This is a genomic window from Phenylobacterium sp. CCH9-H3 (assembly GCF_001557235.1).
Classification (GTDB): Bacteria; Pseudomonadota; Alphaproteobacteria; order Caulobacterales; family Caulobacteraceae; genus Phenylobacterium.
Map to the genome: position 1 here is coordinate 1 of NZ_LSJI01000256.1, position 50,324 is coordinate 50,324.

50 protein-coding genes and 2 tRNA genes are annotated in these 50,324 nt (G+C 70.0%); 19 read left to right on the forward strand and 33 right to left on the reverse strand.

What is annotated here, in order from left to right; genetic code table 11:
• Positions 1 to 128: 128 nt before the first annotated feature.
• From AX721_RS22410 to AX721_RS22435, 6 genes are all read right to left on the reverse strand, one after another.
• Positions 129 to 1,490, reverse strand: coding sequence for a hypothetical protein (locus tag AX721_RS22410; protein WP_068878187.1), 1,362 nt, complete (start codon positions 1,488 to 1,490; stop codon positions 129 to 131).
• Between the two features lie 80 nt (positions 1,491 to 1,570).
• Positions 1,571 to 2,962 (reverse strand): ATP-binding protein, encoded by a 1,392-nt coding sequence (locus AX721_RS22415; protein ID WP_068878188.1) that lies wholly within the window; start codon positions 2,960 to 2,962, stop codon positions 1,571 to 1,573.
• The gene (locus AX721_RS22420; RefSeq protein ID WP_068878189.1) at positions 2,959 to 3,651 is read right to left on the reverse strand and encodes a response regulator transcription factor; all 693 of its coding nucleotides are present in this window, start codon (positions 3,649 to 3,651) and stop codon (positions 2,959 to 2,961) included. The genes AX721_RS22415 and AX721_RS22420 overlap by 4 nt, the downstream gene beginning before the upstream one ends.
• A 37-nt stretch (positions 3,652 to 3,688) precedes the next feature.
• Positions 3,689 to 3,997, reverse strand: coding sequence for a PepSY domain-containing protein (locus AX721_RS22425; protein WP_068878190.1), 309 nt, complete (start codon positions 3,995 to 3,997; stop codon positions 3,689 to 3,691).
• Positions 3,998 to 4,060: 63 nt separating this feature from the next.
• Complete coding sequence (locus AX721_RS22430) at positions 4,061 to 5,008, reverse strand: DnaJ C-terminal domain-containing protein (RefSeq protein WP_068878191.1); 948 nt, start codon at positions 5,006 to 5,008, stop codon at positions 4,061 to 4,063.
• A 126-nt stretch (positions 5,009 to 5,134) separates the two neighbouring features.
• A complete protein-coding gene (locus tag AX721_RS22435; RefSeq protein WP_068878192.1) occupies positions 5,135 to 5,599 on the reverse strand; it encodes a YcgN family cysteine cluster protein in 465 nt (154 codons plus the stop codon).
• Between the two features lie 66 nt (positions 5,600 to 5,665).
• On the opposite strand from AX721_RS22435, the gene AX721_RS22440 reads away from it, so the two are divergent.
• From AX721_RS22440 to AX721_RS22455, 4 genes are all read left to right on the forward strand, one after another.
• Positions 5,666 to 7,474 carry an ABC-F family ATP-binding cassette domain-containing protein gene (locus AX721_RS22440; RefSeq protein ID WP_068878193.1) on the forward strand — a complete coding sequence of 603 codons (1,809 nt, stop codon included), beginning with the start codon at positions 5,666 to 5,668 and terminating at the stop codon, positions 7,472 to 7,474.
• 498 nt (positions 7,475 to 7,972) lie between these two features.
• Complete coding sequence (locus AX721_RS22445; RefSeq protein ID WP_082765392.1) at positions 7,973 to 8,965, forward strand: ABC transporter substrate-binding protein; 993 nt, start codon at positions 7,973 to 7,975, stop codon at positions 8,963 to 8,965.
• Positions 8,962 to 9,699, forward strand: coding sequence for an ABC transporter ATP-binding protein (locus AX721_RS22450; protein ID WP_068878195.1), 738 nt, complete (start codon positions 8,962 to 8,964; stop codon positions 9,697 to 9,699). The genes AX721_RS22445 and AX721_RS22450 overlap by 4 nt, the downstream gene beginning before the upstream one ends.
• Positions 9,696 to 10,451, forward strand: a complete 756-nt coding sequence (locus tag AX721_RS22455) for an ABC transporter permease (RefSeq protein WP_068878196.1) — start codon at positions 9,696 to 9,698, stop codon at positions 10,449 to 10,451. Before AX721_RS22450 ends, AX721_RS22455 begins: the two co-directional genes overlap by 4 nt.
• On the opposite strand, the gene AX721_RS22460 is transcribed toward AX721_RS22455, so the two are convergent.
• From AX721_RS22460 to AX721_RS22480, 5 genes are all read right to left on the reverse strand, one after another.
• Entirely contained in the window at positions 10,452 to 11,117 is a 666-nt protein-coding gene (locus AX721_RS22460) for an energy transducer TonB (RefSeq protein WP_068878197.1), read from the reverse strand.
• Positions 11,118 to 11,195: 78 nt separating this feature from the next.
• Entirely contained in the window at positions 11,196 to 12,569 is a 1,374-nt protein-coding gene (locus AX721_RS22465) for a hypothetical protein (protein ID WP_068878198.1), read from the reverse strand.
• Positions 12,570 to 12,759: 190 nt separating this feature from the next.
• Complete coding sequence (locus AX721_RS22470; protein ID WP_068878199.1) at positions 12,760 to 13,494, reverse strand: pseudouridine synthase; 735 nt, start codon at positions 13,492 to 13,494, stop codon at positions 12,760 to 12,762.
• Positions 13,491 to 14,396 (reverse strand): class I SAM-dependent methyltransferase, encoded by a 906-nt coding sequence (locus tag AX721_RS22475; protein WP_068878200.1) that lies wholly within the window; start codon positions 14,394 to 14,396, stop codon positions 13,491 to 13,493. Before AX721_RS22475 ends, AX721_RS22470 begins: the two co-directional genes overlap by 4 nt.
• A gap of 196 nt (positions 14,397 to 14,592) precedes the next feature.
• Positions 14,593 to 16,200 (reverse strand): peptide chain release factor 3, encoded by a 1,608-nt coding sequence (locus tag AX721_RS22480; RefSeq protein ID WP_068878201.1) that lies wholly within the window; start codon positions 16,198 to 16,200, stop codon positions 14,593 to 14,595.
• Between the two features lie 150 nt (positions 16,201 to 16,350).
• On the opposite strand from AX721_RS22480, the gene AX721_RS22485 reads away from it, so the two are divergent.
• Positions 16,351 to 17,133, forward strand: a complete 783-nt coding sequence (locus AX721_RS22485) for a hypothetical protein (RefSeq protein ID WP_068878202.1) — start codon at positions 16,351 to 16,353, stop codon at positions 17,131 to 17,133.
• On the opposite strand, the gene minE is transcribed toward AX721_RS22485, so the two are convergent.
• The 5 genes from minE to AX721_RS22510 form a co-directional block, all read right to left on the reverse strand.
• Positions 17,130 to 17,456, reverse strand: coding sequence for a cell division topological specificity factor MinE (minE, locus tag AX721_RS22490; protein ID WP_068878203.1), 327 nt, complete (start codon positions 17,454 to 17,456; stop codon positions 17,130 to 17,132). The genes AX721_RS22485 and minE overlap by 4 nt on opposite strands.
• Positions 17,453 to 18,274, reverse strand: a complete 822-nt coding sequence (gene minD, locus AX721_RS22495; protein WP_068878204.1) for a septum site-determining protein MinD — start codon at positions 18,272 to 18,274, stop codon at positions 17,453 to 17,455. The genes minE and minD overlap by 4 nt, the downstream gene beginning before the upstream one ends.
• 23 nt (positions 18,275 to 18,297) lie before the next feature.
• A complete protein-coding gene (minC, locus tag AX721_RS22500) occupies positions 18,298 to 19,005 on the reverse strand; it encodes a septum site-determining protein MinC (protein WP_068878205.1) in 708 nt (235 codons plus the stop codon).
• A gap of 132 nt (positions 19,006 to 19,137) precedes the next feature.
• Positions 19,138 to 20,139 (reverse strand): ATP-dependent DNA ligase, encoded by a 1,002-nt coding sequence (locus tag AX721_RS22505; RefSeq protein ID WP_068878206.1) that lies wholly within the window; start codon positions 20,137 to 20,139, stop codon positions 19,138 to 19,140.
• Between the two features lie 20 nt (positions 20,140 to 20,159).
• On the reverse strand, positions 20,160 to 20,492 hold the full coding sequence (locus AX721_RS22510) for a DUF1491 family protein (RefSeq protein ID WP_068878207.1): 333 nt from the start codon (positions 20,490 to 20,492) through the stop codon (positions 20,160 to 20,162).
• Between the two features lie 160 nt (positions 20,493 to 20,652).
• Here AX721_RS22510 and AX721_RS22515 point away from each other — a divergent pair, with 160 nt between their 5' ends.
• Positions 20,653 to 21,495 carry a hypothetical protein gene (locus tag AX721_RS22515; protein ID WP_231733221.1) on the forward strand — a complete coding sequence of 281 codons (843 nt, stop codon included), beginning with the start codon at positions 20,653 to 20,655 and terminating at the stop codon, positions 21,493 to 21,495.
• On the opposite strand, the gene AX721_RS22520 is transcribed toward AX721_RS22515, so the two are convergent.
• Positions 21,492 to 23,084 carry a HAMP domain-containing sensor histidine kinase gene (locus tag AX721_RS22520; RefSeq protein ID WP_068878209.1) on the reverse strand — a complete coding sequence of 531 codons (1,593 nt, stop codon included), beginning with the start codon at positions 23,082 to 23,084 and terminating at the stop codon, positions 21,492 to 21,494. The two genes, AX721_RS22515 and AX721_RS22520, sit on opposite strands and share 4 nt — an antisense overlap.
• A 223-nt stretch (positions 23,085 to 23,307) precedes the next feature.
• Here AX721_RS22520 and AX721_RS22525 point away from each other — a divergent pair, with 223 nt between their 5' ends.
• Positions 23,308 to 24,000: a sensor histidine kinase KdpD gene (locus AX721_RS22525; protein WP_231733222.1), complete on the forward strand. Its 693-nt coding sequence runs from the start codon at positions 23,308 to 23,310 to the stop codon at positions 23,998 to 24,000.
• Positions 24,001 to 24,041: 41 nt separating this feature from the next.
• Entirely contained in the window at positions 24,042 to 24,464 is a 423-nt protein-coding gene (locus AX721_RS22530) for a SufE family protein (protein WP_068878211.1), read from the forward strand.
• 3 nt (positions 24,465 to 24,467) lie between these two features.
• On the opposite strand, the gene AX721_RS22535 is transcribed toward AX721_RS22530, so the two are convergent.
• From AX721_RS22535 to AX721_RS22565, 7 genes are all read right to left on the reverse strand, one after another.
• Positions 24,468 to 24,938, reverse strand: a complete 471-nt coding sequence (locus AX721_RS22535; RefSeq protein ID WP_068878212.1) for an SRPBCC family protein — start codon at positions 24,936 to 24,938, stop codon at positions 24,468 to 24,470.
• Positions 24,935 to 25,276 (reverse strand): helix-turn-helix transcriptional regulator, encoded by a 342-nt coding sequence (locus AX721_RS22540; protein WP_068878213.1) that lies wholly within the window; start codon positions 25,274 to 25,276, stop codon positions 24,935 to 24,937. The genes AX721_RS22535 and AX721_RS22540 overlap by 4 nt, the downstream gene beginning before the upstream one ends.
• Before the next feature lie 9 nt (positions 25,277 to 25,285).
• Positions 25,286 to 25,966, reverse strand: a complete 681-nt coding sequence (locus AX721_RS22545; RefSeq protein ID WP_068878214.1) for a glutathione S-transferase family protein — start codon at positions 25,964 to 25,966, stop codon at positions 25,286 to 25,288.
• A 94-nt stretch (positions 25,967 to 26,060) separates the two neighbouring features.
• Positions 26,061 to 26,537: a PAS domain-containing protein gene (locus AX721_RS22550; RefSeq protein WP_369796616.1), complete on the reverse strand. Its 477-nt coding sequence runs from the start codon at positions 26,535 to 26,537 to the stop codon at positions 26,061 to 26,063.
• A 187-nt stretch (positions 26,538 to 26,724) separates the two neighbouring features.
• On the reverse strand, positions 26,725 to 27,144 hold the full coding sequence (locus AX721_RS22555; RefSeq protein WP_068878216.1) for a MucR family transcriptional regulator: 420 nt from the start codon (positions 27,142 to 27,144) through the stop codon (positions 26,725 to 26,727).
• Positions 27,145 to 27,441: 297 nt separating this feature from the next.
• Positions 27,442 to 28,320: a crotonase/enoyl-CoA hydratase family protein gene (locus AX721_RS22560; protein WP_068878217.1), complete on the reverse strand. Its 879-nt coding sequence runs from the start codon at positions 28,318 to 28,320 to the stop codon at positions 27,442 to 27,444.
• A gap of 105 nt (positions 28,321 to 28,425) precedes the next feature.
• The gene (locus AX721_RS22565; protein WP_068878218.1) at positions 28,426 to 28,650 is read right to left on the reverse strand and encodes a hypothetical protein; all 225 of its coding nucleotides are present in this window, start codon (positions 28,648 to 28,650) and stop codon (positions 28,426 to 28,428) included.
• Positions 28,651 to 28,895: 245 nt separating this feature from the next.
• Between AX721_RS22565 and AX721_RS22570 the strand changes: the two genes are divergently transcribed.
• The 3 genes from AX721_RS22570 (at position 28,896) to AX721_RS22580 (ending at position 31,979) form a co-directional block, all read left to right on the forward strand.
• On the forward strand, positions 28,896 to 30,434 hold the full coding sequence (locus AX721_RS22570) for an acyl-CoA synthetase (protein WP_068878219.1): 1,539 nt from the start codon (positions 28,896 to 28,898) through the stop codon (positions 30,432 to 30,434).
• A 97-nt stretch (positions 30,435 to 30,531) separates the two neighbouring features.
• A complete protein-coding gene (locus tag AX721_RS28115; protein WP_068878220.1) occupies positions 30,532 to 31,431 on the forward strand; it encodes a PEPxxWA-CTERM sorting domain-containing protein in 900 nt (299 codons plus the stop codon).
• A 98-nt stretch (positions 31,432 to 31,529) separates the two neighbouring features.
• A complete protein-coding gene (locus AX721_RS22580; RefSeq protein WP_068878221.1) occupies positions 31,530 to 31,979 on the forward strand; it encodes a MaoC family dehydratase in 450 nt (149 codons plus the stop codon).
• A 100-nt stretch (positions 31,980 to 32,079) separates the two neighbouring features.
• Here the strand turns inward: AX721_RS22580 and AX721_RS22585 are convergent, their stop codons facing one another.
• Together AX721_RS22585 and AX721_RS22590 are read right to left on the reverse strand one after the other, a co-directional pair.
• Positions 32,080 to 32,772, reverse strand: coding sequence for a PEPxxWA-CTERM sorting domain-containing protein (locus AX721_RS22585; protein WP_068878222.1), 693 nt, complete (start codon positions 32,770 to 32,772; stop codon positions 32,080 to 32,082).
• 134 nt (positions 32,773 to 32,906) lie between these two features.
• On the reverse strand, positions 32,907 to 33,746 hold the full coding sequence (locus AX721_RS22590; RefSeq protein ID WP_068878223.1) for a serine protease: 840 nt from the start codon (positions 33,744 to 33,746) through the stop codon (positions 32,907 to 32,909).
• 192 nt (positions 33,747 to 33,938) lie between these two features.
• On the opposite strand from AX721_RS22590, the gene AX721_RS22595 reads away from it, so the two are divergent.
• The 4 genes from AX721_RS22595 (at position 33,939) to AX721_RS22610 (ending at position 38,829) form a co-directional block, all read left to right on the forward strand.
• A complete protein-coding gene (locus AX721_RS22595) occupies positions 33,939 to 36,023 on the forward strand; it encodes a S9 family peptidase (RefSeq protein WP_068878224.1) in 2,085 nt (694 codons plus the stop codon).
• The gene (locus tag AX721_RS22600; RefSeq protein WP_082765398.1) at positions 36,020 to 36,565 is read left to right on the forward strand and encodes a GNAT family N-acetyltransferase; all 546 of its coding nucleotides are present in this window, start codon (positions 36,020 to 36,022) and stop codon (positions 36,563 to 36,565) included. The genes AX721_RS22595 and AX721_RS22600 overlap by 4 nt, the downstream gene beginning before the upstream one ends.
• 199 nt (positions 36,566 to 36,764) lie before the next feature.
• The gene (locus AX721_RS22605) at positions 36,765 to 38,252 is read left to right on the forward strand and encodes a sensor histidine kinase (RefSeq protein WP_068878226.1); all 1,488 of its coding nucleotides are present in this window, start codon (positions 36,765 to 36,767) and stop codon (positions 38,250 to 38,252) included.
• Between the two features lie 28 nt (positions 38,253 to 38,280).
• Positions 38,281 to 38,829 carry a response regulator transcription factor gene (locus tag AX721_RS22610; RefSeq protein WP_231733223.1) on the forward strand — a complete coding sequence of 183 codons (549 nt, stop codon included), beginning with the start codon at positions 38,281 to 38,283 and terminating at the stop codon, positions 38,827 to 38,829.
• Positions 38,830 to 38,832: 3 nt separating this feature from the next.
• On the opposite strand, the gene AX721_RS22615 is transcribed toward AX721_RS22610, so the two are convergent.
• The 4 genes from AX721_RS22615 to AX721_RS22630 form a co-directional block, all read right to left on the reverse strand.
• On the reverse strand, positions 38,833 to 39,660 hold the full coding sequence (locus tag AX721_RS22615) for a sensor histidine kinase (RefSeq protein ID WP_068878228.1): 828 nt from the start codon (positions 39,658 to 39,660) through the stop codon (positions 38,833 to 38,835).
• A gap of 192 nt (positions 39,661 to 39,852) precedes the next feature.
• On the reverse strand, positions 39,853 to 40,560 hold the full coding sequence (locus AX721_RS22620; RefSeq protein WP_068878229.1) for a response regulator transcription factor: 708 nt from the start codon (positions 40,558 to 40,560) through the stop codon (positions 39,853 to 39,855).
• A 5-nt stretch (positions 40,561 to 40,565) separates the two neighbouring features.
• Positions 40,566 to 40,967, reverse strand: a complete 402-nt coding sequence (locus AX721_RS22625) for a response regulator transcription factor (protein ID WP_068878230.1) — start codon at positions 40,965 to 40,967, stop codon at positions 40,566 to 40,568.
• Positions 40,968 to 41,243: 276 nt separating this feature from the next.
• Positions 41,244 to 41,317, reverse strand: a tRNA-Gln gene (locus tag AX721_RS22630).
• A gap of 143 nt (positions 41,318 to 41,460) precedes the next feature.
• Here AX721_RS22630 and AX721_RS22635 point away from each other — a divergent pair.
• The 4 genes from AX721_RS22635 (at position 41,461) to sppA (ending at position 45,503) form a co-directional block, all read left to right on the forward strand.
• Positions 41,461 to 41,537, forward strand: a tRNA-Pro gene (locus AX721_RS22635).
• 848 nt (positions 41,538 to 42,385) lie between these two features.
• Positions 42,386 to 42,958, forward strand: a complete 573-nt coding sequence (locus tag AX721_RS27585; protein WP_156467336.1) for a hypothetical protein — start codon at positions 42,386 to 42,388, stop codon at positions 42,956 to 42,958.
• Positions 42,955 to 43,530, forward strand: coding sequence for a DUF4304 domain-containing protein (locus AX721_RS22640; RefSeq protein ID WP_068878231.1), 576 nt, complete (start codon positions 42,955 to 42,957; stop codon positions 43,528 to 43,530). The genes AX721_RS27585 and AX721_RS22640 overlap by 4 nt, the downstream gene beginning before the upstream one ends.
• Positions 43,531 to 43,724: 194 nt before the next feature.
• Positions 43,725 to 45,503 carry a signal peptide peptidase SppA gene (gene sppA / locus AX721_RS22645; protein WP_068878232.1) on the forward strand — a complete coding sequence of 593 codons (1,779 nt, stop codon included), beginning with the start codon at positions 43,725 to 43,727 and terminating at the stop codon, positions 45,501 to 45,503.
• Positions 45,504 to 45,505: 2 nt separating this feature from the next.
• Here sppA and AX721_RS22650 read toward each other — a convergent pair whose 3' ends face one another.
• The 3 genes from AX721_RS22650 to AX721_RS22660 all read right to left on the reverse strand — a co-directional run bounded on the left by AX721_RS22650 (position 45,506) and on the right by AX721_RS22660 (position 49,921).
• A complete protein-coding gene (locus AX721_RS22650) occupies positions 45,506 to 46,540 on the reverse strand; it encodes an aspartyl protease family protein (protein WP_068878233.1) in 1,035 nt (344 codons plus the stop codon).
• Entirely contained in the window at positions 46,537 to 48,255 is a 1,719-nt protein-coding gene (locus tag AX721_RS22655; RefSeq protein ID WP_068878234.1) for a sulfotransferase, read from the reverse strand. Before AX721_RS22655 ends, AX721_RS22650 begins: the two co-directional genes overlap by 4 nt.
• Before the next feature lie 64 nt (positions 48,256 to 48,319).
• On the reverse strand, positions 48,320 to 49,921 hold the full coding sequence (locus AX721_RS22660) for a sulfotransferase (RefSeq protein ID WP_082765399.1): 1,602 nt from the start codon (positions 49,919 to 49,921) through the stop codon (positions 48,320 to 48,322).
• Positions 49,922 to 50,324 lie beyond the last annotated feature (403 nt).

Genomic DNA, 50,324 nt, shown 5'->3' on the forward strand with positions numbered 1-50,324 from the left:
AAAGAGTCTCACTCGCGCACCGCCGCGCTTTCGGCTAAACGCCGACCACAGCCCAGAAGACGAACATGGCCGGCGTTTAGCCGAAAGCGCGGCGGTGCGCGAGTGAGACTCTTTGGCCGCGGAGGCGGCTAGGATCCGTCGGGATGCAGGGCGGCGTGTGCGCGGCGGCGGACGAGCTCGCCCGCCTTGCCGCCGCGGATCAGCTGGTCCAGCACGGCGGCGTGTTCGAGGTAGGCCGACGCGACGGCGACGTCCTCGACCTCGTCGGTCCGGATCAGGTCGAGAACCTCATCGACGTAGTGGTCCACGTACTCGCCCAGGCGTTCGACCATCTTGTTGCGGGCCGAGGAAAACCCTCCGTAGTTGGCGGTCGACCGCAGCTCGTCCGAGAACGACAGCAGGGTCACGGCGCGGTCCACCAGCCGCCGGTCGGGCGCGACGCCCAGGCGCGGGACCTGCCGGCGGATGCGCGGGTTGCGCGGCGGCTGCACGGGTAGCGCATCCATGGTCGCCTTTTCCGCCTCGCGAAGACGCCCCTCGACGACGCCGGCCAGGCTCGCCCGCTGCTTGTGGATCCGATGGCCCCAGCCGTGCTCGCGTTGGAGGTCGACGCAGGTCTCGATCTCCATGATCTGTTGGACGACGAGTTCGGCCAGCTTGGCGGCCGACCGTCCCGCCTGCGGTCCGGCGTCGGCCTTCAGGCCGGCTATGGTGGCCAGCGCCGCGTCGATGTCGGCCAGCAGCCCCTCGCCGAAGCCCGCCATCTCGGAATCGCCCAGATAGCGCTCGGTGGGCTTGTCCATGACCGCCGAAATCACGCGCAGCACCATCCACGGGTGCGCCATCTGGGCCGAGAGCATCTCGAAGAAGCGCGGTCCGGCGTCGTCGTCGGCGGTGACGGCGTCGCGGTAGGCCACGCGCGCGCCGGCCGCGGTCTCGCCGCCGGGATGGGCCAGCCATTCGGGCAGCTTCTGGGTGGCCCGGCGCACGATCGGCGCAATGTCTAGGCAGGCCGCGAGTTGGTCGGCCCCACCCGGCCGCGCCAGGTCGCAGATCTCCGCCGCCGCGCGGAAGTCCTTCTGCTCGCGGGCGCGCAAGCCGGCGGCGGCCAGGACGGTCAGCCGATCCTCCGCGGCGGTCACCACATGGGTTGGCGTATCGTGCTCGGCGGCGTCGCGCACCACCGTGATGTCCTCGGCGTCGTCCATGGCGCGCACGCCACGCCAGAGCAGGCTCAGGACCCGCGATGGGAACGTGAGCTTGTGGGGATCGTCACCGGCCCCGACGCACATCGGCGCGATTGGCTGGAGGACGGTGTTGCGGAGGTTCCGCTCGTAGACTTCCACCTCGACGAGCCGCTTGACCCCGCCGAGCGCGCTCTCGTCGCTCGTCTCCGCCAAGGCCTGCCGGAGGCCTCCGACGACCTTGTCAGGCGCGGATTCCACCAGGGTGCGGACGATCGCGATCTTGCGCTCGGACAGCGCGGCCATGGACCTCAGGCTCCGGCAGAACGCCGTTAGGCCGAAAAGATGCCCCTGCCCCGGTTAAGGCTTTACGAAGTCAGGGCTTTTTACGCCTCCGCACGCGGCAGCTCGACCGCGACCAATAGTCCGCCGAGCGGCGAATCCCCGAGCGCCAGCGAGCCGCGGTAGGCCCGGGCCAGCTCGTCGACGATCGACAGGCCGAGGCCCGAGCCGGGCGCATTTTCGTCGAGGCGCGCGCCGCGGCGGATCACCTCCTCCCGGCGGTCCGGCGGCAGACCCGGGCCGTCGTCCTCGACCGTGAGACGCAGGCGCTCCGGCCCGGCGGCCGTGGCGCGCACCCGGATCTTGCGGCGCCCGAACTTGCCGGCGTTCTCCATGGCGTTCCCGGCGATCTCCATGAAGTCCTGCCGCTCGCCCAGGAAGTACAGCTCGTCGGGCGCGTCCCAGTCGATCTCGACGTCCTTGGCGCGGAAGATGCGCTCCAGCGTCCGGGCCAGCTCGTCCAGCACCTCGGCGACCGACGTCCGCTCGCCCTGCCCCTGGCTGCGGGCCGCCGCCCGGGCGCGGCGCAGGTGATGGTCGACCTGCTGGCGCATCACGTCGGCCTGGCGGCTGACCACTTCGGCGAGGGGGCCTGGGCGCTGGCTCGCCTCGGTCATCATCACCGAGATCGGGGTCTTCAGGGCGTGGGCCAGGTTGCCGACGTGGGTGCGCTGGCGCTCCACGGTCTCCTGGTTGTGGGCGACCAGGGCGTTCAGTTCGTCGGTCAGGGGCTTCAATTCGGTCGGGTAGTCGGCCTGCAGGCGATCGACCTTGCCCCGGCGCACCTCGGCCACCTCCTGGCGCAGGCGGAACAGCGGCCGCAGCCCGACCTGAACCTGGACCACCACCGCCAGGATCAGGCCCACGCCCAGCAGGGCGAAGGCGATGGCCGTGGTGGTGAAGAAGTTGCGCACGTCGCGGTCGATGGGGCGGCGGTCCTCGGCGGCGATGAAAACCAGCGGCGCGTCGCGGCCGGGCAAGCTGGTCCAACGGGCGACGACCCGCAGCCGCTCGCCCGGCTGCACGCCCGGCGCATCGAAGGCGATCGGCTTGCGCGGGTTGGCCCGCAGCCGGCCCGGGAGATCGGCCGGGATCTTGAGCGAGGAATCCCACAGCGAACGAGACGGCACCAGGCTGCGCACCCCGCCCCCGGCCACTGGCTCGGCGATGTCCCAGTAGCGTCCGGAATAGGCGCGCAGCGCCCGCTGGTCCGTGAGAGCCGGTGCCACCACGTCGCCGTCCTCGATGGTCGACCCCGAGATCAGGTTGTCGATCAGGTCCGAGAGGTTGGCGTCGAACCTGCGCAGTGCGGCCTGCTGGAACAGCAGGGCCAGCACGACCGCCGCGATGACCAGGGCCGCAAAGCTCCAGCCGACGGCCAGCAGGGCCAGCCGGCGGGCGAGCGAGGGACGGGTCAGGCCCGCCGGCAGCTTCACGAGCCGGCGCTCTCCGTGTCCACCTCGTCGGCGGGGCAGATGAGGCGATAGCCGAGACCGCGGACGGTCTCGATCCGGTCCGGCCCGATCTTCTTGCGCACCCGGCCGATGAACACTTCGATGGTGTTGGAATCGCGGTCGAAGTCCTGGTCGTACAGGTGCTCCACCAGCTCAGTGCGGCTGATCACCCGGCCCTGGTGCATGATCATGTAATGCAGCAGGCGGTATTCCAGAGAGGTGAGCCGCAGCGGCTCGCCGTTGACGCTGGCGCGCGCGGCGCGCGGATCCAGTCGCAGGCCCCCGCACGCCAGGTTCGGCGTCGCGTGACCGGCCGACCGGCGCAGCAGGGCGCGCAGGCGGGCCAGCAGCTCCTCGGTATGGAACGGCTTGGTCAGGTAGTCGTCGGCGCCGGCGTCGAAGCCGGCCACCTTCTCGCTCCAGGCCCCGCGGGCGGTCAGGATCAGAACCGGCGTGGTCATGTTCTCGCGCCGCCAGCGCTCCAGCACCGACACCCCGTCCACCTTGGGCAGGCCCAGATCGAGGATGATGGCGTCATAGGGTTCGGTCTCGCCCAGGAACTGGGCTTCCTCGCCGTCGGGGGCGTGATCGACCGCATAGCCGGCGTCGCCGAGCGCCAGCTTCAGCTGCCGCGACAGGTCCGGATCGTCTTCAACAAGCAGGATGCGCACGTCCGCGTCCCTTCCTTCCTCGAAATCTTAAAAGAGCTCAGCCGCCCTGGCGACCGATCACCTGGCCGGACTCGGCGTCGACGACGAAGACCACCACCCGGCCATTCTCCATCTGCCACTGGACATAGTAGGCGGGTCGGCCGCCGGCATCGCCCATGGTGCTGTTCAGGTGGCGGCCGGGATAGCGGGACGCAAGCATGCTCAGAACGCGCGACAGCGGCACCTGGCGCCGCGCCTGGTCCTGGCCGCCGCCGGTCAGCACCATCAGGCCGCGATCACGCGCCTCCGCGACGACGGGGGTCGTCACGGTCGCAGCGAGGACGGCGAGGGCGAAGAGGCGTTTCATGCAACCCGTCCTAGACGCAGGCGACTGAACCCGGCCTGAACGCCGGTATCAGGGTTCCTTAGCTTAAGCGCGGCGCTTGGGCGAATAGGGGCGCTTGGCCTTCTGTTCCTCGGCGAACGCTTCGAGCGCCGGATCGGCGCCTTCGGGCAGGGTGACCACCAGGCGGGCAAACAGGTCGCCGCGCTGGCCGCGCGCATCCGACAGGCCCCGGCCCTTGAGCCGCAGGCGCGTGCCGGTGTTGGCGCCCTTGGGCACCGAGACGTTTACCGGGCCGTCGGGCGTCGGCGCCTCGACCTTCCCGCCCAGCACGGCGTCGTAGAAGGTGACGGGCAGGTCCATGACCAGGGCGTCATCCTCCCGGCGGTACAGCGGGTGCGGCTTGATCGCGATCTCGATGAACGCATCGCCGGGGCCCGCACGGCCCGGCGAGCCTTGGCCCTTCAGTCGCAGCGTCTGGCCCGCCTGGGCGCCCTTGGGAATGGTGACGTCGATCGTGCGGCCGTCGGAGAAGGCGATGCGCTGCTTGCCCCCGCGGATCGCGTCCACGAGGTCGATCTCCAGCTTCGCGCGCACGTCGGCGCCGCGCTGGGAAAAGCCGCCGAAGCCGCCGCCAGCGCCGCCGGCGCGGCCGCCACGTCCACCGCCGCCGAACATCTCGCCCAGGATGTCGCCGAGGTCGGCGCCCTCGAAGGTCTCGGTCCGGAAGCCGCCGCCCCGTTGACCGAAGCCGCCGGGGCCGGGGCCGCCGCCCCACGGGCCGCCGCCGGGGAAGCCCTGGGCGGTCTCGCGGCCGTCGGCGTCGATCAGGCCGGCATCGAACTTCTTGCGCTTATCGGCGTCGCCGACGATGTCGAACGCCGCGCTCACCTTCTTGAACCGTTCCTCGGCCGCCTTGTTGCCGGGGTTAGTGTCGGGGTGGTTTTCCTTCGCGAGCTTACGAAAGGCCTTGCGGATTTCGTCCGCAGAGGCTGTCCGGGAAACGCCCAGCTCCTGATAGGGGTCGCGCGCCAAGCTCTTCAGAATCCTCGAAAGACCGTACCTAGGTTGTGAGTACTAGATTGGGCGGGCGGTTCCGTCACGCAAGCCGTCATGTGATAAAATTGCCACACCACGCCTGAGGGGCTTAAGGGCAGGCTGCTAAAGCCCGTCCCGCTCGGCCATGAGATCCCACGCCGCGAAGTCCAGGGCGTCCTCGGGATCGGCCAGCGCCGTCTCGTTGATGGTCTGGCCGCGTACCGAAATGCCCGCGCGATGCACGCTCTCCGGGTCGCCGGAGATCAGCGGATGCCATTCCGCCAAGTCCCGCCCCTCGTGCAGGCGGCGGTAGGCGCAGCTCTTGGGCATCCACTCCAGCGCCTCGATGTTGTGCGGCGTCAGCTTGATGCAGTCCGGCACATGCCTGTGCCGGTCGGCGTAGTTCGAGCAGCGGCAAGCGGCCGAATCGAAGAGCTTGCAGTGGACGCGGGTCGGGATGACCTCCCCCGTCACCTCGTCCTCGAAGCGCACCAGGCAGCAAAGCCCGCAGCCGTCGCACAGGCTCTCCCACTCGGCGACGGTCATCTGCTCGAGGGTCTTTCGCCGCCAGAAGGGTTCGCCCGTCATCGCGCGGATGTAGGCCCGACAGGCCGGCGACAGAAGCGCGAACTTGCGTCGCAGCCCGCAACCTCTATGTGGAGCGCCTCCATGAGAGCTCCGATCCTGGCCTTGAAGGAGGTCCGTCTGGCCGACGGGCCGGTGATGCTGTTCGACGGCGTGGACCTCGCGCTGGATGCGCGGACCCGCGCCTGCCTGGTCGGGCGCAACGGCGCGGGCAAGTCGACGCTGCTGCGTATTCTCGCCGGCCAGATCGAGCCGGACGCGGGCGAGCGCACCGTCACGCCCGGCACGACCATCGCCTACGTGCCGCAGGAGCCCGACATCACGGGCGCGACCGTGCTGGACCACGTCACCTCCGGCGGGGCGCCGGCGCACCAGGCCGAAGCGGCGCTGCAGGCGTTCGGCATGGACCCGGCGAAGACCGCCCAGGGCCTTTCGGGCGGCGAAACGCGCCGCGTCGCCCTGGCCAAGGCGTTCGCGGAAGACCCCGACGTCATCCTGCTGGACGAGCCCACCAACCACCTGGACATCCTGGCCATCGAGACCCTGGAGGCCGAGATCGCCGCTAGCCGGGCGGCCGCCCTGATCGTCAGCCACGACCGCGCCTTCCTCGAACGCGTGACCCAGCGGTGCTTCTGGCTGGAGCACCGGCTGGTGCGCCGCCTGGACGCCGGGTTCGCCGGCTTCGAGACCTGGGTCGAGAAGATCGAGGCTCAGCAGGCCGAGGAAGCCCGCCGCCAGGACAAGCTGCTCGAGCGCGAGCAGCACTGGATGGAGCGCGGCGTCACCGCCCGCCGGGCCCGTAACGAAGGCCGCCGCCGCCGCCTGCTGGCCCTGCGCGAAGCCAAGTCGGAGCGCCTGCGCGAGACCCGCGGCAGCCTCAACATCGGCCTCGATTCCTCGGGCGTCTCCGGCAAGCGCGTGGTGGAGGCCAAGGGCCTGTCCAAGGCGTTCGGCGACCGCGTGATCCTGAAGGGCTTCTCGACCCGCATCCTGCGCGGCGACCGCGTCGCCATCGTCGGCCCGAACGGCGCGGGCAAGACCACCATGGTCAAGCTGTTGCTGGGCGAGCTGGAGCCGGACGAGGGCTCGGTGAAGCTGGGCACGAACCTGACGGTCACCTACATCGACCAGGCCCGCGCGGCGCTCTCGCCGGAGATGACGCTGAAGGACGTGCTGACGCCACTGGGCGGCGATCAGGTCCTGGTGCGCGGCCAGCCGAAGCACGTGAACGCCTACGCCAAGGACTTCCTCTTCAAGGACAGCCAGCTTCGCCAGCCGGTGAAGAGCCTGTCGGGCGGCGAACGCAACCGCCTGCTCCTGGCCCGCGCCCTGGCCAACCCGGCCAACGTCATGGTGCTGGACGAGCCGACCAACGACCTCGACATGGACACCCTGGACCTGCTCGAGGACCTGCTGGCCGACTACGAGGGAACCCTCATTCTCGTCAGCCACGACCGCGACTTCATCGATCGGCTGGCCACCTCGACCATCGGCCTGGACGGATCCGGCCGTGCGGTGGAGACGCCTGGCGGCTGGCAGGATTTCATGCGGCAGAACCCGGGCTTCTTCGGCGCGGTGACCAAGATCGAGCCCCCCAAGACTGCGCCGAAGACGGCCGCGCCGCCCAAGGCGGCGTCCAAGCTCTCGTACAAGGATCAGCGGCGCCTTGCCGAGCTGGAGACCCTGATCGCCGACATGCCGGGCAAGATGGCCACGCTGGAGGCCGCCCTGGCCGATCCCAACCTCTATTCCCGCGATCCCGCCGGCTTCGACCGCTACAGCCGCGCGCTGGAGGCGGCGCGCGCGCAGCTCGCGGCCGCGGAGGAGGAGTGGCTCACCCTCGAGGAGCGTCGTGAGGCCCTGGAATCCGGGCGCTGATCGCTTTCCTGTGGACAGCTTTCGGCGTCTGATTCTCTTGTGGAATCGTCCCGCCGGTTAAGACTTATCAACCATCCTGACACAGCTTTTTGACAGGCTGCCCGCCCGCGGCGGCGTGGACCCGCTTGCGTCATAAAAGCTTCAGGCGCACCGTCTCCTTGCCGACAGGAACTGCGGCGCGGGTGGACGGAAAAACCGGCAACGGCGGACCCGAAGACCAGGCGGGCGGAGTGGCCGGTCCAAGGCAAGAAACCGGGGCAACCCGGGATCGAACCGGACGGTTGGTCATCGGCGGTCGAAGATGAAACGGGGCGACCCGGGACAGAATTGACGGTTGGCCTGGAAGGCGCAGATCCCCCAACGGATCTGTATGAGAGGGCGACGCTCCGGGCGACCGGAACGCCGCCCTCTTGCTATGTGGCATGCTCCCGACGGCGGCGCGTTGCGCGCCGGGGGAGGATGGCCCTACCTTCGCGGCGCTTCACGTCGAGGGTTTCCATGAGAGCTTTGCGCACCCTGGCCCTGGCGGCCGCCGCGTTGCTGGCCGCCTGTTCGCCGAAGGAGACGGCCAAGGCGCCATCCGCGGATGCGCCGGTGACCCTGCGCTTCGCCACCGACTGGCGGGCTCAGGCCGAGCACGGCGGCTTCTACCAGGCGCTGGCCTCCGGCGAGTACGCCAAGCGCGGCCTGAAGGTGGAGATCGTCCAGGGCGGGCCCGGCGTGAACGTGCCGCAGCTGCTGGCCTCGAACGCCGTGGAGCTGGGCATGGGCTCGAACAGCTTCATCGTCATGAACCTGGCCCAGGAGGGCGTGCCGGTGAAAGCCGTCGCCGCCTTCATGCAGAAGGACCCCCAGGTCCTGATCGCCCATCCGGGCGCCGGCGTGGACACGATCGCCGACCTGAAGGGCCGCCCGATCCTGCTGTCGGACGCCTCGGTGACCGCCTTCTGGGTCTGGCTCAAGGCCAAGTACGGCTTCGCCGACGACCAGGTCCGGAAATACACCTTCAACCCCGCGCCGTTCCTGGCCGACAAGCGCGCGGCCCAACAGGGCTATGTGACCAGCGAGCCCTACGTCATCGAGAAGCAGGCAGGCCTGAAGCCCAAGGTCTTCCTGCTCGCGGACGAAGGCTATCCCGGCTACGCCACCATGGTGCTGGCCACGGACGGCCTGATCGCGAAGAACCCGGCGGCGGTGAAGGCCTTCGTCGAGGCAAGCGCCAAGGGCTGGACCGACTACCTGACGGGCGACCCGTCGGCCGCCGACGCGCTGATCCGCAAGGACAATCCGGAGATGAGGCAGGACGTCCTGGACCAGGCCCGCGAGAAGATGCGGAGCTACGGCATCGTCAGTGGCGACCAGGGCGCGCCCGTGGGCTCCATGACCGACGCCCGCTGGAAGGCGTTCTACGACGTCGCCGCGGCCCAAGGCGTCTATCCCAAGACCCTGGACTACCGCCGCGCCTACACCCTGCAGTTCGTCCCGAAGTGAGCATCGTTCAGCTGACGGACGTCGAGGTCGACTACGACCGCGGCCGGGCGCTGGGGCCGCTCACCCTCGGCGTGGCGGCGGGCGAGACGGTGGCGCTGGTGGGCCCTTCCGGATGCGGGAAGTCGACGGCGCTGCGCCTGCTCGCCGGGCTTGAGGCGCCGAGCCGGGGCGACATCACCCGCACCACGGGTCGGGGCGAGACCGCCGTCGTCTTCCAGGCGCCGACGCTGGCGCCCTGGCTGTCCGCCCGGGCCAATGTCGCCATGCCGCTGGAGCTGGCCGGGGTGGCGAAAACAGAGGCGCATGAGCGCGCCGATGCGGCCCTGGCGCGCGTCGGCCTCGCCGGCGCCGAAGCGAAGCGGCCCGTCCAGCTTTCCGGCGGCATGGCCATGCGGGTGTCGCTCGCGCGGGCCCTGGTCAACGAACCGAGGCTCCTCCTGTTGGACGAGCCGTTCGCGGCGCTGGACGAGATCACCCGCCGCGCGCTCGCTGACGACGTACTGTCGCTGTGGGCGGCCTCGAAGCCAGCCATCGTCTTCGTCACCCACAATGTGGAGGAGGCGGTCTACATGGCCTCGCGCGTCGTGGTGCTGACGCGGGGGCCCGGCCGCATCGCCGCCGACTTCGCCGTCGCGGGGCCTATTCCGCGGCCGCCGCACTTCCGCGCCGAGGCGGACTTCCGCGCCACCTCCGAAGCGGTGTCCGCCGCCCTGGCCGAGGGGATCGCCGCGTGAGCCGCCTGGCGCCCGTCGTGCTCGCCGCGTTCCTCCTCGCCGCCTGGGAGATCGCCTGCCGGGCGCTGGACGTGCCGGCTTACTTCCTGCCCGCGCCCTCGGCCGTCGCCGTGGCGCTCTGGCGACACCTGCCGACACTGGTCGCGGCGGCGGGACACACCTTGTCCACTGCGGTCATCGCTCTGGTGATCGCCAGCCTCATCGCCCAGGGGCTGGCGATCCTGACGGCGCTGAGCGCCCTGCTCGACCGGGCCATCCGGCCCCTGGCCTCAGTGGTCCAGGTGACGCCGGTGGTGGCGATCGCGCCGCTGCTGCTGATCTGGGCAGGCCTGGACCATCCCGGGCGCGCTTTGGTCGCCCTGGCGGTGCTGGTGGCGTTCTTCCCGATCTTCTCCGGCGCGACGGCGGGCCTGCGGTCGGCGGACCCGGACCTGGAGCGGCTGTTCACCCTCTACGGCGCGGGCCGCTGGCAGCGGGTGACGCGGCTGCGGCTGCCCTCGGCCGTGCCGTTCCTGCTGGAAGGCCATAAGGTCGGCGCGGGCCTGGCCTTGATCGGCGCGGTGGTGGCCGAGTTCGGCGCCGGCTCGGGCAAGGTCCAGGGCCTGGCGTGGCAGATGCTTGACGCCGGCAACAAGCTTCAGACCGCGCGGATGATCGCCGCCCTGGTGGTGCTGGGCGCCATGGGCGTCGCCCTGCACGCGCTCCTTGAAGCGGTGGAGCGCGCGGGGCTCAGATGGTGGCGCGGCCGCTAGCTACTTGGCGGCCTGCTGCACGGGTTTCAGGTCGAAGCGAACCGGAACCCGGACCTTGGCGCCGACCGTGGGCATACCCTCGGCGCTCATCAGGCCCACCTGGAACTTGGGCGCCAGCGCCAGGACGGCCGGCCCGAAGCCCTGCCCCGCCGGCTCCTCGCGATCGACCTCGCAGCCGCTGAGCGAGCCGCCCGCCTGCACGTCGCAGACCAGGGTGACGCGGATGTTGTTCGGGCCACCCTCCTTGTGCGGCACGGCGGCCTGCATGTCGGTGACGCTGGGCAGGGCCGTCCACTGCGGGGTCTTCACCGTGACGACCCCGCCCTTGGCCAAGTCGGGCGAGAAGGTGACGGGGATCCGCACCTCCGTGTCCTTCGCGACGCCGCCGGCCTTCAGCGACTGTTGGGCGAGCTTGCGGGCGGCGGAGCCGAAGCCGTAGCCGCGGGGCGTCTCGCCGAGGATGTCGCAGGCCATCATCGCCCCGCCACGGCCGGCGGTGCACATCAGCTCGGCGGCGCCCCCGACGCCTTCGGCCTTGGCCTTGGCGGGATAGGCGGCCGCCATCTCGGCCGCGGTCGGGGCGGCGGTCCAGACCGTCTGGGCGGCTGCGGGCGCGGCGGCGCAGAGGGCGATCAGGCAAACAGCGGGCGCAATCGTGCGGGACATGGCGGCTCCTCCTCGGCGCGAGGATGCGCCGTCATGACAATCCTGAGAAGGCGCCCGACGTAACCTTGCGACGAACGGTTACCCCTGCGACCGCTCGTGCAGGTCGTGGAGGCGGTCGATGGCTTCGTTGGCCACAACGCTGAGCGAGCGCAGGCCGTGCTCGGCGAAGACGTCGAGGGCCGCGTCCAGGGCCATGAGGGCGGCGGCGCGCTCGCCGCGGTCCTTGCCGGTCATGCTCATGCGCGCCTCGTACAGCCGCGCCAGATGCAGTTGGGCCAGGGCCCAGCCGACCGGATCGCGGCGGGGCGAGAGGGCGGCAAGCTCGATCTTCATGGCCGCCTCAGCGGCGTCGAGGACGGCGGCGTCGCCGGTGAGCTCGGCGTTGCGGGCCAGGCAGAGGGCGCGGGCGCCGGCCGCCACGCCGCGCAGCGGCAGCGTCGGGGTTTCCTTCAGCACCAGGCCGGCGCGGTCGTAGCAGGCCACGGCGTGCTCGAAGGCCCGAGGATCGTTCGACGCTTCGCCCAGCGCCTGCAGCGCCTGGGCCAGGGCGACCTGGGTGCGGGCCCAGTCGAGCGGGCTGTGCTCGCGCGTCAGGCTGTCGAGGGCCAGGGCCAGGGCGCCGGCGCCGGCGGCCAGGGCGTCCACATCGCCGACCGCCTCGCCGCGCAGGGCCAGGGCCTGGCCGTGGGCGATCTTGGAGCGCGCCCAGGTGAGCGGCTCGTAGGCGGCGTCGAGGCGTTCGCCGGCGGTAGAGGCCTCGCGGGCGGCCATGTCGAGCAGGTCGCCGTCCTTCAGGCGCGCGCCCCAGCCGCAGAGCAGATCGGCGCGGATCAGGCGAGCTTCGGCAGCCAGCGCCCGAGCGGCGGTGACGCGCTTGGCGATGGCGTCCAGGGCGGCGATCGGCGGATTGAAGCGCTGGACGAAGGCGCGGGCCTCGACGGCGTCCATATGATCCAATTCGCGGCGACCCTCGATGGCCAGCAGGCCCACGTCGGCGAGCGGGGCGGCCAGACCACCCTTCACGTGGCCGCGGGCTTCGCGGAAGGCGACCTCGGCGGCCGCGTTCAGGCCCGGATCGCCGAAGATCTCGGCGCCCAGCAGGGCGCAGAAGGCCTGCTCGCAGCGGGCGCGGGCCCAGCCGTCGCGGCGATGGGCGGCTTCGAAGCCGGCGGCCGCGGTCTCGGCGCCGGCGGCGGCCTTGCGCAGGGCCACGGGATCGCCGGTGCGGCGGGCGACTTCGCGCCAGACGATGGCGGCCTCCAGCCGGCGGCGCGGCTTGTCCTTGGCGCTGATCCGGCCGGCGGCGATGTCGGCGGCCTTGGCCTCCTGGGCCAGCAGCGGCGAATCCAGTAGCTCAAGCAGCGAGGAGTCGCCGCCCGTAAGACCGTCGTTGGGCGCCTTGCCACGATCGCTGGCGAAGAAGCGCTTGAGTTCCCGACCCAACTCGAACATCGGCCCGCTCCGGCCTGTTGCGCGTCCCACGTTGGAACGTCCCTCACAGGCTTTGCTGGAACACAGCAAACCCGGAGCCGCGGGCTTTAACAAGTCATTAACTTGCGATGTATGGTTAACAACCGCGCTTTTTCACCACAGTAAAGCGCTGAAGTTCAACAGATTTACGCTTCCCGGTTGTTAACCATCGTTAACCGAAAAGGCTCGCCTGCTCGTCGGGGGCCAGGATCCGCCAGTCGCCGGGCGCCAGGTCGGGCGGCAGGTGCAGGCCGCCGATGCGGTCGCGATGCAGGGCTGTGACGTGGTTTCCGACCGCGGCGAACATGCGGCGGACCTGATGGTAGCGTCCCTCGGTGATGGTCAGCAGGGCGGTCTTCGGGCCGGTGGGTTCGAGGACCGCAGGCGCCAGGGGCTCGGTCTCCCCCTCCAGCATCAGGGTCCCGGCGGCGAAGACCTCGGCCTCCCCGCCCTCCAGCGGCCGGTCGAGGGTGGCGACGTAGCGCTTGGCCACGTGGCTCTTCGGCGAGATCACCCGGTGCAGGAACGGCCCGTCGTCGGTGATCAGCAGGAGGCCGGAGGTCTCCTTGTCGAGCCGGCCGATGGTGGAGAGCGCTGGCATCCGGGCGCGCCAGCGGGCGGGCAGCAGTTCGTAGACGCTGCGGCCGGCCTCCCGGTGCGAGCACACCACCCCCAGCGGCTTGTGCATAACGAGGGTCAGCGGCGCGGGCGGATCCACCGGCTTGCCGGCGATGGTCATCCGCTGGGGCAGGTCGGCGGCGATCGGGACCTTGGCGCCGGTATCCTTCAGGACCACGCCGTCCAGGACGATCTGGCCCTTGGCGACCAGCGCTCCGACCTCGCGGCGCGAGCCGTAGCCCAGGTTGGCGAGGAGGCGGTCCAGCCGCGCCATCGGCGTCTTGCTCATCGCCGCGCCTCGAAGATCTTATAGCCGCCGGCGTCGGCGCGGACCTGGGCGCTCTGGAAGGCGGCGGCCAGCGGCGCCTCGTAGGGCAGGTGCCGGTTGGCCACCAACCAGCAGACGCCGCCGGGCTTCAGCATGCCCGCGGCGGCGCGGATGAAGGCGACGCCCAGTTCCCGGTCCTCGGCACCGCCGTCGTGGAAGGGCGGGTTCATCACCACGAAGTCGAGGGCCGACAGCCGGTCGCCGAGGCTCCGGACATCCGCCCAGAGGACCGTGGCGCGCGCATCGTCCAGATTGTGCTCGGCGCAGGCCACCGCGCGGCGATCGATATCCACGCAGGTCAAGCCGGTCACCGCGGGCGAGGCCAGGATGCGCTGGGCCAGGAGGCCGATGCCGCAGCCGAGGTCGGCCCCGCGGCCCGCCAGCGCCGGCAGGATCTCGATCAGCGCCGCGCTGCCGGGATCGAGGCGGTCCCAGCTGAAGACGCCGGGCTGGGTCCAGGCTCCGAGCGACGGCGACACTCGCGGCGCGCCAGCAGCGATGGCCTCGGCGAGGCCGGTGGGCGTGGTCGGGCGGGTCACGCGGCAGAAGCGGTGATGGCGCCGGGCGTCTTCGACCACCGTGCAGCCGAAGCCCTCGAGCGTCTTCCTGAGGCGGGAGCCGCCCTTGTCCTTGGGGGCGAAGGCCTGCAGCGGCGCGCCGGGCTTCAGGACCCGCAGGGCCTGGGCGAGGACATGGTCGCGCTCCAGCACCCCTCCGGGCGCGAGGACCACAGCCTCGTCCACGCTGGCGTCGTCCAGGGCGGCCAGGTCCTGCGAGCCGACGATCAGCGGAGAGACCTGCACGGCGCCGGCCGGGACATCGACGAGGCCGGTGGCGGGAGCGCCGTAGAGGATGGCGGTCACGCCCTCACCTCCCCCCGATTGTCATCCCGGTTTCGCCGCAGGCGAAGACCGGGACCCCGATGTGATGAGATCGAAGGAACGCGGAGCGGGAGCCGCATCGCTCTAACGGCAGGCGCATCAGATCGGGGTCCCGGTCTTTCGCTCCGCGAAAACCGGGATGACAACCCAAGGGTATCGCGCGCGCCCGGCGTCACCCTTACGCCCGCTCCTTCGACCGCTCGAAGCGGACCTTGGGGTAGCGGTCGGCGGCGTAGCCGACGTCCCAGGAGCTCTTGGCGAGGAACACCGGCTGGTCGTCGATATCCGTGCCCATGGCCGAGCGGTGCTTGCCGATGAAATCTTCCAGGTCGGCCTTCTCGCCCAGGATCCAGCGGGCCTCGCCGAAGGGGCTGGGCTCGAAGATCACGTCCAGCTGATATTCCTCGCGCAGGCGGTCGGCCATGACCTCGAACTGGAGCTGGCCCACCGCGCCCACGATGAAGTCGGCGCCCAGGCTGGGGCGGAAGAGCTGGGTGACCCCCTCCTCCGCCAGGCTTTCGAGGGCCCGCTTCAGGTGCTTGGCCTTCAGCGGGTCCTTGACCCGGACCCGCTGCAGGATTTCGGGCGCGAAGTTGGGCAGGCCGGCGAAGCGGATCGCGCCGCTCTCCGACAGGCTGTCGCCCACCCGCAGCACGCCATGGTTCGGGATGCCGATCACGTCGCCGGCGTAGGCGTCCTCGGCCAGCTCCCGGTCAGAGGCGAAGAACATCATCGGGGCGTTCACGGAGAGCTGCTTGCCGGTGTTCTGGACCTTCAGCTTCATGCCGCGGCTGAACCTGCCCGAGCACAGCTTGAGGAAGGCGATCCGGTCGCGGTGGTTCGGGTCCATGTTGGCCTGGACCTTGAAAACGAAGCCGGTCACCTCACGGTCGCCAGGGGCGACGTGGATGTCCTCCGAGCCCTTGCGGGCGGCCACCGTCTTCGGCGGCGGGGCGTAGGCTCCCAGGCCCTCCAGCAGCTGGTCGACGCCGAAGTGGCGCAAGGCCGAGCCGAAGAAGACCGGCGTCATGTGCCCTTCCAGGAAGGCCTGGGGGTCGAAGGCCTTGAGGCCGCCCATGGCCAACTCGGCGTTCTCGCTGAGCTCCTCCTGCTCGTCGGGCTCCAGATAGCGGACCACGGCATTGCCCTTGAACGGGATGGCCGGCGGGTGGCCGTCGTCCTCGTCGGGCCCGCCGCCGCCCTTCTTCTGGAACGGCAGGAAGCGGTCGCGGCGCAGGTCCAGCATCCCCTTGAACCGTCCGCCGGAACCCGCGGGCCAATAGAGGGGCGAGGGATCGAGCGCGAGCTTGGAGGATACCTCGTCCAGCAGCTCGAACGGGTCCTGAGCCTCGCGGTCCATCTTGTTGATGAAGGTGACGATAGGGATGTCGCGCATCCGGCAGACCTCGAACAGCTTGAGGGTCTGCGGCTCGATGCCCTTGGCGGCGTCCAGCACCATGACCGCGGCGTCGGCGGCGGTCAGGGTGCGGTAGGTGTCTTCCGAGAAGTCCTCGTGGCCCGGGGTGTCCAGCAGGTTGAACATCAGGCCGTCGTGGTCGAACGTCATCACCGAGGCCGAGACGCTGATCCCGCGCTCGCGCTCGATCTTCATCCAGTCGGAGCGGGTGCGGCGGTTCTCGCCGCGGGCGCGCACGGCGCCGGCCGCCCGGATGGCGCCGCCAGCCAGCAGCAGGTTTTCGGTGAGCGTCGTCTTGCCGGCGTCGGGGTGGGAGATGATCGCGAAGGTGCGCCGGCGGGCGGCCTCGGCGGCGGGAGAGGTGCTCATGGCCGGCGCCTATCACGCGGGGGGCCGCGGCGGAAGCGAACACGGAGGCGCGGCAAGATCCGTCCAGCCGCCGACCGGCGTTCCGCGGCTGGGACGACGACCATGCGGCGTGTACTATGTCCGCACAACATCTCGGGGGAGATTTCAAAGATGGCTACGGTCGCCGAGGGTGCGCCGCCGGTCGGGGCGCGCGACGAGGGCTTCTTCCTGGGCGGCGCGATCGCGATGGCGGTGGTGCTCGTCGCCGGGTTTTCGCTGCAGCTGGCGATGGGGCGCTCGACCTTCGCCGCGCCGCCTCTGGTCCACGCCCATGCGGTGGTGTTCATGGGTTGGATCGGCATCTACGTCCTGCAGAACGTCTTCGTGGCCACGGGCCGGATGGAACTGCACCGCCGGCTCGGCTGGCTGGCGGCCGTCTGGATCGCGCCCATGCTCGTGCTGGGCTGGCTGGTGACGGTGGCCATGGTGCAACGGGGGCAGGTCCCGTTCTTCTTCCGGCCGCTGCAGTTCCTGGTCTTCGACCCGATGACGCTGATCACCTTCGCCGGGCTGACGGCGGCGGCGATCCGGCTGCGGCGGCGCACCGACTGGCACCGGCGGCTGCATTTCAGCGCCATGGCGCTGCTGCTGGGGCCTGGCCTCGGCCGGCTGCTGCCCATGCCGCTGCTGACGCCCTGGGCGTGGGAGGCGACGCTGGCCGTGTCGCTGGTCTTCCCGCTCGCCGGCATCGTCCGGGACCTTTGGCGCAACGGCCGTGTCCATCCGGCCTGGGGCTGGGGCCTGGCCGCCATGGCCGGGTGCCTGATCCTCACCGAGGCGATCACCTACAGCCCGGCGGGTGCGGCGCTGTACGAGGCGGTCACCGCCGGTTCGCCGGGCGCGTCCGTCGCGCCGCTCGACTTCCCTCCGCCGCCTGCGGGACCTCCGGCCTAAGCGCTGCGACGCCGCCGCGCGGGAGGCTTCAGCTCGGCGGACTTCGGCGTAGAGATCTTGGGCGCGGCGGCCAGGGCCTCGTCGGGCATCTCGATATCGATCTCCAGGGTCGAGACCTGATCGCCGCGGTCCAGCTTCACCAGGACCCGGTCGCGGTCGATGGGGATGTGGCGGGCGATGACCTCCAGGATCTCCTGCTTGAGAACGGCGGCTAGGTCCGCGCCGCCCGTGAGCGCGCGCTCGTGCGCCAGCAGGACCTGGAGCCGCTCCCGGGCCACGGGCGCCGAGGTCCGGTTTCGGGTGAAGAAGTTCAGAATGCTCATGCCGCCGCCCTCTTGCCGAAGAGGCGGGTCATGAGGCCCGGCTTTTCCGGGCGGGGCGTGCGGACCGGCAGCGTTTCGCCGAGGAGGCGGCGGGCGGCCTCATCATAGGCGCGGGCCGCGGGCGAGCCCGGATTGTGCAGGGTGATCGGGCAGCCGAGGTTCGAGGCGGTCAGGACGTCCGGACTTTCCTGGACGATGCCCAGGAGGGGGATGGCCAGGATTTCCAGGACGTCCTCCACCGTCATCATCTCGCCGCGGGCGGCGCGGGCGGCGTCGTAGCGGGTGAGCAGGAGCTGCTTGTCGATGCGGCCGCCAGCCTCGGCCAGGCGGGTCTTGGAATCCAGCATGCCGATGATGCGGTCGGAGTCGCGGACGGAGGAGACCTCGGGATTGGTCACTACCACGGCGGTGTCGGCGAAGCGCATGGCGAGGGTCGCGCCCTTCTCGATGCCGGCGGGGCTGTCGCAGATGATCCAGTCGAAGGTTTCGCGCAGCTCGTCGATCACCCGGCCGACGCCGTCCTCGGTGAGGGCGTCCTTGTCGCGGGTCTGGGAGGCGGGCAGCAGGGAGAGGTTCTCCAGCCGCTTGTCCCGGATCAGGGCCTGGGGCAGCTTTGCATCGCCCTGGACGACGTTGACGAGGTCGAAGACCACGCGCCGCTCGGCGCCCATCACGAGATCGAGGTTGCGCAGGCCGACGTCGAAGTCGACCACCACGACCTTGTGGCCGGCCCGGGCCAGGGACGCGCCCAGGGAGGCCGACGAGGTGGTCTTGCCCACCCCACCCTTTCCGGACGTCACGACGACGACGTTGGACATGCTGTCTCCTTCCCCAGGGTTGTTCAGTCGAGCGCCGCGAGCCGCAGGGCGCCGCGGTCGCAGCGGACCTGGACGGCCTGGCCGTGGAGGTCGGCGCCCCAGTGCTCGGCGGTGCGGTAGAGCTGGTCCACGCCCACCAGCTCGGCCTCGAGCTTGCGGCAGAAGATGCGGGCGCCCGCGGTCTTGAGGCCGGCGATGGCGCGGCCGCGGAGCGGGCCGTAGACGTGGATGGAGCCGCCCGCGATCACCTCCGCCCCCGAGGCGACCGAGCCGACGACGATGACGTCGCCCTCTTCGTAGACGATGGACTGGCCCGAGCGGACGGGGCGCTCGATCAGGAGGGATGTGGCCGGCGGCGGAGCCGTGGTGGCGGCGGGGCGCCCGGGGCGCCCGTCCAGGCTGACGTCGCGGCCATGAAGGCTGGTGGGCAGGTCGGCCCAGGGCGTACCAGCGAGCTGGGCGGCGGACGCCCCCTCGACCCCGACGATGCGCATGCCGCGGGCCGCGAGCCCCTCCATGGCCAGCGGCACGCCGTCGGCCCCGAGCACGTCGACAACCCCGGAGAGGTCGGCCACCACCGGGCGGTCGGCGAACAGGCCGGGCGCGCCGCTGAGCTGGCGGTCGAGGGCGGCGAACCAGTCGGCGAACGGCGTCTCCGGCGCCAGCACGAGCGCCATGAAGCTGCGGCCCCGAATCCGGACCCAGGGAAGCGGATTCGCCTCGCCGTCCATGGCGCCCTCCGACCAATGGCAAGGGCGCTGCGATCCGCGCCCCCTTCGGCCCTCGGACTCGGCGAGTCGTGAGGCGATCTTGCGGCCCGGCCAAGCCGCAGAAAAGCCGTCATGCGGCCAAGCTTGGCTCGGTCAGCCGCGCCGGATCTGCTCCATCGTGCACTGGGCCGGCGCCTTGTCCGGCCGCCAGCGGACCAGGCGGGTTCCATGCCGGAAACGCCCGCCGGTGACCTGGTCGTAGCGCACTTCGACGACCAGTTCCGGGGCCAGCGGGACCCATTGGGCGGTCCGTTCGGAGCTCCACCGGCTGGGCCCGCCGGGCGCGTCGCCGGTGAACCCCTCGCCCTTCAGCGCCAGCAGCTTGCGGGTGAGCGCCGGCCGCTCGGCGTGCTTGATCGTCGAGGTGAAGCCCACGTGATGCAGGCGCCCGGCCGCGTCGTAGAGGCCGAGCAGCAGAGAGCCGACCAGCTCGGTCCCCTCCGCGTAGCGGAAGCCGCCCACCACGCAGTCGGCCGCGCGGATCTTCTTGATCTTCAGCATGGCCCGCTCACCGGGGACGTAGGGGCCGTCCAGCCGCTTGGCGACCACGCCGTCGAGGGAGGAGCCCAGATCCTCCAGCCAGGCGGAGGCTTCCTCCCGCTTGGTCGAGCCGGGCGAAAGGCGCAGCGCCGAGGCTTTTCCGAACCGCTTGAACAGGGCCTCCAGGGCCTTGCGCCGTTCGGCGAGCGGCGCCTCCAGCAGGGGCGCGCCGCCAGCATCCATCAGGCAGTCGAACAGCATGAAGGCCGCCGGCTGCTCGGCCGCGAGCCTGCGGACGCGGCTCTCGGCGGGGTGCAGGCGCATCTGCAGGGCCTCGAAGGACGGCTCGCCCTCCACAGCGATGGTCAGTTCCCCGTCGAGGACGAAGCGGTCGACAGGCAGGGCGGCGAGCGCGGCCGCCATGTCGGGGAAGAAGCGGTTGAGCGGCTTGCCCGACTTGGCCTTCAGCAACACCTCGTCGCCGGCGCGGTAGGCCAGGCAGCGGAAGCCGTCCCACTTGGGCTCGAACCGCCAGCCGGCGTCGCGCGGGATCTCGTCGACAAGCTTCGCCTCCATCGGGGCGAGGTCGAGGGGGACGGGAAGATCGCGGAGCATGGGGCGTGAAGCCCCCAGCGTCAGGCGCGTTCCACAGGCTCCACCAGGAAATGGCGACCCTCGCGGTCCTCGATCTCCACCACCCAGAGGTCGGGGTCGATGCGCACGGCCCGCTCGATGTAGCGGTCGAGGTCCGGCTCCTCCCGCGAGGCAGCGGGCTCCATCCAGATGCGCTCCCCGTCGCCGCGGGTGGCTTCCGACAGCAGGCGGGCGGTGCCGTCGGTGCGGTTCAGCACCTTGACCAGCACCGCACCGGCCCGGGGATCGCCCTTGCGCGCCACAACAGCGAAGCCGCCGCCGATCTCGACGCGGCGGATGAGGGCGCCGACCCAGATGTCGGTGGAGAGCAGCATGGCTGGGACATTGCGGCGCAGGCCCGGCCCGTCAACCTTGGTTCAACACTACCCGCGTACAAGCGTCCGTTCAGACGGCCGAACCAAGGCCGCGCCAGATGGTGGACGCATGACGAGCACGCGCAGAAGCGCGAGGCCGGCGTCTCGGTGGATGGGGTTGATGGGGCTGGCGCTCGCCGCCGCGCCCGTCGCTGCGGCTGCGCAGCCGTCGGACCTGTTCTTCGAGCGCACGGTGATGACCGCGGCCGACGGACGCTGTCGCCTGTTCACGCCCGAGGTGTCCGCCGCGCTGGCCGCCGGCGCAGCCCAGGCGCGGGGCGCGGCCCTGCGCGCCGGCGTCGACCCCAGGACCCTGGCGTCCCGCGAGGCCGGCGCCCGCCGCTATGCCGCCCAGCTGAACTGCGCGAGCCCCCAGGTGCTGGCCGAGGCCGCCCGGGTGCAGCAGGCCTTCTCCGGCTATTCGCGGGTCACCCGCATGACCTATCCCGGCGACGTGGCCGACTGGCGCGCCGACCGTGGCAGCGGCCGCAACGCCCGCTGGCGGCTGGCCCAGGACGCGGCCTTTGGCGGCCATCGCATGACGTTCGGCCTCGCGGGCCGCGAGGGCGCCAACGCCCTCCTGGCGGTGGCCGATTTCGCCGACAGCCAGAGCCCCTATGCCGCGCGGCTGGTGCTGCGCGACACCGGCCGGACCATGGGCCCCTATCTCGACGCGCGGACCAAGAGCGCGCCGCTGAGCCGCAAGCTGCCGCCCCGCGGAGCCACCCGAACCTTCATGGCCGAAGCGCGCAGCGCGGCGGACGAGGGCCTGCTGCCCAAGGGCTCGGACGGGGGCTGGGCGTTCCGCTTCCCCGCCGCCGCCGCCCAGGCCCTGGCCGAGCTGGACCCGCGCGAGGCGATCGCGGTGGAATTCCTGTTCTCGGGCGAGCGGGTCCGCACCGCCTATGTGGAGGTCGGCGACTTCGCGGCCGGCCGCGCCTTCCTGCAGGTGGCTTCCCGCTAGCCCTTGCGGCGCAGGGGCTCTTCGAACGCGGCCGACAGCACGGGCATGCGGATGGTGACGGTCGTGCCCTCGCCCACCGCGCTTTCCACCGTCATGTCGCCGCCGTGCAGACGGGCGAAGGCGCGGACCAGGGACAGGCCGAGGCCGGACCCCGCGGCCCGCTGCTCGGCGTCGCCGGCCTGCTCGTAGGGGCGGCCGAGGCGGTGCAGGTCGTCCTGGGCGATGCCGACGCCGGTGTCGGCGACCACCAGCTCCAGCGTGTCGCCGGCGCCCTGGACGGTGACGGTGACCGAGCCGCCGCGGGGGGTGAACTTCAGCGCGTTGGAGATCAGGTTCAGGGCGATCTGCTTCACCGCCCGCTTGTCGGCGTCGGCGTAGAGCGGGCCGATGGGCAGGACGCCGCGCAGGTTGACCCCCGAACGGTCGGCCTGGCCGCGCATCAGGCGCAGGAAGGCAGAGACGGCGTCGCGGGCGTCGAAGGTCTCGATGCTGAGCTCGAACCGCTCGGCCTCGATCTTGGACATGTCGAGTACGTCGTTGATCAGTTCCAGGAGGTGCGTGCCGCTCTCGTGGATCAGTTCGGCGTATTCGGCGTAGCGGTCGCCCAGCGGTCCGAACAGGCGCTGCCGCATGATGTCGGAGAAGCCCATGATGGCGTTCAGCGGCGTGCGCAGCTCGTGGCTCATGTTGGCCAGGAAGCGGGACTTGCCGGCGTTCTGCTGCTCGGCCGTGACGCGTTCGGCCTCCAGGCGCCGTTCGCGCAGGGCCTGGTCGCGGGCGTCGCGGACCGCGGCCACCAGCCGGTCGGGGCGGGCGACGCGCAGGGAGATCTCCAGCGAGCCTTCGCCGTCGTCGGCGGGGATGACGTAGACGCTGGCCTTGCCGTCGCGGGCCGCGGTGTGGAGGGCGGCGGCGAGCAGGGGCAGGTCCTCGTCGGCCACCAGATGGCCGAGGCTGCGGGTGGCGAGGTGGTCCGGGGTCTGGCCGGCGATGGCGGCGCCGGCGGCGTGCAGCACACGGCCGCTGCGTTCCACCAGGGCCAGGAGCATCGGCTGGCCGTCCAGCAGGGCCAGGACCTGCTCGGCGCGCTCGCGGCGGCGGACGTCGCGCTGGGCGGCGCCCTGGAACCCGACGAGGCCGACGGCGAAGCCGAGGGCAACCGTGCCCAGCGACAGGAGGCCGAGCCAGGGCGCCAGGGCCGGCGCGGCGCTCGGCAGGGGCAGGAGCACGGCGTCCAGGGCCGACACGGCGGCGGCGGCCAGCGAGGCGGCGGGAGCAAGGCACCAGGCCGCCAGCGGACCGGCAGTCCCGCCGGTGAGGTGGCAGGCGGCGGCGCCCGCGGCGCCCCAGATCAGCACACTCGCCATCTGGCCCGGCCGGCCCATCAGCGACAGCAGCGCCCCCAGCATGGCGGCGAGGCCGCCGGCGGCCAGGGCCAGAAGCTCCGGACCGGGCGGAAGCATGCCCTGGACCGCCAGCCCGCCGGTGGTCGCGGCGACGGCGAGCGCCCAGCCGGCGTGCCACAGCAGGCCGGGCGCCGCATCGCTGCGGCGGCGCGCTCTCGTCGATGTGGCGCGGGCCCCGACCATGGCTCGTCTATGAACCCCCGTCAGGTTCGGAGGGCGAGCGTACCGGTCCCAGGGGATTCGCGCGAGGGCGCGCAAGCACCGTCTGTCGGCCGCAAGACTTTCGTAAGCGGCATCGGCCACCCTGCAGGCCCCGATCGACCAGGCGTATCGCCGTCACATGCCTCAAGTGGCCACTCCTTCCGCCGGTGCGAAACAACGCGCCCATGTCCGATACGAGGCGGCCATGGACGAACGGAAACGTTCGTTCCTGCGAATGGTCAGCCACGAACTGCGCACGCCTTTGAACTCCATCCTGGGGTTCTCGGAAATTCTCACTGCGGAACTGTACGGCCCCTTGGGAGCCTCGCAGTACAAGGAATATGCCGCGATCATCCACGGCAGCGGCCAGAAGCTGCTGAAACTTGTGAATCAGGTGCTGGAGATCGCCCGGCTGGAAGGCCGCACCATCGAATTCGACGCCGACCTCGAGCCCCTGGAGCCGGCCCTGGACGACGCGCTGACGGCCCTGAAGCCGGACCTGGCGGCGCGGCGGGTGAGCGTGGAGGTGTCCGGGCGCGGCGGCTTGCCCGCCGTCACCGCCGACGGCCGGGGCCTGCGCTCGGTGCTGACCCACCTCTTGCACAACGCCATCGTCTTCTCGCCCGAGGGGGGCTGCGTGCGCGTGAGCGTGGCGACCGACGGGACGAACGTGGAGATCGAGATCCGCGACGAGGGCGACGGCGTGGATCCCGCCGAGCTGCAGCGCCTCATGGCCCCCTTCGAGCAGGGCGAGAACGCCCTGATCCGCAAGACCGAGGGCGCGGGCCTGGGCCTGCCGATCGCCGACATGACCTGTGCGGCCATGGGCGGCCGGCTGCGGCTGGCCTCGGCGCCCGGCGAGGGGCTCACCGCGCAGGTGCGCCTGCCCGCCGGCTGATGGCGGTTGCCAGGGGGCGCTTGGCTCCCTAAGTCGCGCCCATGGCCATCGACGACGCGCTTGCCGAGCTCAAGGACGAGTTCGAGCTCCTGGGCGACTGGGAAGAGCGCTACCGCTATGTGATCGAGCTGGGCAAGGACCTGGCGCCTCTCTCCGACGGCGAGCGGACCGAGGCGAACAAGGTGCGCGGCTGCGCCAGCCAGGTGTGGCTGGTCACCGAGCCCGGCGCGGACGGGACCCTGGGGTTCCGCGGCGATTCCGACGCCCACATCGTGCGCGGCCTGATCGCCATCCTGCTGCGCCTCTACTCCGGCCGGGCCCCGGCCGAGATTCTGGCCTTCGACGCCAAGACGGCGTTCGAGCATCTGGGCCTCAGCGGTGCGCTGTCGTCGCAACGGTCGAACGGCCTGGCCTCGATGGTCGCCCGCATCCGCCGGGACGCGGAAATGTCTCAGGCCGCGTGAGGCCTACTGCCGGGTCAGGGCGCCCAGCAGGTCGAGCTCCAAGCGGTCGAAACCCTCGTTCGTGCCATGGATGCGTTCGTCGCGCTCGTCATGGCCGTCCAGGAAGGCGACCTGCTCGGTGAACGCCATCTTCGTGCCGCGCCCGCCGGGGTCGAACTCCACCGTGACCAAGGAGGCTGAGGTGCGCTGATCGCCCACCCGGTAGTCGTAGGCGTAGATGATCCGCTGGTCCGGCAGGATCTCGATGAACCGGGCCTCGACCAGGAAGACCGCGCCGTCCGGCCCAGTCATGCGGTTGATCTCCAGCCCGCCCGGCCGGAAGTCCAGGTGGTGCTCGCGGGTCATCTCAGGATGGCAGCCGGTCCAGCGCCGCTTGGCCTCGGGGTCCGCCCAGGCGCGGAAAACCTCGGCCGGCGAGGCGGCCATGTCGCGCACGATGGTGAAGCTGGTGTGGGCCACCGAACGGTCGGTCATTCGCCGTCTCCCTTGCCCCCGGTCTGGGCGAGATACCGCTCCAGGCGGTCGAACTGGGCGTTCAGCGCCGCCCTGCGGTCCGCGGCCCAATCCTCCACTCGGCTCAGCGCCGCCGGCGCGAGGCGGTAGGTGCGGACCCGGCCGGCCTTTTTGGACGTGACCAGCCCGCCCGCCTCCAGCACCGCCAGATGCTTCACCACCGACGGCAGGGCCATCGGCAGCGGCTGGGCCAGTTCGGACGCCGAAGCCGGACCACGGCTCAGCCTGTCGATCATCCCACGCCGGCTGGCGTCGGAGAGGGCGTGGAACAGGCGGTCGAGGCCGGCGTCGTCGAGCATGGCGCGAGCTTAGCCCGCCGGCGCCTCGCCGAGGAAGCGTGGCTCCAGCCGGTCGCGGAACGGATACATGTGGAACCACGGCCGGGCCTCGACCAGGACGCGGGCCACGGACGGACGGACGATCAGCCGCTCGAAATAGGCCGCGGTCGCGGGGTGCGCATCGGTGAACGGGGCGACGACGCGGCCATAGAAGAGCGCCGGGGCCGCGGCGCAGTCTGCCAGGCTGAACGAGGAGCCCACGGCCCACTCGCGGCCCGCCATGTGGGCTTCGACCTTGTCGTAGGCCGCGCGCAGCGCCTCGGCGTGCTCCGGAATGCGCTCCGGCTCTCCCCGGATGGTCGCCAGCACCGCCGCCCCCATCGGGGTGTGGACGTAGAGGTCGAAAACGCGGTCCCAGAGGCGGGCTTCGAGCCGCGCGTCCTCGTCCGCCGGCAGGAGCGGCTGCGGCCCCGGATGGTGGCGGTCGAGGTATTCCACGATGATCGAGGTCTCGAAAACGGTCCGCCCGCGCGCCGGATCCTCCAGCACCGGGATCTTGCCCCAGGGCGACAGGGCCATGAACCGCGCCCGGGCGGTCGGGTCGCCCAGGTCCACGTGGCGCATCTCGAACGCCGTTCCCGCCTCGTAGAGGGCGATCAGCACCTTGTGGCAGTAGGAGGACAGCGGGTGGGCATGAAGGATGGGGGTCATGGGGTCGCCAAACAGTTTCCAATTCAGCTAAGTGTTGCGCCGTAGGTTGGGCGACGCAAGCAAAACTTTCCAAGTCGGCTAAGTGTAGGCGCGATCAGGCGGCGGGGCGGATGCCGCTCTGCACGGCGCCGAGGCCCACGACGGCGTCGTAGCCCAGGATCATGTCGACCTCGGAGCCCCTGGTGGCCAGGGGCAGGCGGATCCAGATGAGCGAGAGGTGCGAGGCGCCGCGCCAGGCGAGGTTGTGGACGCCCACGCCCGGCCGGCGGTCGCGGACCACCCGGCCCAGCTCCTGGCGCCAGTATTCGGCGGCAGTGGTGTTGTAGATCTCGGAGAAGCGGCGGCCGGTGATCTCGCGGCCGTAGACGTTGTAGAGGCCGGTGCCGGCCAGGCGCACCCGGTAGTCGCCGCTCTCGCCCGGCGCCTCGATGAGGCTGACGGTGGGCAGCAGGCGCTTCATGTCGGCCGGGTCGAGCCGCTTGCGCGGCGGCACCGGGGCGTCGGCGCGCAGCGAGCTCCAGTAGGCGAACAGTTCCTCGTGCGCGCGGATCGCCGCAGCGGGGGGCGCCAAGTGAGCCGCCATCTTCAGTTACTCGAGCAACGGCTTGGATTCATGATGAATCATATATCGCCTGACCCGCGAATCGGCGGCAAGCGGGAAACGCGTTCCAGCCTGTAAAAATGGTTAACGGCGAGCCCGAAAGCAGAACGCCCGCCGGAGGCCGGCGGGCGTTCGAACATCGTCGGTCGCTGGAAGCCTAGCGCTTCTTGCGCGGCGCCTGGCGGCCGCCCTGGCCCAGGCCCATCTGCTTGGCCAAGTCCGAACGCGCCTTGGCGTAGTTCGGGGCGACCATGGGGTAGTCCTTCGGCAGGCCCCACTTGGCCCGGTATTCTTCAGGGCTCATGTTGTACTTGGTGCGCAGGTGCCGCTTCAGCGACTTGAACTTGCGGCCGTCCTCCAGGCACACGAGGTAATCCGGCGTGATCGAGCGGCGGATCGGAACCGCCGGCTCCTTCGGCGCGGCTTCGACGGTCTCGGTCCCCGAAGACACGCCCGCCAGCGCCCGGTGCACGCTCTGGATCAGCCCGGGAAGGTCCGCAGCCGCGACAGTGTTGTTGCCGACATAGGCGGAAACAATGTCCGCGGTCATCTCAATGACTTCCGACTTCTCGTCCATTTCTCTTGATTCCGAAGGTTGGGCGACAACAGCGCCGTGCAGCGATTCATTAGATCGGTGTGCCGTCATTATCCACATCGTCCGCTGCACACAACAGAGAAATAGAGCAACAGCGTCACGCGTATTACGAGAACAGAAGACCAGCGCACCCGAAAACAAGACCTGTGGCGCTGGTGGAGTTGGACGGTTCCACTACCTGCGAAGATGGACGTGCGGCCCGACATGCCTGTCCAGGTCAGAAAACGAAACGGCGCCCACGAGGGGGCGCCGCTGTGAAGATTGTTATGTGATCGTCGTTCAGCTGAAGGTGGGCGCCGTCCAGTGCGGCCAGATGTCGGGCATGTCCTTGGACACCTTGTCCGGATAGTTCGGAGGCCGCTTCTCGAGGAAGGACGTCACCCCCTCCTTTGCGTCGGCGGCGCGGCCGCGGGCCTGGATGGCGCGGCTGTCGGCCTTGTGGGCTTCCATCGGGTGGGTCGCGCCGGCCATGCGGTACATGAGCTGGCGGGTGACGGCGACCGACACCGGTGCCGTATTGTCCGCGATCTCGCGGGCGATGGCGCGGGCCGCCGGCAACAGGTCGTCGGGCGCATGGACCGATCGGACCAACCCGCCGTCCAGCGCTTCCTGGGCCGGGAAGATGCGGCCGGTGTAGCACCACTCCAGCGCCTGCTGCAGGCCGACCAGGCGGGGCAGGAACCAGGACGAGGCCGCCTCGGGGTTGATGCCGCGGCGCGCGAAGACGAAGCCGTAGCGGGCGGTGTCCGACGCAAGGCGAATGTCCATGGCCAGCTGCATGGTCACGCCGATGCCGACCGCCGCGCCGTTGCAGGCCGAGATCACCGGCTTCAGGGAATCGAAGATGCGCAGGGTGACCAGGCCGCCGCCGTCGCGGTGCACGCCACCTTCCTGGCGGGCCATCTGGTCCTCGCCGCCGCGCTTGTCGTAGTCGAAGGTGGCGGCGCCGGCCGACAGGTCGGCCCCGGCGCAGAACGCCCGGCCGGCGCCGGTGACGATCACGGCGCGGACGTTGTCGTCGCCGTCGGTCTCGTCGAAGGCGGCGATAAGGTCCTTCATCATCTGGGTGTTGAAGGCGTTCAGCTTGTCGGGCCGGTTCAGCGTGATCGTCGCCACGCCGTCCTCAACGGCGTAGAGCAGGGTCTCGAAGCTGGGCATGGGTCGTCTCTCCTCATCCTTGTTCGCCGCCAGTTCGGAGCGGTTGACGGATGGGAGGTCAAGGGGGCGTCGCGGGGAGGCTGTCGGAAGCGCGCCGGGCCCGATCTACTTCGGCGCCGGCTCGGCCACCTGCGCCGCGTCGGTCTGGTCGCCCTGGGCGACCTCCTCGACGATTTTCCGCGGGCAGATCTTCTTCTTGATGGTGCTGCCGACCACCGTCTCCTTGCGGCAGGCGAGCTTGGCCACCTTGGCGGGTGGGGCGCTGGGCGCGGCGGCGGTCGAGGCGGGTGCGGCGCTTTGGAAGAGGGCGGCAAGCAACAGGGCGACCATGGAACCTCCTGAAGGATCGGTGCGGTGAGCCTGATCGGCGAGGGGCCGCGTCGCGAGGGCCAAGCGTCACAAAGTGACGGGTGCGTCACACCTGACGCGTGTTCGGGCAGGCGGAGGCTCCATCGCCCGATCGGCGGGCGCCGGGACCACGCCCTCCTCGCCACGCCGCCCGCTTGACGCACCTGACGTCAGGTCTGCAACTCGGGTGCGCAGGGCGGCTCCAGACCGCCCGAGGGAGTGACACCATGCATCCGGCGACCCACGCCAAGACCCACCCTGACCGCGCCGCCTACATCATGGCGGGGTCCGGCGAGACCGTAACCTACAGGCACCTGGACGAGCGCTCGAACCAGGGGGCGCACCTGTTCCGCTCGCTGGGGCTGAAGCCGGGCGACGTCATCGCGCTCCTGATGGACAACAACCCCCGCTACTTCGAGATCGCCTGGGCGGCGCAGCGGTCGGGACTCTACTTCACCTGCATCTCGTCCAAGCTGACGGCGGGCGAGGTGGACTACATCGTCGGCGACTGCGGCGCGAAGGCGCTGATCACCTCGCCGGGCGTGGGGGCGGTGGTGGACGAGCTGCCGGGCGTGCTGAAGGGTGTGAAGCTCTACATGGTGGGCGACGCCCGGCCGCCCTACGAGAGCTTCGAGGCGGCGCGGGCGGCCTTTCCCACGACGCCGATCGCCGACCAGACCGCCGGCTCGGACATGCTGTATTCCAGCGGCACGACCGGTCGGCCGAAGGGCGTGAAGCCCGCCCTCACCGGCGCGGCCATCGACGAGCCCAACGCCCTGGTGATGATGACCCAGGGCCTGTTCGGCTTCCCCGAGGGCTGCACCTACATCTCGCCGGCCCCGCTCTATCACGCCGCGCCGCTGCGCTGGTGCATGAGCGTCCACAAGCTGGGCGGCACCGTGATCGTGATGGAGAAGTTCGACCCCGAGGCGGCGCTGGCCCTGATCGAGAAATACAAGGTCAATGTGGGCCAGTTCGTGCCGACCCACTTCGTGCGGATGCTGAAGCTGCCGGAGGAGGTGCGGAAGAAGTACGACGTCTCGTCGATGGTCTCGGCGGTGCACGCCGCCGCCCCCTGCCCCGTGCCGGTGAAGGAGCAGATGATCGCCTGGTGGGGCCCGGTGATCTACGAGTACTACGCCGGCACCGAAGGCAACGGGTTCTGCTTCATCAAGTCGGACGAGTGGCTGACCCACAAGGGATCCGTCGGGCGCGCCGTGCTGGGCGAGCTGCGGATCTGCGACGAGGAGGGCGAGCCCCTGCCGCCGCGCACCGAGGGCGTGGTCCACTTCGCCAACGGCCCGCCGCTCAGCTACCACAACGCCCCGGAGAAGATCGCCGAGGGCACCAACAAGCACGGCTGGACCACCCTGGGCGACGTGGGCTGGATGGACGAGGAGGGCTACCTCTACCTCACCGACCGCAAGAGCTTCATGATCATCTCGGGCGGGGTGAACATCTATCCGCAGGAGATCGAGAACCTGCTGATCGGGCATCCCAAGGTCGCGGACGCCGCCGTGGTGGGCGCCCCGGACGAGGAGATGGGCGAGAAGGTGGTGGCGGTGATCCAGCCCATGGACTGGGCCGACGCCGGCGACGAGTTGCGCAACGAACTGATGGCCTATGCGCGCCAGAATCTCAGCCACGTGAAGTCCCCGCGGATGCTGGACTTCATGCAGGAGCTGCCGCGCCACCCCACCGGCAAGCTCTACAAGCGCCTGATCCGGGACGCCTACTGGGGCAAGGAAGGCTCCAAGATCGTGTGAAGCGGCGTCGCGCTTGGCGCCCCGGTTGCAACCTCGTCCCCTTGTGGAGAGGGCGCTGTGCGGAAATCGCACAGTGGCCGGCAGTGGGGATTTGGCGATGACGTTCAGCAAGATGGTGGCGGCCCTGGCGTTCGGCGCGAGCCTGGCGGTCTCGGCGACGGCGGCGCAGGCGGAGACGGTGATCCTGGACGTGGGGTCGATGGACCATGCGCGGACGGTGCGGATCGCGGGCCTGGGCAGCGTCTATGCCGCTCCGATGCAATTCAAGGCCAACTATGGCGGCCAGGCCGTCAGCCTGCTGGCCTGGTGCGTGGACGTCTATCACCAGATCACGACGGCCAACTACGCGCCGGACCTGACCTATACAGACACCAACACCCTCAGCACCGACTTCAACGGCAAGCCGCTGGACGAGGGCGACGTGCTGAAGATCGGCCTCTTGGCCAACTACGGCCAGTCGCTGTTCGACGAGGCGCCCGTGGCCCCGGCCGCCTTCACCGAGAAGGCGCCGAAGCGCAGCGACTTCCCCCCCGGCTCGGCTGGAACCGCGGCGTACAACGCGGCCAAGAGCGGCTACGACTCGCGCAAGGCCGCCTACAACCAGGCCCTGGCCGACTACAACGCGGCCGCCAACGCGCGCTACATGCGCCTGTCCGCCGTGCAGAGCGCCATCTGGCAGGTGGCGTCGAACCGCGACGTGACCTCGACCAACGGCGACAGCGCGTTCGACCTGCTGGTGGACAACCTGTCGGGTTCGCACCTCACCGACTACTTCATCGGCGGCAACGGGCAGTTCAACTACGGCATTACCCTGATCACACCCGTGCAGCAGTACGGCGGCAAGTACGGCACGACGCCGCTGAAGCTGACGCAGTCGTTCGTGTTCGCCACGGGCGCGGTGCCGGAACCCTCGACCTGGGCCCTGCTGATCCTGGGCTTCGGGACCGCCGGCGCCATGCTGCGCCGCCAGCGCCGGCTGGGCGCGCTGGCGATCTGAGCCGGGAAGTGGGCGCCCGCTGACGTCGCGGGCGCCTTGCCCTGATCCGAACAGGTGTTAGAGGCTCTGGGGAACGCAAACCCGAGGGAGCCAAGCGAATGAACCCGGTCGAGATCAAGGACCTGCCAGGACTGGTGGGTCAGGAAGTGGGCGTGTCGGACTGGGTCGAGATCACCCAGGAGCGCGTGAACCAGTTCGCCGAGGCCACCGGCGACCACCAGTGGATCCACGTGGACGTCGAGCGCGCCACGCGCGAGATCGGCGGCCCGATCGCCCACGGCTTTCTCACCCTGTCGCTGATCCCGTTCCTGGGCCAGGGCATGCTGCCGGTGAAGGGCGTGACCCGCGGCATCAACTACGGCTCGGACAAGGTCCGCTTCATCAACATGGTGCGCGTCGGCAAGCGCGTGCGGATGCGCCAGAAGCTGATCGGCGCCGAGCCCAAGGCCGGCGGCATGCAGATCAAGAACGAGTGCACCATCGAGATCGAAGGCGAGGCCAAGCCCGCTTGCATCGCCGAGACGATCTCGGTGCTCTACGGGGCCTGAGCCGGCCTCGTCCGGGGCGGTGCGCCGCCCCGGACAGCGGCGCAAAGAAAAAGGCCCCGGCGTCGCCGGGGCCTTGTCTTCCTGTCGGACGCGGCAGCCGTCAGGCGGCGGCGAAGCGGCGGCGGCGGATCATGGCGCCGGCGCCGCCGAAGCCCATGATCATCAGGGCCCAGGTGGTGGGCTCGGGAACCGCGGCGGTGGTGACGTAGACGCGGTCGATCAGCACATCGACGGCCGGATAGCCATTGGCCTTGAAGGTGAAGGTGCTGGGCACATTGGGCTGGGCCGGGTTCACGTAGACCTTGGCCGAATAGTGGGTCCAGACCTGGGGCGCGCCGGCGCCCGACTTCAGCAGAACGGGCGACCAGGTGTAGGTGCCGACGGTCGCCGTGAAGGTGGCGTCGTTCGGGTTGTTGTAGCCGTTCAGCGGGAGGTAGGCGTCGAAGCCGACCTCGTACCAGCCGGCGGCGAGCGCGATGGACTGCGAGAGCGTCTCGTCCGGCACGTCCGAGGAGAAGTAGGCCGCATAGCCGCCGCCGTCCCCGGCGAACGGGCCAGGCGCGTTGTCGGCGGGAACGCCTTCGCCGAACGCGCCATTCGGATAGCCGCGTCCGATCCCGTCGGTGGCGATCACGACCGTCGGCGAATAGCCCTGGCCGGCGCCCGTCGAGGTGAGCGTCCAGCCCGTGAGGCCGCTCTCGAAGCTGCCGTTGGTCAGCAGGTTGGTGGCCGCATTCGCACTGCCGGCGAAGGCCAGGCCCGCCGCGGCTGCGGCGACGGCAAGCATCTTCATCAGAGATCCCCCTAGAATTTCCCCGAGCGGTGAGGCTCGTCCACGGCCTCTAAGACATATCGTTGTTCGGACAACGAGATTCTCCCCACGCGGGAGTGGAGCCCCCGGCGATTTCGGAAGAGGCGCGATGACGATCAGTTGCGGGCGGCTTCTTCCGCGGACGCCGTCCGGCCGCCGCTGACGGCGGTCATGCCCTCGGCGACGGTGGCCGGCGCCAGCGGGTTCTGCAGCAGGGCCAGCGTCTCGCGCACATATTTGGCGTGGGTGACGATGCCGATCTCCAGACGTTCGCTGTTGAGCTCCACCTGCTGGGTCAGGAGGCCGGCGATGAAGCCGGTGTCGCCGCCCGGCTTGTCGGCCACTTGGGTCATGCCGTCGGACTTCACCGGATGGCTGACGAACACCGGGCCGCCCGAGTTGCCCGGGAACACCGAGAAATCGAGCAGGAAAGTCGGGAAGATCCTGGCCGGCGCCACCGGATAGGAGGCCACCTTGCCCGAGCGCAGGATCGGGAAGCCCGCCGAATTGGCCGACAGGCCGCGCGGGAACCCCAGGGCCATCATCTCGTCGCCGGCGCTGACCCGTTCCTTGTCGAAGGTGTCGTCGGCCGCCAGATAATTCACCGGCAGGGCCGCGCGGGCGAATTCCGGCGGCGCCTTGATCGAGATGGCGGCCACGTCGCGGCTGGGGTGGTGGGTCCACAGTTCGCCGCCGTCCTTGTCGCGGATCTTCACCTGCTGGGGCGAATAGCTCCACGAGCCGTCGGCGTTGGCGATGCGGTAGCCGATGCGGGCGGTGGCGCCCGGCATCTTCTGGAGCACGTGATTGGCGGTCACCAGCACGGTGCGCGGCTGGCCGTCCGGGCCCGGCGCGGAGATCAGGAAGCCCGTCCCCACCGTACGCGTCCCGTCGCCGAGCGGTTGCTCAAGCTGAACAGTCGCGTGGATCAGCTCAACAGCAAGATCCATGACCATGATGGTTTCCTAAACTCGATGCTGCACTCGCGTCTTTGATGCGCGATGTGGATGCATAAGTAGTGAATCACGGAAAGCGGTCGGCCAACAAGTCGCCACAATCGCCTGCGGTCGAAGGTCGCGCGCGCTGACGCACAGGCGCCACAGGTCTCCGCGCTTGAGTACGCCGGGCCGGCGTCGCATCTAGCGGCCATGAGCCTTCCCAAGCCCCCCGTCGCCGCCAAGGCGTCCCACCGCATCGAACAGCTGGGCCGCGTCCGCGTGGACGACTACGCCTGGATGAAGGACGACAACTGGCAGCAGGTGCTGCGCGACCCCAAGGCCCTGCGCGCCGACGTGCGCCAGCACCTGGAGGCCGAGAACGCCTACACCAAGGCGGTGCTGGCTGAGACCGAGGCGCTGCAGGCGGCGCTGTTCGCCGAGATGAAGGGCCGGATCAAGGAAGACGACAGCTCCGTCCCCACGCCCGACGGGCCCTGGGACTACTATTCCCGCTACGCCATGGGCGCGGAGCATCCGATCCATGCGCGGCGGCCGCGGGGCCGGGAGGACGGCGAGGAGATCCTGCTGGACGAAGACGCCCTCTCCAAAGGCAAGGCCTACTTCCACGTGGGCGGCGCGAGCCACAGCCCCGACCACGGGCTATATGGCTGGGCCGCCGACGAGCAGGGCTCGGAGTACTACCAGATCCGGGTGAAGGACCTGGCCACCGGCCAGGAGGTTGGGCCGCCCATCGAGAGCGCCTATGGCGACTTCTGCTTTTCGCCCGACAGCGCGTGGATCTTCTGGATCTGGCGCGACGAGAACGCCCGTCCCGCAAAGGTCTTCCGCCGTCCCGCCAGGGGCGGCGAGGATACGCTGGTCTATGAGGAAGCCGACGACGGCATGTTCCTGGGCGTGGGCGTGGCGGCGGACCACAGCCACGTCCTGATCCATGTGGGCAACCAGGAGACGACCGAGATCTGGCTGATCCCGGCGGCCGATCCGACCGCCGCGCCGGTGGTGGCCGAGCCTCGCCGCGTGGGGGTGAAGTACGGCGTCGACCACTGGACAGACCGTTGGGTGATCCGCACCAACGACGACGGGGCGGTCGACTTCAAGCTGTGCGTCTCCGACGCCGCGGTTCCCGCCAAGGCCACCTGGCGCGACTGGATCGCCCACCAGCCGGGCCGCTACATCACCGGCTTTGCGGCCTATGCCGGCCATCTGGTGCGCGCCGAGCGGGTGGACGCCCTGGACCGGCTGGTGGTCACCGCCCGCGACGGCGGCGAGCATGTGGTGGCGTTCGACGAGGAGGCTTACGCCCTCAACCTGGAGGGCGGCTACGAGTATGAGGCGACGCTGTCCCGCTTCGTCTACCAGTCGCCGACGACGCCGCGGCAGTGGTTCGACTACGACCTCGCCAGCCGCGCGCGCACCCTGCGCAAGACCCAGGAGATCCCCTCCGGCCACGACCCCTCGCGCTATGTGGCGCGGCGGCTCTACGCCCGCGCGGCGGACGGCGCCGAGGTTCCGATCACGCTGCTGATGCTGAAGGAGACGCCGCAGGACGGCTCGGCGCCGGTGCTGCTGTACGGCTACGGCAGTTACGGGCACGCCATGGAGCCCAGCTTCTCGATCCGCAACCTCAGCCTGGTGGACCGGGGCTGGATCTGGGCCACGGCGCACATCCGCGGCGGCTCGGACAAGGGCTGGGGCTGGTTCCTGGACGGTCGCAAGGAGAAGAAGCCCAACACCTTCACCGACTTCATCGCCTGCGCCGAGCACCTCGTCGGCGAGGGCTACGCATCGAAGGGCCGGATCGCGGCCTATGGCGGTTCCGCCGGCGGGATGCTTATGGGCGCGGTAGCCAACCTGCGGCCCGACCTTTGGGGCGCGATCATCGCCGCGGTGCCGTTCGTGGACGTGCTGAATACCATGAGCGACACCACCCTGCCCCTCACCCCGCCCGAATGGCCGGAGTGGGGCAACCCGATCGAGGACGCCGCGGCCTACGACCTGATCGCCAGCTACAGCCCCTACGACCAGGTGGGCGCGAAGGCCTATCCGCCGATCCTCGCCACGGGCGGCCTGTCGGATCCGCGCGTGACCTACTGGGAGCCGGCGAAGTGGGTGGCCAAGCTGCGTGAATCCACGACAGGCGACGCCCCGATCCTGCTCAAGATCAACATGGAGGCGGGGCACGGCGGCGCGTCCGGCCGTTTCGACTTCCTGAAGGAGGTCGCCCTGGACTACGCGTTCGCGGTCTGGGCGCTGGAGAAGGGGTGGACGCGGTGATCATCCGGGCGGCGGAGGCGGGCGACGCGCAGGCGCTGGCGGCCATCTACGGCCACCACGTGCTGCATGGCTTCGGCACGTTCGAGATCGAGCCGCCGGACGCCGCGTGGATGGAGGGCCGTCGGCGGGAAATCCAGGGTTACGGCCTGCCTTTCTTCGTGGCCGAGGACGGCGGGCGGGTGCTGGGCTATGCCTACGCCGGCCCCTTCCGCCCGCGGCCGGGATACCGCTTCACCGCCGAGGACAGTGTCTATGTGGCGCCGGACGCGGTGGGCCGGGGCGTCGGACGCGCGGTGCTGTCGCGGGTCATGGACGCCTGCGAGGCGTTCGGCCTGCGACAGGTCGTGGCGGTGATCGGCGACAGCGGCAACGCGGCGTCCATCGGCCTGCACCGCGCGCTGGGGTTCGAAGACGCCGGCGTCGGACGCAGCTTCGGGTTCAAGCACGGGCGATGGGTCGATATCGTCTGGATGCAGAAGTCGCTGAACGGCGGAGATGAAACGGCGCCGACCGGACCCGGTATCAAATTGTCGGGTAGCTGACCGAAGTCGTCGCCCCAACAGTGAAAGGTGTCGTGGGAATTCGCCCGAAAAGCGAACTTCCCTGCATGTACCTACCCTTATGTAGTTGTACGTAATTGCTTAGCTCGCAATTTTTCCGCACAACACGTTTGTCGGAACGGGGCCGACACGGAATGTAGAATACATGCTCAGGTTGTGGACGGGAAATCGCACAACCGGGATGGCGCGTTCGAACCCTGGCCTCCTGTTCCTCAGGGGCCAGCTTCTGGCGGTAGGCGTTTCGGCGGCCACGCTGGCCGCGCTCTTTGCCCTGCGCCCGATGTTCAGCCACTCGGTCTATCTGTTCGGCGCGCCGGTCCTGCTGGTCTGCGCGGCGTATGGCGGCGCCTGGCCGTCGCTGACGGCGGCGCTGCTGATGACGGCGGGCGGCGTCTACCTCGAAAGCCTGACGGACCTGACGCTGCCGGAGCGGATCGCCAGGGCCGGCCTCTTTCTGACCCTCGGCCTGGGGATCGCCGGCTGGGTCCGCTCGCTGATGGCCCAGCGGCTGGCGGCAGCCGAGATCATCGCCGACCAGGCCGAGCGCGAGGAATTGCTGCAGGCCAGCCTGGAGATCGTCGCCGACGCCCTGGTGCTGATCGACGACCGCGGCGTCATCCAGAGCTTCAGCCACCCCGCCGAACGCCTCTTCGGCTGGAACGATCACGAGGTCATCGGCCAGAACGTCAGCCGGCTGATGCCCCCGGGCGAAGACGGCGCCCTCACCGGCGACGGCGCCGCGGGTGACGGCGCCGACGTGAGCGGCAGCTACCGAAAGCTGACCGGCCTCAGGAAGGACGGAGCCACCTTCCCGATGGAGGTCCGCATCGGCGAGGTGACCATCGCCTCGCGCCGCCTGCTGACCATGGTGGTGCGCGACATGACCTCGATCCAGGAGGCCGAGCGCCGGTCCGAGGAACTGCGCGAACAGCTCACCCAGGTCTGGAGCGCAAACTCCATGGGCGAGATGGCGTCGGTGCTCGCTCACGAACTCAACCAACCGTTGTCGGCCGTGGCGAACTACCTGCGCGCGGCGCGCAACCTGATCGCCCGGTTGGAGCTGGACGACGACGATCTGATCGACGCCGTGGCTCGGGCCGGCGACCAGGCCGTGCGCGCCGGCGAGATCATCCGCACCATGCGCGACCTGGCCAATCGTGGCGGCACGCTGCAGAAGCCCGAGAGCCTGTCCGGGATCATCGGCGAGGTCGACTTCATCATCGCCCTGATGGCGCGCGATGCGAACGTCCGGCTGGTCTACGATCTCTACAAGGGCGACGACACGGTGATCGCCGATCGCATCCAGATTCAACAGCTGGTCGTCAATCTTGCGCGCAACGCAATTGAAGCTGTGACCAAGTACCCGAACCGCCAGATCAACATCTCGACCCGATTGGAACCTGAGGACAAGTTGGTCACGACTGTCGAGGACAGTGGTCCGGGAATCGACGAAAGCGTGATGGACCGACTCTTTCAGCCGCTGGCCAGCACAAAGCCGGAAGGCATGGGGCTAGGCCTCTCGATTTCCAGTGCTATAGTCGAAAATCACAGGGGACGGATCTGGGTCGAACCCAGCCGCCTTGGTGGCGCCGCTTTTAGTTTTGTTCTGGCGCGGGCAGGGGACGATGGCGAGCGGAGCGGCGGATCGAACGGTGTTCGTCGTCGATGATGACGACGCAGCTCGCGATTCACTGCTCATGCTTCTGAAGTCGGACGGCCTGCCCGTCCGCGGCTTCGCCTCCGCCCACGACTTCCTCGCCACCTTCGACCCCGCCGCGCGGGGGTGCATCATCACCGATCTGCGCATGCCCAGCATGGATGGGATCGAGCTGATCCGGGCGCTGAAAGGGATCGGCTGCATACTACCGGTGATAGTAATCACCGGGCACGCGGACGTCAGCCGGGCCGTGGACGCCATGAAGGCCGGCGCCGTCGACTTCATCGAGAAGCCCTACGAGAGCGAGGTGATCCTCAAGGCGGTCCGGCACTGCCTGGAGGAAAACGACGCGGCGGTGGACGCCGGGGCGGCGCGCACGCGCATCCTGCGCCGGCTGGAAAGCCTGACCCCTCGCGAGCGCCAGGTCCTGGACCTGATCGTGGACGGCGCCAGCAACAAGGTGATCGCCGCCACGCTGACCATCAGCCCGCGCACGGTCGAGATCTATCGCGCCAACGTCATGTCGAAGATGCGCGCCGAGAGCCTGTCCGACCTCATCCGCTCGACCATCACCGCCGGGGCGGCGTAGCGCCTACGCCCGCGGCAGATAGATGGTGGCGGTGGTCCCGCGGCCGGGTTGCGAGACCAGGCGCAGAGCGCCGCCGGCGCGGCGGGCGAAGTCACGGACGCCAGCCAGGCCCAGGCCCGTGCCGCCGCGGCCTGCGCGGGTGGTGAAATAGGGCTCGGTCGCGCGCGCCAGCACCTCGGGCGACATGCCGACGCCGGGATCGGTGACCGAGAGCGCCACGTAGTCGCCGGGGTCGACATCGAGGGTTGCGGCGGCCTCGCCGTCGAGACGCGCGGGCGCCGCGGCGATCTGCACGGCGCCGCCGGCCGGCATCGCGTGACCGGCGTTGACGCAGAGGTTCAGGAGCGCGGACTCCAGCCCGCCCCGCTCGGCGCGGCAGGACAGCGCCTGAGGCTGGGCCATCGCCACGACGGTCACGCCGGGCCGCGTCGAGACCTGGGCCAGGCGGGCCGTGGTCAGGGCCACCTCGGCGGCGTCGACCGCCACGGGTTCCGCCGCGTCGGGACGCGACAGCTCGACCATGCGGGCCAGCAGATCCGCGCCCTTTTCGGCGGCCTCCTGGCTGATGCGAGCCAGTTCGTAGCCATCCGAACCCGGTGGCAGCTGGGCGGCCAGCGCCTCGTTCGCCGCCAGGATCACGCCAAGCAGGTTGTTGAAGTCGTGGGCCAGCACGCCGGCTTGGCGGTGCAGCGCCTCAAGGCGCGGGTCGCCGCCGCGGGCTTCGCTTCGGCGGACCGGGCGCTTGACCTGGCGGCGGGCCGCCTGCGCGCCCGCGCGGTTCGCCAGCCGGGCGCCCTGCCCCGTGGAAGCCTTGAAACCGTCGGTGCTCATGGCGCGCCGCGATCCTGCCTCATCCATGGCCAAAATGTGGCCGAGCGAATCAAGAGCACACAGCTGGGCCGCAGGCATCCCGAGGTCTCTACCTAGGTACTCCTACGTAGCGGCGGCTTGCCGCGGCTGGTGCGCATCGGAACGGCCGACCCCGGGAGGTCCGGCCGCTCCGTCAACCTGGGGAACCGGTGTTTAGGCCGCCAGGGCCTGCGGCTTGGCGTCGGTCTTGGCGTCGCGCAGCATGTAGCCGCCGCCCCAGACCGTCTCGATCTGGCTGTCGCCGCCGGCCACCGCCGCGATCTTCTTGCGCAGCTTGCAGATGAAGACGTCGATGATCTTGATCTCGGGCTCGCTCATGCCGTTGTAGAGGTGGTTCAGGCAGGCTTCCTTGGTGAGGACCGTGTTCTTCCTGAGCGAGAGCAGCTCCAGCATCTTGTACTCGCTGGGCGTCAGGTGGATCGGCTGTCCCGCGACCTCGGCGCTGCGGGTGTTGAGGTTCAGGGCGATCAGGCCGGTGCGGATAATCGAGTCCGTATGGCCGCGCGAGCGGCGCACCACGGCGTTGATGCGCGCGGTCAGCTCGGACTTGTGGAACGGCTTGGTCATGTAGTCGTCCGCGCCGGCGGCTAGGCTGGCGACCTTGGTCTCCACATCGGTTGTTCCCGACAGGATGATGATCGGCGTGGCGTTCTTCTTCTGCCGCAGCTCGCGCAGAGCCTCGATGCCGGTGATGTCCTCCAGGTCGATGTCCATGAGGACGGCGTCGTATTCGTAGATCTCGGCCAGTTCGACGGCCTCCTCGCCGGAGGCCGTCATCGAGACGGTGTGGCCCTCGGCGCCAAGGATGAGCTTCACGCTCTTGGCCGTGGCTTCGTTGTCTTCCACCAGAAGGATGTGCATCGGATCTAACCCCTGAGATCTGTCGCGTTGACGGTTGGCTTGGCGATGACGGACTTGGAAATCTTCATGAGCTCGGACATGCGGAAGGGCTTGGCCAGCACCTCGTCCGCGCCCAGGTGCCGGGCCCAGCTCAGGTAGTCGGCGCCCCGCGCCCGACCGGCGCCCGAGATCGCGATCACCTTCGGTGGGCGCGCGCCCTGCTTGATCGCCCTGATGGCGCCGATGCCCTCGATGTCGGGCATGACGATGTCGGTCACCACTAGGTCCGGCCTGTGGGCGCCGGCCATGCGGATGCCGGCTCGCCCATTGTCTGCAGCGACGGTCTGAAATCCCGCCGCCTGAAACGCCATCGACATGAGGCGCAGCAATGCCGCGTCGTCGTCGATGATCAAAACCTTGCCACCCATGATCGCCCCCAATCCCCTAGGACCGCATCTCGAAACGGCGCCCCAGCCCCCGGGGTGCGCGCGCTTCTGAGAAGTTTCCTGGGATCATCTGCGGCCCGTCTTCCATCGCTGTTCACTATGGTTAACGACTAAGAACCACAGTGATTCGGGGCCTGGAAATCCGGGGCGATTGCTTAAGTAGATTCCCCGAGTGACGGGGTGTCGCAGCAATTCGGGGTTGTCTGGAGCCTCAAGCTCTGCCTTGGGCCGGAGGCGCCGGCGCAAGGAGGACGGCCGTGGCTGGGGAACTAGGACTCGAACCTAGAATGACGGTACCAAAAACCGCAGTGTTACCATTACACCATTCCCCAGCAGGAACGGCCACCGAGGCGTCTCAGCGCTCGGGAGCGGGGGAAATAGCGCAGCGGACCGGTTGATGCAACGCCCGTCGACAAAGGTCTTTTTCGACCGCTTGCGGGGCCGCCGACCCTCCTCTATAAGCGCGCCTCCAAGTCGGAGTGTGGCTCAGTCTGGTAGAGCACTGCGTTCGGGACGCAGGGGTCGCAGGTTCAAATCCTGCCACTCCGACCATCTTCTCCCGCGTTGACCCGGAGATATCCCTCCCGCCAACAACCCGAGAAGTTCACGCCTTAGGCGGAGACGGACTCGCGGATGCGGCCCAGGATCCCTTAGTCCACGCTTTCCCGGCAAGCTTGGCTTTCTCCTTCGGCCCGAAAAGGAAGTGTGCGTTCGGTGCGCCCTTCCCCATTGACCCCGAACGCAATAGGGAAAATCGATGCCTGCGGGCGGGGCCGAGCCGAACTCAGCGGGTGGCTGAGCCCAGAATCGTGAAGAGAGCGCGCTGCGCCGAGTAACTGTGGCCGGGCATCGGAGTGTCATGGCGGTCGCATATTGTGCGAAGCCGTGTCGCCCATGCCAAACTCGGCGGCGATCCGGACAGCGGCCGTTCCAGGCGCCCCTAACGGCGCTGCCGGAGATCGCTGCCGTCGGATGCCTCCCACTCAGCTGAGAACCTGGGAGCAGAGCACACCGCCGCTGAAATAGGCGAGGCCTGTTCACTTTTTGTTCTTGACAATGGCCCAGCTTGTGAGATTATCGCACTGGTTCGATCAGTGCGCCACCCGCCAGTGGGCGGACAAGCCCCGCACTGAGTCCGGCCAATCCGAGCTCGTCCCGTTGCAGCGGCTAGATCGCTGCCGTCGAGGCTGCGGGCGTTGCGCGGCAGCCTTCATTCATTGATTGGAGAGATACTCTTGGCCGGAACTGGCTCATACGCGCGTGGCGACCAGCCGCGTAGCGTACCCGACACACTTGCGCAGCCGTACGCAAGAATGGCAGCGCAACAACGCGTTCACAACGAGAGGCAGGCGGCAACGTTGGAGCAGCGCCGCAGGGGCGTCGCCACGGCACCTGCTCCCATGCAAACCACCCCAGTCGCCGCCTTGGCAGACAGGATGTATCGGGGCTCCGACTCTGACATTGCGGAGCTTCGTAGACAGCAAGCTGAGTTCAAGAAGACTGAGCGCGCCATTAGCCGGGACAACATGTGGATGGCGGTTCCAGCACTGGCCCCCGTTGCAGCGGTCGCCGGAGTTGAGGGCGCGGCGTACATCGCCGGGCGACTTGCGCCAGTCGTTACTAGGCAAGCGCAACTCGTGCTGCAGCGCGCCGACCCATATCTGCACGTGGGCGACAACTGGGGCACGCGCGCGGGGCGCCGCGCGCACACCGCATTTAGGCAGGACGTAACATCAAAACCCCGCTGGCAGTCCGAACCGACGGTGAAGCTGGAAGACGGCCGCATTTTGCGGCCTGATGCACGCACGCCTCCGCGAGTTCGGGGCCAGGGGGAGGAGCCGCAGCCATTTCAGTTGGAGCTCAAACCGAACACTCCGTCGGGTCGAGCCGCCGGCGCGCGCGCTCTGAAGAAGTATGAGGCGACCGGCGTGAAGACCCGTGTGATCTACTATGACCCGAAGAAGTTCATATGAGCGGGGCTTCCTACATCAAAGCGCTCGATCGCGCTCTGACGCCGCTAGGGTTTGTACGGGAGAGCGGTGACTGGGTTCGGCGGCGCGGGGAGATACAGGACCAGGTTGATCTTCAGAAGAGCTCCATCGATGGAGGTGTCACGGTAAACCTGTTCGCAAAGAATCTCGAGACCGAGCGGATCCTGAAATCCATCCCGTGCGAGAAGCAGCTAGGCACTAGACAGTTTGGTCAACGGATAGGCGAGTTGATCGACGGCCGCGACCGTTGGTGGAAGAACGATCCCGAAGGTCCGGCCGAGGTCACCGAGGCTGTGCTACTCCATGGCATACCTTGGTTCGAATGCGTTCGATCTCTCGAAGACGAGGCGTCAGTTTGGTATGGTAGGGGCACTACAGGGTTCTGGCGGAAGCCCAACCTAACGGTGCTCGCGGTGACGCTTTTTCGATTGGGGGCGCTCGAGGAGGCGCTGGCGCTATTTCAAGAGCCTGTGCCAAAGACCGCGATCCCAACGCTGGTGACCGAAGGCCGATGCGTGCAGCGGTGGCTGCAGGATCAGACAATCACAGGCTGAATATCTTCTCGCAAGTGCGGTCTGCCGTGACGGCGGGCCAGCGGGCGCGGGAAGCAACGTCGGCAACGCAGTCCGCCTGCGACCATCTTCTCCCGAGTTCCATGCGCCATCGTCGCACGCCGCTAGGCGGGCGGGGGATTGTGTGCGAGAGCGCCCCTTGAGAACGCGCGGGCGGCGCACGACCCTATGGTGAGATGAAACAGTTCCTGATCACGGCGGCCGGGGTCTTCGCGGGCCTGGTGATTTTTCTGGTCGGCGTGCCGATCGTGCTGATCGGCATGGCCATGCAGGCCGCAGCGCCCGCGCCGATCCCGGCGAACACGGTGCTGGAGCTGGACCTGCGCGGTCCGCTCACCGACCAGGCGCCGCACAATCCGCTGTGGGGCCTCGGGCGCAACTCGACCTCGGTGATGTCGATCATCGCAACCCTTCGCCGCGCCGAGGCGGACGACAAGGTCAAGGGCCTGCTGGTCCGCCTGCCCGAGGGTGGCCTCGAGCCCGGGATGGCCGACGAGATCCGGCTGGCGTTCAACCACTTCCGGGCCGCCGGCAAGCCGGTCTACACGCACAGCCAGGGGCTCTATCCCGCCGGCATGGCCACCACCACCTATATGCTGGGCCGCGCGTCGGATCAGTTCTGGATGCAGCCGGGCGCCTCGCTGCAGGTGACGGGCGTCGCGACCGAGGACCTGTTCCTCAAGCGGTTCTTCGACAAGTACGGCGTCGTGCCGCAGTACGAGCAGCGGTACGAGTACAAGAACGCCGTCAACGGCTACCTCTACTCCGACTACACCCCCGCCCATAAGCAGGCGACGCTGAGCTGGATGGGCTCGGTCTATGCCTCGAACCTGGCCTTTGCCGCCACCGACCGGAAGGCCGATCCCGCGGCGTTGCGCCGGTCGCTGGAGGCCGGCCCCTACCTCGCCGAGGACGCCCTCGCCCGGCGGCTGATCGACCACATCGGCCAGGTCCGCGAGGCCGAGCAGGCGCTGCTGGACAAGGCGGGCGAGGGCGCCCGCGCCGTGGACTTCGACGACTATGCCGACAACCGCCCCGCGCGTGACGGTCGCGGCGGCGACGCCATCGCCGTGATCGAGGCTGAGGGGCCGATCGTGACCGGCACGGACACGGGCTCGAACCCCTTCACCGGCGGGGCCACCATCTATTCCGACGACCTGGCCGACGCGATCGTCCGCGCGGGGAAGGCCAGCTCGATCAAGGCCATCGTGCTGCGGGTCAATTCGCCCGGCGGCTCCGACACCGCGTCCGAGCAGATCCTGGACGCCATCCGCTTCGCCAAGTCCAAGGGCAAGCCGGTGGTGGTCTCCATGGGGACCTACGCCGCCTCAGGCGGTTACTGGATCAGTTCCGAAGCCTCGGCGATCGTGGCCCAGCCCACCACCCTGACCGGCTCCATCGGCGTGTTCGGCGGCAAGTTCGCCCTCGGGCCCGCTCTAGCCAGGTTCGGTGTCGACGTACGCGAGACGGGCGTCGGCGGTGAATATGCCGGCGCGTTCGGGCTGGGACAGCCGTTCACAGCGCAGCAGCGCGCGGCCTTCGCCGGCTGGATGGACCGCATCTACGGCAACTTCATCGCGCGCGTGGCGGCGGGCCGCAAGCTGCCGCCCGAGCGGGTGCGGGAGATCGCCAAGGGCCGGGTCTGGACCGGCGCCCAGGCCAAGACCCTTGGTCTGGTGGACGAGGTCGGCGGCTTCTACCAGGCCGTGGACAAGGCCAAGCAGCTGGCGAAGCTGGAGGGCGAGGTGCCGCTGCGGCGGATGACGCCCGCCGACGGCGCCTTCGAGGCCCTGCAGAAGGCGCTGGGGGTGTCGGCGGCCTCGGCGCGGACCCTGGCGGCGGCGGCCTGGGTGTTCGGCGACCCGCGCGCGCAGGCGATCATCGACCAGGCGGCCGAGGCCCGGCTGCGGAGCAACGGCGGCGGAACCGTGCTGGCGCCGACCCCGATCCGCTAGGCTCAGGCGACGGCGGGCCCGGCGCCGCGGGCGCGCGTGAAGATGACCTCGCGCCGGCCGAAATCGAGGGTGACCTCGTCGAAATGCCGCAGGACGTCGACGCCCACCAGCATGGCGGGCCGATCGTTCAGTCCCCAGAGGCTGAAGATGTGCAGCGGGGCGAAGGCGGCGCGGATGTTGTTCAGCCCCAGGCCGCCCAGCCGCAGCCGGGGCAAGGGGCCGATCCGGGCGGGCGAGGTCTGGCCCGTGGCGCTGATGAGCTGGCTTTCGACCATGCGGCCCGCCAACTCGGGCCGCTCCCGCACCAACACGTCGCGCAGGGCCTCGTTTCCGCAGGTGATCTGGGCGCCCGAGTCCAGGAACGCGCGCACGGGCACGCCCGCCACGTCGGCGTCGAAGATCACCAGCTGGCCGGACCGGTACTGCGCCGGAACCACGATGCCGCGCGAAGGATCCGGGATGCGGGTGCCGCCGCCCCCGCCCAGGGACTGCACCGACGCGCCCTTGCCCGACGGGCCGATCTCGAAGGTGTTGCCGCGGAAATTCAGCCGCATGCGGCGGTTCCGCAGCACGTCGATGCCCAGGAGGCCGTCGGCCCCGAGGCTGGCCTTCGGCAGGACGGGCAGGCTGAGGTTCGACGACTGCACCATGCCGACGCGCAGCATGGGCACCTTGACCAGCGGCGCGGGCTGGGTCCCCACGATGCCGTGCACCGGCGCCACCCCGTCGCCCACGAGGCTACAGCGCTGGGCGGTCTCCACGCCGATGACCGTGCGGTTAGCGCCGGTGTCGACCACGAACTGGAACGGTCCGCGCTTGCCCAGCCGGACCGGCACGGTCATGCGCCGCGCCTGGTCGAAGGCCGTCTCCACCCGGGTGCCGGTCGCCGGCGCCGGGTCGGGCGCCACGTCGGTGAGGTTGATCGACACCAGAGGCTCGCGGACGGGCCCAGCGCGGAGCCCCGGTCTGGTGGCGCAGGCGCTGCCCAGTCCGCCCAGCGCGAGCGTCTGCAGCGCGCGCCGGCGGGTCAGGGTCATTCGGCCTCGTACCCGAACGCGGCGACCCAGGGCGCGAGGGTCGGCAGCACCGGGGCGAGCTGGTCGCGGTAGCGGCGCCAGGCGCCGACGCCTTCGGCGCTGAGGCCGCGCGAGAGCTGGGCGCCGCTGGGCGTGGCCACCGCCCGGTCGCGCGCCTTGTCGGCGAAGTTGCGCACCTGGTCCGACCAGGGCAGGCCCAGGAATGCGACCACCTCGCCCACGGCCTTGTCGAAGTCGGCCACCAGGGACTCATGGCGCACGACGAGGGTGCGCGGGGCCATGGGCGCCGCCAGCTTGTCGGCCAGCCGCATCGCCGCGTCGTAGTACCCGGCCGCGCCGGGCAGGGTCAGCATCTGGTAGGCCGAGCCGCTCATGGCGAAGCGGCGGCGATAGCAGCTCAGGACCACATCGCGCGGATCGCGGCGGGCGAACAGGATCTTGGCGTCCGGGAACAGCTTCAGAATCAGCGGCAGGCGGAAGGTGTGCAGCGGGTGCTTATCGACGAAGACCTTGCCGGCCACGTCCGCGCCCTCGGCCTTCACGCGCGCCCAATAGGCCTCCCGCAACGGCGCCAGTTCGGCTTCGGTGGCCCGGGCCAGGCGGGCCACGTCGGCGGGCTGCATCTGGAAGGCGCGCTGGGCGTCGGCGAGGGTCTCGCGTTCCTCCAGCGCCTCGACGTCCGGATGGCTCGCGAGCACCTGTTCCAGCAGGGTGGTGCCGGAGCGGGGGAAGCCCAGGAGGAAAACATGCGCCTTCGGCCCGTCGGCGGGCGCGGCGACCGGCTTCGACGTCCAGGCCTCGGGCGGGACCTGGTCCAGTTCGGCGATCATGGCCCGGGCGAAGTCCAGGGCGCCGATCCCCTGGCCATGGACCGGCGCATAGGCGCGCCACAGGCCCATGTTGCAGGCGGCATAGGCCTGGAACGCCTCCGCGGTGAGGTTCTGGGCGTCCAGCACGTCGCCCAACTGGCCGTGCGCCAGGGCGCGCTGATGCGGCGTCAGCCGCTCGTCGCCGGCCAGCAGCTCCAGGCGCTTCTGGGCGCGTTCGCCGTGGCCCTCGGCGGCGTCCGCGGCGGCCAGGACCATCACCGCGTCGGGGAAGTTGGGCTCGGCCTCCAGCACGGCTTCGGCCAGGGGCCGCGCCTCGGCATGGGCGCCCCGCCGGCTGAGCAGGTTGGCGAGGCCCTGGGTGGCGCCCAGGTTCTCGGGCTCCAACTCCAGGGCGTGATTATAGGCGGCCTCGGCCTCCTTCAGCCGGCCCATGGCCTCCAGCGTCGCGCCGCGGGCGCAGTGGGCGCCGGCGAACCCGGGCTCCAGCGCGATCACGCCTTCGAAGGCGGCGAGCGCGTCGGGGTATCGTTCCAGGCGGGTGAGGACCAGGCCCATGGCGTTGCGGGCGCCCAGGTCCTGCGGCGCGATCTCCACCGCGCGGCGGAGCACCGCCAGCGCGTCGTCGAACCGGCCCTCCTGCTCGGCCTTCAGCGCCGCCAGGTTCAGCACCATGGGGTGCTCGATCCCGTCCTTCAGCGCGGCCTCGGCCAGGGTGGCGGCTCGAGGGAAGTCGCGGGCCTGGGTGGCGGCGTGGATCGCCTGCAGCCGGGCGCGGTCGGCCTCGGGGCTACGCGCGGGCGGCGCGGCGGGACCCGCGGGCCTGGCCGTCGGCGCGGGCGTGTAGCCGGCCTTCACCTTGATCTGTCCGACTTTCCACTGGCTCAACGTCACGCACCTTCGCGGCAAATTCCGGCGCGCAATCTAGCAGCCGTGGCCGCGCAACGCGCGTCTAGATCGCTGGCGCCGCCGGATAGGCGTCCAGCGCCGGACCGAGCGCGGCCTTCAGCGGGTCCAGCCAGGGCTCGAAGTTGCGCCAATGGTCGGCCGCGTCGGTGAAGATCGGCCGGCGCACCTGCTCGGAGCTGGCAGTGCGCACCGCGCGGTCGTTCTCGTAGAAGCGCAGGCATGACTCCTCGAACGGCAGGCCGCAGTGATCCAGCAGGCGCCGGACCTCGGCCTCGGGATCGGCGACCAGACGCTCGTAGATCACGCGGCGGACCCGTCCGGGGAGGTTTGCGTCGAAATGGGCCATCAGCTCGACGTAGTCGGCGTAGTAGCGGCCGATGTCGCCAAGATCGTAGGTGAACGGCTGGCCGATCGCGAAGTGCTGCTTGAAACCGGACAGGCAGCAGCCCAGGGGGTGGCGGCGGGCGTCGATGATCTTCGCGTTCGGCAGGATCAGGTGGATCAGCCCGGCGTGGGCGAAGTTGTTCGGCAACTTGTCGATGAAGAAGGGCCGCCCGGTCTTCCGATGGGTGCGGGCGCGGGCCAGGTACTCTTCGCCTAGGGCCGCGAACTCCTCGGGCGACAGCGCCGCCAGGACGTCCGGATAGGCGCCTTCGCTCTCGCGCCGCGCGCGGCCGGCGAGCCGGGCGGCCAGGGCGGGGATGTAGGGCAGTTCCTGGGTGCCCTCGACCTGGCTGTGACTGGCCAGGATCTGCTCCACCAGGGTCGAGCCCGAGCGTGGCAGGCCGACGATGAAGATCGGGTCGGGGTGCGGCGCCCCCTGCCCTGCGCGCACGGCGAAGAAGCCGCGTCCCAGCAGCGCCTTGGTCCGCCGCATCTGGCCCGTGGTCTCGGCGGGGTCGTAGTCCAGCCGCGCGCGCTGGATCGCATTGCCCCGCGCATAGTGTGCGAAGGCCTGCGCGAACGCGCCCGCGTCCTCGTGCGCCTTGCCCAGGGCGAAATGGACTTGCAGCCGGTCGGCGTCGGGGAGTTCGGCGGTGAGCGCCCGTTCCATCGCCGCCACGTCGGCCTCGCCGAAGCGCACGGTCTTGAGGTTGGCCAAGCTCCACCAGGCCTCGCCCTGGCGGGGGTCCAGCGCCAGGCATCGCCGATAGGCGGCCACGGCGTCCGCCTGCCGGCCGAGCGTCTTCAGCACGTGACCGTAGCTCATCCAGCTGAGCGCCTGGCCGGGGTGGGCCTCCAGGATCGCCGCATAGGCCTCCGCCGCGGCCGCGTCCTCGCCCAGCCGCGAGAGTGAGGAGGCCCGCAGGTGCCGGTAGAGCGCATTCTCAGGTTCAGCCTGGAGCAGGCGGTCGGCCTGGGCGAGCGCAGCCTCCACCTTGTCGCGCCAGGTCAGCACCATGGCGTACGCAGACCGCGCGGCGGTCAGGCTGGGGGCAAGGTCCAGGCAGCGCGCGAGCAAGGTCTCAGCGTCGTGGTTACGCCCGCAGCGGGAGGCCACGTCGCCGGCCATCCAGAGGGCCAGCGGGTCGGCGGGCCGCCGCGCCAGCACGCCGCGCAGGAGGGCGTCGGCGCCGGGGAGATCGCCCGCGATCAGCGCGTCGGCCGCGCGGACGAGCTCGGGATCGGTGACCGTCGCGCGCATCTGGCGGGCATAGGCGCGGTCGGCGCCCGCCACATCGCCCGCCAGCCGCAGCCGGTCGCCCTCGGCGCCCCAGCGGGCGGCCTCGGCGGCGTCGCCCGGCGCGACGGCGGGGCGGGGCGCTGGCGGGCCGCCGAAGCTGACGCTGAAGCGCCCGGTGTTCCACGTATTGCTCACCAGCCGAACCTAGCAGCGGCGGCGGCAAAAAGAATGGGGCGGCGGATTGCTCCGCCGCCCCACGCAGTCGTCTGACGTGACGTTCGACTTAGAAGTCGGCGGTCAGGCCGATGAACAGGTACCGGCCGAAGGCGTCGTAGATTTGCGGCCAGGTGTTGCCGTTGCAAGGACCGGTCGGGCAGTTCGACGAACCGTTGAGCGGCGGATCCTTGTCGAACAGGTTGTTCAC

What these genes read in the sequence shown, in the direction of transcription:
- minD (WP_068878204.1), bottom strand. Translation starts at nt 18,274, where the DNA reads ATGTCCAACGTCGTCGTCGTGACGTCCGGAAAGGGTGGGGTGGGCAAG.
- AX721_RS22520 (WP_068878209.1), bottom strand. Translation starts at nt 23,084, where the DNA reads ATGGTCGGGGCCCGCGCCACATCGACGAGAGCGCGCCGCCGCAGCGAT.
- AX721_RS22615 (WP_068878228.1), bottom strand. Translation starts at nt 39,660, where the DNA reads ATGAGCACCGACGGTTTCAAGGCTTCCACGGGGCAGGGCGCCCGGCTG.
- AX721_RS22595 (WP_068878224.1), top strand. Translation starts at nt 33,939, where the DNA reads ATGAGCCTTCCCAAGCCCCCCGTCGCCGCCAAGGCGTCCCACCGCATC.
- AX721_RS22425 (WP_068878190.1), bottom strand. Translation starts at nt 3,997, where the DNA reads ATGAAACGCCTCTTCGCCCTCGCCGTCCTCGCTGCGACCGTGACGACC.
- AX721_RS22470 (WP_068878199.1), bottom strand. Translation starts at nt 13,494, where the DNA reads ATGAGCAAGACGCCGATGGCGCGGCTGGACCGCCTCCTCGCCAACCTG.
- sppA (WP_068878232.1), top strand. Translation starts at nt 43,725, where the DNA reads ATGAAACAGTTCCTGATCACGGCGGCCGGGGTCTTCGCGGGCCTGGTG.
- AX721_RS22540 (WP_068878213.1), bottom strand. Translation starts at nt 25,276, where the DNA reads ATGCTCGACGACGCCGGCCTCGACCGCCTGTTCCACGCCCTCTCCGAC.
- AX721_RS22620 (WP_068878229.1), bottom strand. Translation starts at nt 40,560, where the DNA reads ATGCACATCCTTCTGGTGGAAGACAACGAAGCCACGGCCAAGAGCGTG.
- AX721_RS27585 (WP_156467336.1), top strand. Translation starts at nt 42,386, where the DNA reads ATGCAAACCACCCCAGTCGCCGCCTTGGCAGACAGGATGTATCGGGGC.
- AX721_RS22640 (WP_068878231.1), top strand. Translation starts at nt 42,955, where the DNA reads ATGAGCGGGGCTTCCTACATCAAAGCGCTCGATCGCGCTCTGACGCCG.
- AX721_RS22535 (WP_068878212.1), bottom strand. Translation starts at nt 24,938, where the DNA reads ATGACCGACCGTTCGGTGGCCCACACCAGCTTCACCATCGTGCGCGAC.
- AX721_RS22545 (WP_068878214.1), bottom strand. Translation starts at nt 25,966, where the DNA reads ATGACCCCCATCCTTCATGCCCACCCGCTGTCCTCCTACTGCCACAAG.
- AX721_RS22570 (WP_068878219.1), top strand. Translation starts at nt 28,896, where the DNA reads ATGCATCCGGCGACCCACGCCAAGACCCACCCTGACCGCGCCGCCTAC.
- AX721_RS22650 (WP_068878233.1), bottom strand. Translation starts at nt 46,540, where the DNA reads ATGACCCTGACCCGCCGGCGCGCGCTGCAGACGCTCGCGCTGGGCGGA.
- AX721_RS22590 (WP_068878223.1), bottom strand. Translation starts at nt 33,746, where the DNA reads ATGGTCATGGATCTTGCTGTTGAGCTGATCCACGCGACTGTTCAGCTT.
- AX721_RS22610 (WP_231733223.1), top strand. Translation starts at nt 38,281, where the DNA reads ATGCTTCTGAAGTCGGACGGCCTGCCCGTCCGCGGCTTCGCCTCCGCC.
- AX721_RS22585 (WP_068878222.1), bottom strand. Translation starts at nt 32,772, where the DNA reads ATGAAGATGCTTGCCGTCGCCGCAGCCGCGGCGGGCCTGGCCTTCGCC.
- AX721_RS22580 (WP_068878221.1), top strand. Translation starts at nt 31,530, where the DNA reads ATGAACCCGGTCGAGATCAAGGACCTGCCAGGACTGGTGGGTCAGGAA.
- AX721_RS22560 (WP_068878217.1), bottom strand. Translation starts at nt 28,320, where the DNA reads ATGCCCAGCTTCGAGACCCTGCTCTACGCCGTTGAGGACGGCGTGGCG.
- AX721_RS22505 (WP_068878206.1), bottom strand. Translation starts at nt 20,139, where the DNA reads ATGCTCCGCGATCTTCCCGTCCCCCTCGACCTCGCCCCGATGGAGGCG.
- AX721_RS22435 (WP_068878192.1), bottom strand. Translation starts at nt 5,599, where the DNA reads ATGACGGGCGAACCCTTCTGGCGGCGAAAGACCCTCGAGCAGATGACC.
- AX721_RS28115 (WP_068878220.1), top strand. Translation starts at nt 30,532, where the DNA reads ATGACGTTCAGCAAGATGGTGGCGGCCCTGGCGTTCGGCGCGAGCCTG.
- AX721_RS22555 (WP_068878216.1), bottom strand. Translation starts at nt 27,144, where the DNA reads ATGGACGAGAAGTCGGAAGTCATTGAGATGACCGCGGACATTGTTTCC.
- AX721_RS22480 (WP_068878201.1), bottom strand. Translation starts at nt 16,200, where the DNA reads ATGAGCACCTCTCCCGCCGCCGAGGCCGCCCGCCGGCGCACCTTCGCG.
- AX721_RS22525 (WP_231733222.1), top strand. Translation starts at nt 23,308, where the DNA reads ATGGACGAACGGAAACGTTCGTTCCTGCGAATGGTCAGCCACGAACTG.
- AX721_RS22410 (WP_068878187.1), bottom strand. Translation starts at nt 1,490, where the DNA reads ATGGCCGCGCTGTCCGAGCGCAAGATCGCGATCGTCCGCACCCTGGTG.
- AX721_RS22660 (WP_082765399.1), bottom strand. Translation starts at nt 49,921, where the DNA reads ATGCGCGCGACGGTCACCGATCCCGAGCTCGTCCGCGCGGCCGACGCG.
- AX721_RS22530 (WP_068878211.1), top strand. Translation starts at nt 24,042, where the DNA reads ATGGCCATCGACGACGCGCTTGCCGAGCTCAAGGACGAGTTCGAGCTC.
- minC (WP_068878205.1), bottom strand. Translation starts at nt 19,005, where the DNA reads ATGGACGGCGAGGCGAATCCGCTTCCCTGGGTCCGGATTCGGGGCCGC.
- AX721_RS22605 (WP_068878226.1), top strand. Translation starts at nt 36,765, where the DNA reads ATGGCGCGTTCGAACCCTGGCCTCCTGTTCCTCAGGGGCCAGCTTCTG.
- minE (WP_068878203.1), bottom strand. Translation starts at nt 17,456, where the DNA reads ATGAGCATTCTGAACTTCTTCACCCGAAACCGGACCTCGGCGCCCGTG.
- AX721_RS22625 (WP_068878230.1), bottom strand. Translation starts at nt 40,967, where the DNA reads ATGGGTGGCAAGGTTTTGATCATCGACGACGACGCGGCATTGCTGCGC.
- AX721_RS22515 (WP_231733221.1), top strand. Translation starts at nt 20,653, where the DNA reads ATGGGGCTGGCGCTCGCCGCCGCGCCCGTCGCTGCGGCTGCGCAGCCG.
- AX721_RS22445 (WP_082765392.1), top strand. Translation starts at nt 7,973, where the DNA reads ATGAGAGCTTTGCGCACCCTGGCCCTGGCGGCCGCCGCGTTGCTGGCC.
- AX721_RS22465 (WP_068878198.1), bottom strand. Translation starts at nt 12,569, where the DNA reads ATGTTCGAGTTGGGTCGGGAACTCAAGCGCTTCTTCGCCAGCGATCGT.
- AX721_RS22460 (WP_068878197.1), bottom strand. Translation starts at nt 11,117, where the DNA reads ATGTCCCGCACGATTGCGCCCGCTGTTTGCCTGATCGCCCTCTGCGCC.
- AX721_RS22510 (WP_068878207.1), bottom strand. Translation starts at nt 20,492, where the DNA reads ATGCTGCTCTCCACCGACATCTGGGTCGGCGCCCTCATCCGCCGCGTC.
- AX721_RS22440 (WP_068878193.1), top strand. Translation starts at nt 5,666, where the DNA reads ATGTGGAGCGCCTCCATGAGAGCTCCGATCCTGGCCTTGAAGGAGGTC.
- AX721_RS22565 (WP_068878218.1), bottom strand. Translation starts at nt 28,650, where the DNA reads ATGGTCGCCCTGTTGCTTGCCGCCCTCTTCCAAAGCGCCGCACCCGCC.
- AX721_RS22485 (WP_068878202.1), top strand. Translation starts at nt 16,351, where the DNA reads ATGGCTACGGTCGCCGAGGGTGCGCCGCCGGTCGGGGCGCGCGACGAG.